This is a genomic window from Clostridium sp. AM22-11AC, from assembly GCF_003473545.1.
In the GTDB taxonomy this organism is placed as follows: Bacteria; Bacillota; Clostridia; order Lachnospirales; family Lachnospiraceae; genus Enterocloster.
In genome coordinates this window covers 1-57240 of the sequence record NZ_QUCM01000007.1, presented here as the reverse complement: position 1 = coordinate 57240, position 57240 = coordinate 1, and the positions used below count along the sequence as shown (strand labels likewise).

Sequence of the window (57240 nt, the reverse complement as noted above, 5' to 3'; positions counted from 1 at the left end):
ACATTATCCCGAAGAGTGAGGCAAAGCCCGGAGACCTGATCTTCTTCCAGAAAACCTACAACACCAGTGGCGCATCCCATGTGGGCATTTATGTCGGCAACGGGATGATGATTCACTGCGGCAACCCAATTTCCTATGCTTCCATTGAGACGAACTACTGGCGGCAGCATTACTACTGTATGGGAAGAATTCGATAAAAACAGGGCGTTTATTCGTCCGGAAAGGAAACGATATGAGCTTGAAACTGGAAAAGATTGCTGCGGAGCGGGAGAAAGCCCGCAGAAAACGCGATGAGTGGGAGGAGCGCAGAAAGGAATGGGACAGAAAGTACCACGAACAGGAAAACAGCGAAATCTGTGAAATGGTACATGCCCAGAGCCTGACCCCGGAACAGCTGGCAGTCATCATTCAGATGGCGCAGGCTGCGGTTCCCAACCCGGAAAACATGAAACTGGACGAGAAAGAAACGGAGGATATGGAATGAAAAAGATGATGGCAATGCTGCTTGCCAGCGTGATGGTGGCAGGAACCTTTGCGACTACTGCGTTTGCCTATACGGGCGATGATGTGCAGAAGAACACATCTGTCAGTACCGCTGCGCAGGAAGCGGATGCAGCAGGAAGCGCAAATGCAGGGAAAACGGACAATACCGACAGCATCGAAATCGACCCGGATATGCAGGTGCTGCCGGATGGCTATGAGGTTTCTACGGATGCGGATGGGAACCTGATCGTTACGGTGGGCGGCAAGGAATACAACATCGGCAGCGAAAAGTCTCGAAAGCAGATGGGTACAGTGGTGCCGGGTATCACCAGCCTGCATTTTCGTTCCGGTCCCGGCATGGATCAGGAGATTATCGGATATCTGCATTCAGGCGATACGGTGGAGATTGTCGAAAAATACGGTGACTGGTATAAGGTGAATTTCAACGGCAAAACCGGATATGCACATGGAAAGTACCTGAATGTCACGGATTCCGCAAATGACAGCAGCATGTTCAGTGAAGATGCTCTGAAGCTGTTTCTGGATCTGATGCAGGGCGGAATGTCATCCGAGGATGAGACGGAATCCAGTACAGCTTTGACTCCGGAAGGAAATATGACGCTGGTGGATGATATCGGTGAGGAAGAAGATAAATCCAGCCAGCAGTTCATTACGCTGGTGACAAAGGCGGGCAACACCTTCTATCTGATTATCGACCGCGATAAAGACGGCAACCAGAATGTGCATTTCCTGAACATGGTGGATGAGGCCGATCTGCTTGCACTGATGGATGAAGAGGAAGCCGCCAAGTATCAGGAGAAGGAGCCGGAAGTCACGGAACCTGCGGAAACCGAAAAGCCGCAGGAGACGGAGCCTGCACCGGAAGAGCAGAAAACAGAGAGCGAGCAGAAGAAAGCGTCTCCGCTTCCGATGATTATGCTGCTTCTGTTTGTGATTGGTGCAGCCGGTGTCGGCGGTTATCTCTATATCAAGATGAAGGGCGTAAAGCCTGCATCCAAGAAAAATCAACCGGACCCTGATGCGGATTATCACGATGAGGATGAAGACGCGCTCCAGCTGCCGGAGGATGACGGTGACGAGGACGAAGAAGTGGATGTAAACGAGGATTACGAAGCGGAATCGGATGATGAACCTGTCTAATTAAGACTGTGTTGACCTGAGGGGCGGCTGAGAAGCCGTCCCTTTTACATAGCTAAATGGTTTGTGAATGGAGTGTTTTGAGCAATGAAGCTATGGAAACTGTAGGTGATATCTGATAAAATAGAGAGAGAACAGTGATACAAATCGAAATTTAGAGGGAAAGAAAATCTAAAAACATCGAAAAAACAAGCATTTGCGGGCATGATACGAATCGTATCATGCATGTGAAAGAGCGTTTCTTTCATAGTTTTACACTTTTTGATAAGGTGGAGTTGTCGGAAAGACAAGCCAAAACAGAAAGGATGTAGAATTATGAAAAAGAGCGAAAAGAAGAATTTGCTGATTGGAAGCATATTCCTTGCAATGTTTGCAGTATGGACAGCTTTGATTCAGTCTGTGGATGTGCAGCCGCTTGGTCAAAACGGAACAAGTATTGGATTTGCAACATTCAATTGCTGGTTTCACCATTTCACAGGGGTAAACATGGCAATTTATACGATTACCGATTGGATGGGGCTGGTGCCTGTCGTAATATGCCTTATTTTCGCAGGGATTGGACTTGTACAGTTGATCAAAAGAAGAAGCCTTTTCAGGGTGGATGCAGATATCATGATTTTGGGTGTGTATTTTGTCATCGTGTTCTTGGCATATGCGATTTTTGAAATGATCCCAATCAATTACAGACCGATTTTAATCGAAGGAATTATGGAGGCTTCTTATCCGTCCTCAACTACCTTGTTGGTATTAAGTGTAATGCCTGTCTTGATCGAGCAAATCCAGCGTAGACTTTCTGGCATTGGGGTAAAACGAATCATAACGATTGCGGCAATCGCTTTTTCGGTATTCATGGTGACTGGGAGATTGATTTCCGGAGTACATTGGTTTACGGATATCGTAGGCGGTGTACTGCTAAGTGCCGGATTGTTTAAGCTTTATAAAGCGGCAGTTATGCTGGCATTAAAAGAAAAATAGAATTGGTATGGGAGGTGCAGGTTTTGGAATTTCATGAAAAGCTTCAGGAATTAAGAAAGAGTCGAGGTTTGACACAGGAAGAATTAGCCGAGGCATTATTTGTTTCCAGAACCGCTATTTCAAAATGGGAGTCCGGAAGAGGATACCCAAGCATAGATTCATTAAAGGAAATATCCAGCTATTTTTCTGTATCAATTGATGATTTGTTATCTGGAGAGCAATTGATTTTCATAGCAGAAAAAGAAAACAAATCAAATCTCAATGGCGTATGCGATTTGTTATTGGGGTTTGTTGACTTGTTTTCACTGATGCTGATATTTCTTCCGCTGTATCCCAAACCGGTCAATGGATATATCTATTCGGTAAATCTCTTAGGATATGTAGATGGAAATGCTTTCATAATCAGGATCTATTGGGCATTGTTTATCAGCTTGACGATTGCCGGAATCGTGAAAATACTGATGGTCTATTTCAAGTTTGAAAAGGGCAAAAAAGCGGTTACATTCATCTCTGTAGGACTCAGTATCATTGCTGTTTTGTTTTTGGCTATGGCGAGAGAGCCGTATGCGATAACAGTAACGTTCCTGTTATTGCTTATCAAAGGCATTCTGCTTTATAAGCAGGCTAAGGCAGGTCGATAAGATATTGTGCCCTGCAACTTCCAGTTTGTAGACCTAAAATAGAATACAGTTCCTTACATAGCAGTCATGTACTTCGGTGCCTGGCTGCTAATTTTTTTGCGAAAGGAGCAGTATCGAATGAAGCTTGTATTAGCGGAAAAGCCCTCGGTTGCCATGAGTCTCTCGAAGGTGATCGGGGCAAATCAGCGCGGAGACGGTTATATGGAGGGCAATGGCTACCTTGTCAGCTGGTGTGTGGGGCATCTGGTGGAACTTTCCCAGCCGGAAGCCTATGATGAAAAGTATGCCAAGTGGAAGTATGATGATCTTCCGATTTTGCCGGAACATTGGCAGTATCAGGTGTCCGCCAGCACGAAAAAGCAGTTCGGAATCCTGAAAAAGCTCATGCAGCGGAAAGATGTGGAGAGTCTGATCTGTGCAACCGATGCAGGGCGTGAGGGCGAACTGATTTTCCGACTGGTTTACCATCAGTGCGGCTGCAAAAAGCCGGTGGAACGGCTTTGGATTTCATCAATGGAGGACAGTGCTATCCGGGAAGGCTTTCAGAAGCTCAGACCGGGAACAGAATATGATGCCTTATATGAGGCGGCTTTATGCCGGGAGCGAGCCGACTGGATTGTCGGAATCAACGCCACCCGGCTTTTTTCATGTCTGTATGGGCAGACCCTGAATGTGGGGCGCGTGATGACACCAACGCTTGCGATGGTGGTTATGCGAGATGCAGCAATCCGGGCGTTCAAGCCGGAGCCGTTCTACTCGGCAGAATTAAAATTTCGGGATTTTCAAGCGGGCGGTGAGCGAATGAAAGAAAAAGCAGAAGCAGAAAAACTGGTGGCAGAGTGTTGCCAGGCAGGAAGTGCCATCATTACCAAGGTAGAGCAGAAAGAAAAATCAGAGAAGCCCCCGGCCTTGTTTGATCTGACATCGCTTCAGAGAGAAGCAAATCGGCAGCTGGGATTCACTGCCCAGCAGACCCTGGATTACACACAGGCTCTGTACGAGAAGAAACTCGTGACATATCCCCGTACCGACAGCCGGTATCTGACGGATGATATGGCACCGCTGGTGCCGGAACTTGTTTCTGTGATCCAGCAGAGCTTTCAGATTCAGGCGGATGTACCGGCACCGGTGAATGCAGCGCAGGTCATCAATTCTAAGAAAGTCACCGATCACCATGCCATTATCCCTACAAAAACAGCGGCGGGTTATGACATTTCCTCGCTTCCCAGTGGAGAACAAGCGATTCTTACTCTGCTGGCGGTGCGGCTGATTTGTGCGGTCGGAACACCCTGCCACTATGCAGAAACCATAGTGGAAGCGGAGTGCGCCGGTCAGAATTTCCGCACGAAAGGCAAAACAGTCACGGATATGGGCTGGAGGCGATATGCAGGAAAGCCGGTTGAAGATGCTGAGAAGAATGCGGAGGCGGGTGATCTTCCGGAGCTTTCGGAAGGCATGACACTGGAACTTGCCGGTGTCGATCTGAAAGAGGGCAAGACCAGCCCGCCTAAGAGATTTACCGAAGATCTTCTGCTTTCAGCGATGGAGAGTGCCAGCTCGGATGAATTTCCGGCCGGTGTAGAGCGAAAAGGCATCGGCACACCGGCTACACGCGCTGCCATCATCGAAAAACTGGTGCAGAAAGGCTTTATCGAGCGCAGGGGTGATAAGAAAACGAAATATCTTTGTTCTACGGACAAGGGAAATGCGCTGGTGACGGTGGTGCCGGAACAGATTCAGTCCCCATCCATGACGGCAGACTGGGAGGAAAAACTGCTGAAAATAGAACACGGCGAGTACGACAGCGATGCCTTTATGGGCGAAATCAGCAGCATGGTCAGCGGACTTGTTAAAACCTACGAGGCTGTAAAAGGTGCTGATGTGCTGATGCAGCCGGAACGGAAAGTCATTGGTTCCTGCCCGGCCTGCGGCAATGATGTCTGTGAAACGGCAAAGGGATGGTTTTGCAGGGATAAGGGCTGTAAATTTGCGCTCTGGAAGGAAAACAGGTTCTTTCAGACACTGGGAAAGCAGATGACAGAGGAACTGGCAAGCCAACTGGTAAATCAGGGGAAAGCACGACTTACCCATTGCTATTCCAGGAAGTCCAATCGTTACTATGACACAACCGTTTATGTAGAGACTGGCGAGGACGGTGCAGCAGCATTTAAGCTGGAGTTTGGAGGTAAAAAATGAGCATGAAAATGATGAATGCAGCTTATCTGGTGGATAATGTCGCTCTGCTTTCCTTGCAGGAAAAGCAGGACGGCGTGGAATTCCACTGCTTTGATATGAACAGTAAGGTGCAGACCGCCGAAGGACGTATTGGCTGGGATGTGTTGGATAAACAGCCGTTTTCTACGCTGGAAGAAAGCGCGAGGATGGCGGCACTCCAGAAGATTCCCCAGCTTGACGGTCTTGCCGTTGCGCCGGTAGCCCCGGAGATGCTGGAGCAGATGCGAGGCGGCAGAAAGGTTCTTTGGCAGATGAAAAAGGCTGATCCTGAGCTGGAGAATGCTAAAAATATCCGGTTTATCACCAGCAACTACGAGGATCGGTTCAAAATCCCGGATGGCAGTGCGGTGGAGGTCGAGTATCCGAATCGAAAATTCTCAGCCCGCTGCGAATATATGGACGAATATCATCTGCGCCTTGGGTATGATGTTCTGCACATCTGTCAGCTGGCAGAAATGCTGGAACGCGGCGGTGGCACATGCCGCCCGGAGCCATTGATTACAGAAGAACACAGCGCATGGGATTTGGGAAGCAAGGGCTTTCTTGCCATTCAGACCTGTGAGGACGGTTACGACTATACCTTATATCATAAGGACTTCACGGAAATTGACGGCGGACAGATCGACAACCCGGAAATCAGCATGAATGCAGCCAGAGACCAGATTCTTTCGGATTATGGGTTCGGTGGACGCACCATGACGCGGATTGACTATGATGAACTTTGTGATCGAGCAGAGGATGCAGAAATCAGTAGACGGGAATCTGTGCTGGGTAAACTCTCGGATCTGTCTTCCAGAACGGATACACCAGCGAAAGCTGCCAAGGCGAAGGAGGCGGAGAGATGAAATATAAGCTTACGAAGGCAGAGCAGGAAACCGTCATCAATTTTGACAATGAACTGGATACTGCCAGTATTTACACCCATGACAGCCGCCTGATTAAGAAGCTTCGGAAACTGCGAAAACAGTATCCGGAGCAGTTTGTTTTGGAGCATCGGGAGCAAGGGTCAGTCACTTATACGATTCCGAAACGCTGTGTTGGTATCCGACCGCCTTATAGTGAAAAACGACGGGAACAGCAGCGACAGGAAGCAAAGGAAAACGGCCTGCCGTTTATGGAGAAGGGAGAAATGAACGATGGCAAGAATTGAAAAATGGGATGAAGTGCATGGAAATCAGGCACCGGACGAAAGAATGATGGCATTTCTCGACAGCGCTACCGACCAGTATGCGATTTTGCAGCTTCGCCGCAGCGAGAATACGGTATATGAACGCTTTTCGTCTATGCGCGAACTGGAACGGATGGGGCTGGAACCGGATATTGACCATTATGAGGTGGTGTATACGGCTCCGCTTCTTCCATACAAGGATCAGAATACGATGTTGGAGGAACTGTATGCGAAATTCAATGTTTCCCGCCCTGATGATTTTACTGGGCATAGTCTTTCTGTGTCTGACATCGTGGCTTTACGGCAGAATGGTGTTGTAAGCTGTCACTATGTGGATTCCATCGGTTTCCAGGAACTGCCCGGATTTTTGAAACCGGAGAATTACCTGAAAGCCGCAGAAATGGCGATGGAGGACGATTACGGCATGATTGACGGCGTGATCAATAACGGAAAGAAGGAAGAACCGGCAGAGAAAGCATCGGTTCTGGATCAGCTGAAGGAAAAGCAGGAGGCGGTGCCGCCTGCGCCGCCTCGCAGGTGCTGCGAAGAAAAGGAGTTATAAATGCGTTTTACGGATGACGAATGGATGCTCATGATGCTTTACAGCCCTGGCACACGGACAGGGCTGATTGCAGAGCTTCAGACGATGCAAAAAAGTCTGACGGGCAGAGACAGAAACCTGCGCAGGTGGACGGCCTCGCTGCTTGCGAAACTGGCAGAGATGACAGATGCAGAATATGAGGCACTGGATTTGTATCCGGACGAATAAGAGAGAGGAGGAAAATAGACAGATGATGACGAAAACGGCTTATTATATGCAGATGGCACAGGAAGCTGCGGCACAGATCACTGGCAGCAAAGAACAGTGGACAGCGTTTCTGACCACATCCGCAAGGCTTTATAAGTATCCTTTTGCGGAGCAGCTGATGATCTATAAGCAGAGGCCGGAAGCAACGGCCTGTGCGGAGTACGATCTCTGGAATGATCGGATGAACCGCTATGTGAAACGTGGTTCCAAGGGCATTGCTCTTTTGGATATGCGTGGCGAGCAGCCGAAACTGCGGTATGTATTTGATGTGGCAGATACCGGAGAACGGAAGAATTCACGTCCGGTACAGCTCTGGAAAATGAATGCGGAGCATGAGCAGCCGATCATTCGAGCAATGGATGCAGCGTTTGATGTGCCTGCCGGTGCCGGATCTCTGGAAAATCACATTATGGAAGCGGCGGAACGCCTTGCAAGGGATTACTGGGAGGAAAACCACAGGCAGATCAGTGACATCGTTGCAGATTCCTATCTGGAAGGGTATGATGAACTCAACATCGGAGCTTCCTTTAAGAGAGCTGCCGCTGTCAGCATCGCATATTCCGTCTTTACCCGGACGGTGGGCAATGCAGATGACTATTTTGAGCACGAGGATTTTCTGGATATCTTTGATTTTAATACGCAGGCTGCCGCCAATGTGCTGGGAACTGCGGTCAGCGAAATGTCCAGCCAGATCTTCCGGGAAATTGAACGCACGATCCGAACCTATGAAAGAGATAAGCAGGCAGAAAGGAGCCAAAACTATGATGGAGCTGAATTACACGAAGAACGGCGATTACCTGATTCCGGACATCCAGTTGTCGGTGCAGGAACAGAAGCCGCTGGGCAAGTACGGGAGGATGCGCAGAGCGTTCCTGCAGGAGAACAACACGCTGCTGTACAATCACCTGATCCTAACCGAGAAGCTGTATCCGCACCTTTGGGAGATTCAGGAGACCGCGACCGCACGGATGGAGCAGATGATGGCGGAACTTCTGAAAGCGAATCCGGCACCGGACAAGAAATCGAACCAGATGGCCTGGGTGCAGCACATGAACATGCTGAAAGCGCAGGCAGAGGAAGTCATTCTGACGGAACTTATCAACAGCTAAATTTTATGAGCCTGTTTCAGTCCGAAGCAGAGCAGATTCAGAAAATTGATGCGGCGGCAGAAAATGCAGCCAGAGAAGCGGAGAGCGAAAAGCCCTCCGCTTTTGTCATTTCTGAGGATGAAATCGACCGGATGCTGCGGACAGGCTCCAATTTTGAGGGCGGAAAAATCCGTATTTATGCGCTGTATCAGCAGCAAGGGGACGCAAAAGAACGAGCTGCATTTCTGAAAGCGGAATATGGTATCGGTGGTCACAGCTATACCTTTATGGATGGCAGTCGCGGTTTTGCGGATTATGACGGGAAAGGCATTCTGCTTCGCAATTATGGTCATGACCGGGAAGTACGCCTCACATGGTCGGCGGTGGATAAGCGGTTAGACCGGCTTGTGGAAAATGGTCAGTACCTGACTGCTCTGGAAATGGAAGAGTATCGAAAGCTGGAGCAGGAATACGGCGCGCCGCTTCCTATGCCGACTGCTGCCCATGTCTTTCCTCCAACGCCACCGGAACACTACGATACTGGAAATGAGCATGTGGACAACATGCTGAATACGGCTGCGGATGTCTATGCCCGGAGTGAACTGGCGGCACCCCAGCGTTTTACCGTGATGGAGACAGACGATGGCTATGCGGTCTGGGATGATATTCAGGACGGCATTCATGTAGAGCCGGATGGTGTCAGCGAGGAGTTTACCAGCGAATGGGAGGCAGAGACCTACCGTCAGCAACTGATTAAAAAAGTCCAGGAACGGGAGGCCAAAGACTGGCTCTATGTTGAGCAGAGTAAACAGAATTTGCAGCAGGACATTCCATTCCCGGATGTGGAATCCGAAGAAGCACCGGAAGCGGTTCACGCAGAGGCAGATCCTCTGGTGCTGGAAATGCAGGAACACGCCAGAGAACTTGCCAGAGAGTCAGGCTATGCACCGAATGAACGATTTGTGGTCACGATGACCGGCGAGAATTTCCCGGATTCTAAGGATGCGTTTGCCATCTGGGATTATGTTAAAGAAGAGTATTACGGATATTCGGACGGAAAAGTGCAGACATTTGCCGATTATGTGAGTGCGTCAGAGGCGTTGCAGGAGATTCGCGGCAGGAATATGGAGGCTGAAAAAGAGCCTGCGACTGTGCAGCCAGAACCGGCAGCTCCGGTGCAGCCGGATTATCGTGTCGGTGATACGCTGTATCTGGACGGAAAGGCATTTACGATTGAAAAAGTCGGGCTTTTCGACGTGGAGCTTCGGGACCCGGATTCCGTGTATCCGATCTTCCGCTCGGAAAGCAAGGAGAATCTGGCAAGACTTTTGGGGCATGAGGAAAATGTTCACCTGCACAATCTGGTGGTTGATCTGAATCCTGGCAGAGAAAAGCAAAGTGAAGAACAGCACTTGACTATCCAGGAGACAGAACCGGAGAGCACTCATGCAGAAAACTACCGCATCAACAGCTTTCATCTCGGTGAAGGCAGCCCAAAGCAGAAATTCCGTGCCAACATGGATGCCATCTACACGCTGAAAGCCTTAGAAAATCAGCATAGGGATGCGACACCGGAGGAACAGGAAACGCTGGCCAATTATGTCGGCTGGGGTGGGCTGGCAGATGCCTTTGACGCAGAGAAAACTGCCTGGACAGGCGAATATAAGGAGCTGAAAGCAGCTCTTACGGAAGAAGAATATGCCGCAGCCAGGGCTTCGACTCTGAATGCGCATTACACCAGCCCTACCGTGATCCGTGCAATCTATGAGGCATTGGACGGTATGGGATTTGAGAAAGGCAATATTCTGGAACCTTCGATGGGTGTCGGCAACTTCTTCGGTATGCTGCCGGATTCCATGCTGGGAAGCAGACTGTATGGTGTGGAACTGGATTCCATCACCGGGCGCATTGCGCAGAAATTGTATCCGCAGGCAGAAATCAAGGTGGCAGGCTTTGAAACCACCGACCGGCGCGACTTCTATGATCTGGCCGTGGGCAATGTGCCCTTTGGCAACTACCGTGTCAGCGATAAGCCCTATGATAAACTCGGATTTTCTATCCACAACTATTTCTTTGCCAAGGCATTGGATCAGGTTCGTCCCGGTGGCATCGTGGCCTTTGTTACCAGCCGCTACACGATGGATTCCAAGAATCCGGACGCGCGAAAGTATCTGGCGCAACGGGCAGAACTGCTGGGGGCTATTCGACTTCCTAACAACGCATTCCGTGCCAATGCCGGTACAGATGTAGTGTCGGATATCATTTTTCTGCAAAAGAGAGACCATCCTATTGATATCGAACCGGATTGGGTGCATCTGGGGCTGACATCGGAGGGTATTACCCTCAACAGCTATTTTGTTGACCACCCGGAAATGGTGCTGGGTGAGATTACAACGGAAAGTACCCAGTACGGCAAGGAAGAATGTACGGTCATTCCGATTCCGGATGAGGATCTGGGAGACCAGCTGCATGAGGCTGTGCAGCATATCGGCGGTCACTATGAAGCGCAGGAGCTGGCACCGGAGGAAGAACTGTCCTTGCAGGGCGAAACCATTCCGGCAGACCCCAATGTAAAGAACTTCTCCTATGCGGTGGTGGATGGGGATGTCTACTTCCGTGAGAACAGCATCATGCGAAAGGCTGACCTTTCTGCGACAGCCACCGGCAGGATCAAGGGCATGGTGGAGCTTCGTACCATTGTGCAGGAACTGATCGACTATCAGCTGAACGATTATCCGGAGGACGCGATTGCCCAGAAACAGCGGGAACTGAATGTAGCCTATGACCGATTCGCCGATCAGTATGGGCTTATCAACTCCCGTGCAAATGCGCAGGCTTTTTCAGAAGATTCGTCTTATTATCTGCTCTGCTCTCTGGAAAATGTAGATGAAAACGGCAGGCTGGAATCCAAGGCGGATATGTTCACCAAACGGACGATTCGACCGGAACGGGCTGTTACCAGCGTAGATACTCCGGCAGAGGCTCTGGCAATCTCCATCGGAGAGCGCGGCAAAGTGGATTTGCCCTATATGTCGGAGCTTTTAGGTACACCGGGAGAATATGAAAAAATCCGGCAGGAACTGCATGGTGTCATTTTCAAAGACCCGATGACGCAGGGCGGCGAGGAAAACGGATGGGTGACGGCTGATGAATATCTGTCCGGCAATGTCCGTGAAAAGCTCCGTGTGGCAGAACTGGCTGCGGCTTCGGACTCTGCCTTTGCAGTGAACACGGAATATTTGAGAAAGGCGCAGCCGAAAGACCTGGATGCGTCGGAGATTGATGTGCGCCTTGGTGCCACATGGGTCAATCGGGATTATATCCAGCAGTTTATGGAAGAAACCTTTGAACCGCCGTTTTACCTGCGCCGAAACATTGAAGTGAAATTCTCTCCCATGACGGCAGAATGGCAGATCACTGGCAAGAGTACACCGAGCCGGAATGATGTTCATGCCTATATGACCTACGGCACCAGCCGTGCCAATGCCTACCGGATTCTGGAGGATACGCTGAATCTGCGGGATATCCGTATCTACGATACCGTGGAGGATGCAGACGGCAAGCAGAAGCGCGTTCTGAATAAAAAGGAGACCACCCTCGCCCAGCAGAAACAGCAGGCCATTAAGGATGCGTTCCAGAACTGGGTGTGGAAAGACCCTTATCGCCGTGCGGAACTGGTGGAAAAGTATAACGAGCTGTTCAACAGTACCCGTCCCCGTGAATACGATGGTTCTCATATCCGCTTTGGCGGCATGAATCCGGAAATCCGGCTGCGGGAACACCAGCAGAATGCCATTGCTCATGTGCTGTACGGCGGCAATACGCTGCTGGCTCACGAGGTAGGTGCCGGTAAGACCTTTGAGATGGCCGCTTCTGCTATGGAGGCAAAGAGGTTGGGACTGTGCCAGAAATCCATGTTCGTTGTTCCGAATCATTTGACCCTTCAGTGGGCAAACGAGTTCCTGCGCCTGTATCCGAGTGCAAAATTGCTGGTGGCAAGCAAAAAGGACTTTGAGACTGCCCGAAGAAAAAAGTTCTGCGCACGAATTGCCACTGGCGATTATGATGCGGTCATCATCGGGCATTCTCAGTTTGAGAAAATCCCGGTGTCCGCAGAACGGCAGGAGCGGATTTTGACTGCCCAGATTGATGAAATCGAAAATGCCATTGCTGAGATGAAATCCCAGAATGGCGAACGTTTCTCCATCAAACAGATGGAAAAAACCCGGAAAGGATTGGAGGCGAGATTGGAGAAACTCCGGGCAACCGACCGAAAGGACGATGTGATTACCTTTGAGCAGCTGGGCGTAGACCGGTTGTTTGTAGACGAGGCACACGCGTTTAAGAACCTGTTTCTCTACACAAAAATGCGCAATGTCGCAGGCTTGTCCACTTCGGAAGCGCAGAAATCTTCGGATATGTTTATGAAGTGCCAGTATATGGACGAGCTGACAGGTGGGCGCGGCATCATCTTTGCGACCGGAACCCCGGTCAGCAACAGCATGACGGAGCTTTATACCATGATGCGGTATCTCCAGTATGGCACGTTACAGCAAAAAGGGCTGACCCATTTCGACAGCTGGGCTTCTACCTTTGGTGAGACCACCACGGCCATTGAGCTGGCACCGGAAGGAACCGGATACCGGGCAAGAACAAGATTTGCAAAGTTCTTCAACCTGCCGGAGCTGATGAATATGTTCAAGGAAGTGGCAGATATCAAGACTTCCGATCAGCTGCATCTGCCGGTGCCGGAGGCAAAGTTTGAAACCGTGGTAGTGCAGCCCTCGGAGCATCAGCAGGCGATGGTGGCGGAGCTTTCGGAACGGGCGGCGGCTGTGCATTCCGGTGTGGTAGACCCATCGGTCGATAATATGCTGAAAGTCACATCGGATGGCAGAAAGCTGGGGCTGGATCAGCGGCTGATGAATCCGCTTCTTCCGGATGACCCCAACAGCAAGCTCAACGCCTGTGTGCGGAATGTGCTTCGGATTTATGAGGAAGGACAGTCGGATAAGCTGACCCAGTTACTGTTCTGCGACCTCAGCACGCCGAAGAACGATGGAACCTTCAATGTCTATGAGGATATCCGCGCCAAACTCATCCAGTCCGGCGTACCGGAGGAAGAAATCGCATTTATCCATGATGCGGATACCGAGGCAAAAAAGAAAGATTTGTTTGCCAAAGTCCGTACCGGACAGGTGCGGGTGTTGTTAGGTTCGACACAGAAGATGGGCGCAGGCACGAACGTGCAGGACAGACTGGTGGCCGTGCATCATTTGGATGTGGGTTGGCGGCCTGCGGACATGACCCAGCGAAATGGTCGTATCATCCGTCAGGGCAACCGCAACAAAGAAGTGCAGGTTTATCAGTATGTGACGGAAGGAACCTTTGATGCCTACCTCTATCAGACACTGGAGAATAAGCAGAAGTTTATCAGCCAGATCATGACCAGCAAATCTCCGGTTCGTTCCTGTGATGATGTGGATGAGCAGGCACTTTCCTATGCGGAGATCAAGGCACTTTGTGCAGGAGACCCGCAAATCAAGGAAAAAATGGACTTGGATGTAGATGTTGCAAGACTGAAGGTGCTGAAAGCAGATCATCAGAGCCAGCAGTACCGATTGGAGGATAAGCTGATGAAATATTTCCCTGCGGAGATTGAGAAAACACAGGGGTTCATCAAGGGCTTTCAGTCGGATATCCGGACGGTGGCGGCACATCCGCTGCCGGAAGAGGGTTTCTGCGGCATGGAGGTGAAGAGCACACGCTTTATTGAAAAAGCCGAGGCCGGTGAAGCAATCCTTGCGGTCTGTAAAGCCAATCAGAGTCTGGAGCCGGTACCGCTTGGCAGTTATCGAGGTTTCAAGATGGAACTGGCATTTGACAGCTTCCAGAAAGAGTATCAGGTACTGCTGAAAGGCGAGATGACCCACCGGGTACCCATCGGAACCAGTGCTGCGGGTAATATCCAGCGTCTGGACAATGCTCTTGCTGGGATTCCTGCAAGATTGGAAAAGGCAGAACAGCAGTTGGACAGTCTTAGGAGCCAGCAGGAAGCTGCGCAGGCCGAGCTTGGAAAACCGTTTCCCCAGGAGGCAGAACTGGCAGAGAAGAGTGCAAGACTGGCAGAATTGGACGCACTGCTGAATATGGATGACCGTGGAAATGATGATCCTGACCGTGAGAATACAACAGAAAAGCCGTCTGTCCTGGCAGAGCTGCGTGATCGTGCTGGTCGCATTCCGCCGATGACACATCGGGATGAGGAGGTGGCACTATGAGTGTTCGGGAACACTGGATCAATGTCCGGGTGAACCCGGAAGAGCTGGCGAGGATTCGTGAAAAGCAGAAGGAATTGGGTATTCGGAATACCGGTGCCTATATGAGAAAGATGGCGATGGACGGGTACTGCGTAAATCTTGATTTGTCGGATGTGGCGCAGGTATCCATCCTTCTTCGCCGATGCAGCAACAACCTGAATCAGTACGCAAAACGCGCCAATGAATCTGGAAGCATCTATGCGGAGGATATCCGGGATTTGCAGAGACGGCTGGATGAACTCTGGGAGATGCAGAAGCTGATCCTGAAGAGGCTTTCTGGTATTCGCTGACGGCGCAAATGTGCGGGATTTCTACAGCACATGGCACAGATGAAACTGTCTGTGCCGTTACATATTTCTTGGTCTACCTGTTGACATCGTGGTGTTTGGCAAGCAGGTACGATAAAATGAAGATGAAAAGAAAAACGAAGGGGTGAAATCCATGAAGATCGTATGTTTTTTGTTGAAGCTGGTGCTGAAAATCCTGTTGCTGCCGGTTGCGTTTCTGCTGCGATTTCTATGCTTTATCTGGAATCTGCTGATGCAGCTATCCCTGTGGGTGCTTTCACCGGTTATGCTGTTCGTTCTTGGCTGCGGCATCTATTCGGTGGTTCGGGCGAGCTGGACGGATGTGTTCCTGCTGACCCTGATTGAGATGGGACTGTTCGCAGCTGCGGTTGGTGCGGGCGGCATCATGGAACTGATGGAGCGGCTATGTGAGCGTGTAGAGGATGTTTTGACAATTTGAGTTCAGGAGGGATTTGATGGATATTCAGTTTATGAAAGATTATTATGATTTACGATACGAGGAAACAGATGGAGAGAATCATTTTGTGAATGAGACTGCTTATCAGGAAAAACAGTCTGAGCAATCGAAGATGGAAGACCAGCTGATGGAAATGGTGGGCGGCAGCGAATCTAATGTGTGGAAGCTGTACGAAAGCATTATGTGCGTCTATTTCGATATGGAAGAGATCATCAAGCAGGCCGTTTATTTGCAGGGAGCTTATGATCGGGAACGGATGTTAAAATGAGAATAGTGAATTGGTAAGAGCTGCCTTCGGGTAGCTCTTTTTAGATGGAGGAATATGAAAAATGGCGGCTACAAGACTAATTGCGCTGCATATCAATAAAGGAAAGACGGTAGCGCAGTGTCTGGCTGACCGTACTGATTATTCTGAGAATGCAGCAAAGACGGAAGATGGAAAATATATCAGCGCGTATGCCTGTGACGCAAAGACCTGTGATGAAGAATTTCTGCTTTCTAAACGGCAGTATGAGCATATCACCGGTAGAACCCAGGCGCATGATGTGATTGCATATCAGATTCGGCAATCCTTTAAGCCCGGAGAAATCACGCCGGAGGAGGCGAACAAGGTTGGGTATGAGACAGCCATGCGATTCACCAAGGGAAAACACGCATTTATCGTGGCTACCCATGTTGATCGTGCGCACATTCATAACCACATTATTTTTAATTCGACTACATTAGACTGCACCAGAAAATTCCGAGATTTTCGCTTGTCAGGACTTGCACTGGCAAGGCTCAGTGATATCGTCTGCCTGGAACATCGGCTGTCGGTCATTATCCGGAAGCCCTATGGGGAGCGGCAGAAGAGAACGGAATACCCGGAGAGAAAATCGCAGCGTGATGAAATCTGCGAGGCCATTGATACGGTATTGGAAAGAAAACCAAAAGACTTCCGGGAACTGATTGGTATTTTGCAGGAAGTAGGGTACGAGTATAAAGATGGAAAACAGCCTGCACTGCGGGGAAAAGGCCACGCCAGATTTGCTCGTTTCCGCTCTCTTGGTAAAGGATATTCGGTTGAAGAACTATGCGAAGTGATTGCTGGAAATGCGGTTCATAAAAGCAAATTTGTAGAGAAAACTCGCACAAGCGCACGGTCGGCGCAGGTGCATCAGAAGGCGGAGCTGTCGTTCCTTATAGATGTCCGTGCCAAAATGCAGGCAGGCAAAGGCGCGGGATATGCACGCTGGGCAAAAGTCTTTAATCTGAAGCAGATGGCGAAAGCTATGATGTTCATGGAAGAGCATGGAATCAAGAGCTATGCAGAGCTGAAAGAAAAAGCAGATGGGATTTCTGAAGAATGCGATGCGTTGCTGGAATCTGTAAAGGCAGATGAGGCACGGATGTCGGAAGTGTCAGTGCTGCGGAAGCATCTAATCAATTATGCCAAGACAAAAGATGTTTTTGCCGCATATAAAGCATCCGGCTACAATCGGGAGTTCTATGAAGCCCATCGGGATACGCTGGCCTTACGCAGCGCAGCGAAAAAGGCGTTTGATGGTTATAAGAAAGAGAATGGCTCTGACAAAAAGCTCCCGCGCATCAGCGAGCTGAACGCAGAGTATGCGATGCTTCTGGAACGAAAGAAAAGCTCCTATGCAGAGTATCGCAAGACCAAATCGGAAATGCAGGATTGGCTTGTGGCACAGAAGATTGTGCAGGAAATCCTGAAAGAGGACGAACAGAAAAAAGAGCAACTGCATGAGCAGGAAGTGCGGCAGGAAGAAGAAAATAAGGAGAATAGTAGATGATGGAATGTCCGGTGCAGTGTGGGCGTAATGCTCATGCTGCACCGGGCTTTTTTTCTTTGGCAGGAACTGCCGTTAAAGCATCCGGAACGGATGCGCAGCTCGATGCCGCAGGCAGCGTTCTATGGGGATTGGGGAGTTTCCCCAACAAGCAGAAAATCGCTTTCGTGTCACGAAAGCCCTGCTTGCCGATGTGGAGCAGTACGAGGATTTTTTCGCCGCCCTTGAAAAAGCGTCCCCCGTCCCGATTGCATTTGAGCAGATCACAAACGGCGCAAATGGGTATTTCAGTTTGACCGACAAGCGTATTGCAATCAAAGAGGGCGTGAGTGAATTACAGGCGGTAAAGACCGCCATTCACGAAATCGCCCATGCGAAGCTGCACGACGTAGACTTAAACGCCCCGCCGGAGCAGCAAAACCGCGTTGACCGCCATACCTGCGAGGTAGAAGCGGAAAGCGTCGCTTATACGGTTTGCCAGCATTTCGGCCTTGATACTTCCGATTACTCTTTCGGCTATGTGGCTGGTTGGAGCAGCGGCAAGGAAATGACCGAGTTAAAAGCGTCCCTTGAAACAATACAGACCACCGCAAAGGAACTCATTACCGAGATTGAGGGGCATTTTACCGAGTTGCAGCAGCAGCGGCAAGCCGAGCAGGAGCAGGGCGATACCTTTTCCATTTATCAGTTAAAGCGCGGGGACGAAACAAGGGACTTGCGCTTTGAGCCTTATGACCGTCTGCAAGCGGCTGGACTTACCATTGACCGGGTAAATTATGAACTCGTCTATACTGCACCGCTTACAAAGGATATGACGCTGGGCGACATTTGGGAAAGGTTTAATATCGACCACCCCGCCGACTTTAAGGGGCATAGCCTTTCCGTTTCCGACATTGTTGTGCTTCATCAGAACGACGAGGACACCGCCCACTATGTAGACAGTATCGGTTTTCAGCAAGTGCCGGAGTTTTTGCAGGAGCAGCAGACCCCCGTATTTGACAAGCTGCCGCCCGAACAGCAGCAAGCCTTGTCCGACACCGTACAAGACACTTTGCAAATGCTGGTTGACGCAGACAAGCGGATTTATGGCGACGTTACGGGCAAGACCCTTGAAGCAATCGCGGCGCAAGGATATTCCTACAAGGACGGGCAGCTTGAAAAGCAGCAGCCGGAAGCGACCCCCGACAGCCTTTTGACGGGTGAAACCGTTAGAACGCCGAGGGGCAATTTTCATATTACCGATATGAGCCGTGAACAGATCGAAGCGGCGGGATTTGGTTTTCACCATGCGTCGGAGGACGGGAAGTATCTCATTATGGGGAATGGCACACAGGCTTATGCCATAGCCGCCGAGCAGCCGCAGCGGGATAATCCCTTAAAGCACGTCGAGGACACCATAGAGCAGAACGACAACAATTTTGACGGGCTTATCAACAATACGCCGCAAACGCCCACCGTTGCAGATTTTGAGCAGCGGGCAAAGGCGGGGGAAGCGATTTCCGTTACCGACCTTGCAAAAGCGGTAAAAGCCGAGAAACGGGAACAGCCGCAGAAAAAACCGTCCATTTTGAAGAAGCTGGACGAATACAAGAAACAGGCGGCGCAGCAGCCGAAAGATAAACAGAAAGAGCATAAAAAGGATTTGGAGGTTTGATAGCATGAATACCCGCTTTACCATTGAGGAAGAAAACATTGTTGCGATCTACGCCGAGGACAGCCGGGAAACAACGCTTGAAAATATCCTTGCCGCCATGCCCTACATGGACGAGGATATGCGCCAGCTTGCCGCCGCAGCGGTGAACAAGCTGCAAGCCATGACGGACAGCGAGTTTTCCGAAAGGGAGTTTATCTTGACCGACGAGGAATAGCCCATAGAGAACAGGGGCGCGGTTGCCGATTTCCGGCACCGCGCCCCTGTTCTTTTTTTGTCCTTGCGTGGACAATTAGAAAGCCGTTTTTGCGGGTTTGAATATACTTTATCGTCTATGTCGTTTTCATGCGCTGGAAGCCGCAGAAACACAGGCGTTTTCAGCCCTTAACATTCCACTTGCCACCCCATGTTTTGCGCCTTATCGCTCCTGCTCCCGCGCCCTGCTTTGGGACGGGTAAAGAATACTATCGACGTTCTTTTTGACAACGCCGTATTCCTGCATTTGCTTCTTGGCTTGCCGATAATCTTCATACAATTTGGTTTTCCTGTCGTTTAAGCTTCTATACTCCTTGCGCAGCGCGGCGAGATCGGGCAGCTTCTTTATCTGCATTTCCTTTAATGCCCTTGCCGCAGCTTCAAACAGGATAATTTCGCTTTCATGCCCCCGCAGATACTTTTCCTTGTCCGGCGATTTTCGGTATTCATCGTAAATCGGTTTTAACTGTCGGTATGTGGTGGTGTGCTTGATAAGCAGCGACAAATCAGACATACGCTGTTCCACTTCCTTAACCGCCTTTGCCGCCGCGTCATGAGCGGTCATAATATCGGCTATCTTGCTTTCAAGTTCGCTATAATACTCAATCTTGTTTTCGGTTAGGAAGTTCATGCTTTTAGCAGCCTGTTTCAGATTATGGATTTTTGCCCACCGTTCATAGCCCGCCGACTGTTGGGCTTTGATACTGTTTTCAAGATCGACGACAAGCCGGATTTTCTTATCTTCCCGCAGCGTTTTTGTTTTGGCAACATACACGCCCTTGATACGCTCCTTTATCGCTTCTTCCGTATAGGCCGCGCCGAGCGTCTTTGTGCGGGTAAACCGTTCCTGTCCGGCAGCGCGAAAGGAAATGTATTTGCCCTGTTTGATTTCATACCCCATTTCCTGCAAGCGGCGCAGCAGTTCGTCAAAATCTTTCACTTGGGGAATGAGAGTATCTATCGCCGTTTTCAGCTTTGCTTTGTAGCTTGTCCCTTGCTTTTCGGCGGTGTATTCTGCATAGCTTTTTCCCTTGTCCTGTCCCGGTACGACGACGGATAGCCCATGCTCTTTACATATCCTGTCGCTGGTGCGCCGGATAAAGTGATAGCTTTGCTTGTTGGAATGGTACTTTTTGTAGTCAACGAAGCTAACCGCGTTGAAAATCAAGTGATTATGCAGATGGTCTTTATCGACGTGAGTTGTCAAAACAAACTCATACTTGCCGCCTAATACCGCCCCGGCAAGTTCCATGCCGATTTTGTGCGCTTCTTCCGGTGTGGTTTCTCCCACCGCAAAGGATTGTATCAAGTGCCGCCCTAAATGTGTGCCGCGATCTCCGGCAGCTTCCCGCGTCCATGCAAACTCAATATCGGCGGTTTCCAGCCCGCAGCCGAAAGAGGACGCAAGCAGCTTCCCGTCTGTCTTTTCGGGATTTAAGATATAGTCTATCGCAGCCTTTAAGGTTGATTTAATAGGGTGCGTCTTTGTAACCGCCATATCTCGTCCACCGCCTTTTTAATGTCCTCTATATCCTGCCTGTAAACCGTCCCCGTCGCATTGGCGCGTTTTGCAATTTGGTTGATGTTCCGGCTCACCGCTTGCAGTTCCCGGATATATGCTTTTGTGTCGCTTCGGTCAACGACAAGAATATACCCGTCTATCGCCATTTTACGGAAGTATGCCCCATACTGCTTTATGGGAAGCTGCTTCATCTTCTCGTCGATCAGCCGCTTTTCTTCTTCCGTAACGTAAAACTTCATCTGTATATTTCTCTTTCGGTTTTCCATTTCCGCACCGCCTTTCGGTATAAGGGTTTGGGATTATCCCAACAAGCATTTTCCGCAAACGGGTACTCGTTTGCTGTGCTTGCTATCTACTCCATACCCCCACCGAAAGGCGGTATTTGTTGCGCGTTCCTTTGATTTTGGACGCAAAAAAAGATTGCAGCCGCCATGCGCTGCAATCTCCCGATTTCTCATATTGTGAGGTTAATCCTCTGCTTTTTCGACTTCCGTTATCTCCCTTGCTGTTGCGGTTACAATCCGTATGCCTTTATCGCTCATACCGTCCAGCAGCGCGTCAAGCTGCCGCCGCCCGGTGGATTTCTCCGCATTGCTGTTCGGGAAGAAAAATTGATCTACCGAAATATGATACCGGGTTACAAGGTCATAGAATACCTGTAAACTCGGCTGTTGTCCCTTGTTCTCGATATTCGCAAGGTAGCGCGGGGAAATATATAACTCGTCGCTTACCTTTTTGCGGCTCTCGCCGTATTCATTTCTCGCGGCTTTTATAGCTGCCCCGAAAGCCTTAAAGTCGTACAATGGTACGGGTCTTTTTGCCATTTTCATTCACCCTGTTACATTTTACAGTTCACCTTTCTTTTTGATATGTCCACACAATTCATATCATTAGGTTAAATACTTCCTGTTGTGTATTGACAGTAGACTGATTTTCTGATAAAATAAAATTTATGTAAAAGGAGGCGGCGTTTATGTTGCATAGCATGCGTATTAGATAAGCATTGAAAAAAAGGATTTTCCCATTTTCAACATGGGCTTTTTTGTCATGCTTATTTTGCGGATGCTATACAAAAAACTAACGACGTATAGATATAGTATAGACATAGTGCAAGCTATGCCTTAGTTTTGTTGTACTGCTCTGTGCATTATAAATGCAGGTCAATGCTCATGTTGAGGATTGACCTGCATTTTTTTGTGTAAAAAGGACGAGTGAAATATAATGCTTAAAAAATATTGGATAAAATGTCCGATTTGTAACGGAAAGACGAGAGTTCAAGTATTTCATAATACTGTATTAAAAGATTTTCCTCTTTTCTGCCCTAAATGCAAATTGACGCATATCATTGATGTAGAAAAATTAGAGATTGTAATCAAAAATACAGAAAAACAAACTTTTATTATTTAGAAGACCTGCTAACAAAAGTCAAGAAAAAAATTCAAAAATTTAAGCAGCACAAAAATGGCGCACCCAAACAAGCCACTTTGCATCTGAAATTTCAGATGGTGGCTGTCCGTAGATGATGAAACGGCATTATGCCTCGTCTAAGGCGTCCAAATAAGCTTTAACAGTTGCGTAGTAAATGCGGAGGAATTTGTTCGCCGAGGCCATCATGTAAACCTTGTAAGGCTTTCCTTCGGAACGCTTTCTGTCCATGAATTGGTATATGGGTTCATCTGGCGGAGCGTTCTGCAAGTAAATCCCCATTACGAGAAATAACGTTCTGCGCAGCGAGGACGAACCACGCTTAGAGATGCTTCTGCTGTAAACATCCATCTGCCCAGACTGGTACGGAGGGGCGTCAATACCCGCAAATGCCACCAAGGCTTTCTTGGAATGAAAGCGGCGAACGTCTCCGATTTCTGCCATGAGCTGTGGACCGAGTGCCGGGCCAACGCCAAATATCTTCATTACCACCGGATACTCCGGAAGCGAAGCTGCCAGTGACTGCATTTCCTGCTTGAGAGAGGCCAATGCCGTTGAGGTTACCCGGAGCAGAGAGACAGCCTGTTCCACCAAAAGCTTAGTGGTGTCTGTCTTTGGCATGACACCAAAATGGCCGCAGGCGGAAGCGTAGATATCCAGCGCCTTATCCTCGCTGAAATTGTAACCGAGTTTCTTACACCACTTCTGATATTTGGCAACAAAGACTTTCTCAGAGCTGCCGCAAACGCACTCACAGTGCCAGAATGTGGCTACAAAGTCCACCCACTTCTCGCTGCCGTCAGCGCGTGGAGGGCTTGAAAACAGGCGATTTGCGTCAGGGAAAGCAGTATCCAGCAAAGAAATTAGGTTGTTCTTCAGCATGGTTTGTACCTTGGAATACTGCTGGTACTGCCTGTAGCAGTTTTTCAGCATCAATCGGGTATCTTCTTCCGGAACGTACCTCGGTAAGGCAAGCCAGTGATCGAGACCGTAGTTTGCCAACTTGATGGCATCCTTCTTGTCGGTCTTGGCTCGCCGCAAACTGTTGTTCCCGTAGCCATGCACCAACATTGCATTGACTACTGAAACGTAAAAGCCGGAGTCATTTAGTAACCAGGCTACCGGCAGATGGTAATTACCCGTGGCTTCCATAACGACACGGGTCTCACCGGGCAGGCTTCTAAGCAGCTTTGCCAGCTCGCACAGTTCGCTGTCCGTGTGACGAACTTCAAAGGGAGAGACCGCCACTTCTCCAAAGGGGCGCATGACGGCGATCATGCTTTTGCCTTTGGAAACATCAATGCCAACAGAGTTCATGTATCTACCTCCAGTACAAAATCGCGCAACCGGAACCCATCTTTTACTCATTGCCGATTCAATCTATTGGGTGACACGAACTCCCCGGCATTGCGGTAGGCTCAACCTGCTTAAATCGAACGCTACAATAAGAGGACGGCTGACAGTCTTCTGAACGGACACGAAAGCCCAAGAAAGGAGAGGTCAGCCGGTTGCTCCTCTTATTGTAGCTTAGGCATGAGACGGATGAAAGCCGGACTGGCTGCCCGGCTTTCCTGTCCAAATTTATTGTAATAGAAAGGATATAAAAATGAAACGTTTACCTAAATATACGCCTGCGGAAGTACGGAATGATCCATACGGATTTACTTACAAAGAAATGTCGGAAGTTATTGGCGAGAATGAAGCAAAAGCCTTATATGAAGAATTATATAAGCAATTACCACGCAAAAAAAATCTATCAATGTTGGTAAAAAATATTTGCAAAAGCAGTGATACTGAAAAGTATGTTTACGAACTGAAAGACAACAAATACATTGAAACGGTTTTTATCAAGCGGCGAGATGGTGGAACTGTTTGCGTGAGCACACAAGTCGGTTGTCCTGTTGGTTGTATTTTTTGTGAGTCCGGGCGAAATGGCTTTGTTCGTAATCTAACATCGTCAGAAATCGTACAACAGATTATATTGTTGCGTCGAAAAGTAAACCGTATCGTTTTTATGGGTATGGGAGAGCCTTTATTCAATTATGACAACTTGATAAAAGCAATCCATATTCTCCGAGATAGATATGGGCTCAACTTTCCAACCGACGGCATTACCATATCAACAGTTGGTCCGGTCGATCAATTAAAAAAATTGCGCGAGGAACATCTTAAAATTCAGTTGACAATATCTTTACACGCAGCAACACAATCTGCAAGAAATCGTATTATTCCTCACATGCGCATATATGCTATTGAAGATGTTGTTAAGCAAGCCTTATCCTATTCTGAAAGGCATAATCGCAAAATTGTCTTTGCGTATTTGCTTTTACCGGGTATAAATGACCGGCCCTCAGATGTAAGACAACTTGCAAAATGGTTTCGGGGCAAAAAAGTTATGATTAACGTGTTACAATACAACCCAACAAGCAATTCAAGAATTAAAGCACCACAGAAACGGGAAATAGTTGCATTCAAACATCAATTAGAGCAAGCAGGACTTGAAGTTACTATGAGAGTTTCTCATGGCAGAGAGATTAACGCGGCTTGTGGACAGTTAGCTAACACATATAATAAATTCAAAAAAAAATGATTAAAAGTGCCAGACGCATAGACGCAGAGCCGATAACGCATTAGGTCAAAAAACCTATGTGTTATCGGCTTTTTTATTTAATATTGCGCAAAAGCCGCTGTTCCCTATTATAGAATGGATTGCGGGTAGTGTATTAAAGTCGCCCTTTTTTAAGGATACGGCGGTATCGGGGAGGTATCGCCGTGTCCATTTTTATTTACTGTAACCCGCCTAATGCTTTGCGGTCAAAAAAAGCTATGCTCCGCAAGCGGGATATTCCGGCTATGAGTATGAACTGTCAATACATCTAAATACTTCTTACATTTCCTTTGCGCTCGTCCGCGTCTTGCGGACGGGCGCATTTTGCTTTTTTCAACTTTTTTCTGAAAAACGCACTCAAGAGCCATCTCCCGAACGGGTACGGAGCGAAAGGGGCAGAGAGGACAAGCCCTTAACTCCCGTCCTCTACTCCACGCGGGAAGGAGGTGAACTCTATGGAGCTATCTTCTTCCGACAAGGAAAGAATACAACATCAGTACGACGCATTAGCAAAGAAAACTTTGGTTGGCGAAGCGAAAAGCCACCGCCGCACTCTTGCGAAACGCGCAGCACGCGAAGTACCTTTTTCGGATTTGAGCGAAAGCGAACTCGCGCAGCTTTTCACAACGGACGAATACAAAAGCGATTATTTCCGTTTTCAAGTGTCCGGCTTTGATGTACTCGTCAAAAATGAACTGCTTGCCGAAGCCCTTAACGCTTTGCCCGAAAGGAAACGCGACATTATCCTTTTGTCCTACTTCTTGGACATGAGCGACGCGGAAATTGCTGAACTGCTGAATGTTGTACGCACGACGGTTTTCCGGCACAGGAAATCCGCGCTTGCGAAAATCAAACAGTATTTGGAGGGAAAAGCAGATGATGAATACCGTTAGGAAATCTGAAAATCTGTTGCCGTTCCCTGTCATTTCCGCAGCGGCAAACGGCGACACAACCGCCATGTGCGCGATCTTGAAGCATTACGAGGGTTACATAGCGAAACTTTGTACCCGCACGCTGAAAGACGACGCGGGCAATACCTATTCCTATGTGGACGAGGAAATGCGTAACAGGCTGCAAGTGCGCCTTATTACCCGCACCCTTGCTTTTCATGTAGGATAATCTTTTAGCCCATGCGGGGAGCGTGTCCCCTTTCCACGCTTCCCGTTATGGGCTATTTGTCGTTCCGTAACAGCACATCGGAAACGGTGTACTGTTACAGGCCGACAAAGCCTATTGTTCCTTGACAAAGAAAGCGGCCTTTGGTGCGCAGCATAACAGGCAACGGGTACATTCCGTCTGTACCGAGCCGGGCGGCGGGTACGCCATGACCGCTTTTCCCCGTTGGGGAAAAGTCGAGCGAGAACTACCCGCCGTAAAACAAGTTTAGCAGCTTGTGGGCGACGACATACAAGGCGGCACAATGATACTCCCGCGTTGAACACCCTCAAAGTATTGCGCGGCGCACCCATAAGCATGGGCCGGGGTGAAACTCCCGTGAGGTTGCAGCTAACAACCGCCCGTTTTGCCTTTTGACGAATATAGTTTATCCATACAGGAAAAGGAGGTTTTTCTAATGGATAAAAAACAGACAATTACAACCGAACGCAAAATAGGGAAAATCACCTATCTTGTTCAAGCGTTGCCGAGTGAAAAGGCAACCGATACAATCCATAAAAAGATTGAAAAACTCATTGTAAAGGATTTGCAGAAAAAGCCCGGAAATCCGGGCTTTTTAGCGTCCGAGTAGTGCATTAGGCGGCGGGATATGGTATAATGATAGCAACACATTATACCTGTTTATTCGGCTGTCGGAAAGGAGGACTAATGTTACAGTCGAATAAAATCACCGCCCTTTACTGCCGTTTAAGTCAAGAGGATATGCAGGCCGGAGAAAGCGGAAGCATACAGCACCAAAAAATGATACTTCAACGCTATGCGGACGAACACCATTTTTTGAACACAAAGTTTTTTGTGGACGACGGATTTTCCGGCGTGAGTTTTGAGCGCGAGGGGCTGCAAGCGATGTTGCAGGAAGTGGAAGCCGGACGAGTGGCGACGGTTATTACCAAAGACCTCTCCCGTCTTGGCAGAAACTATCTGAAAACGGGCGAACTCATAGAGATTGTATTTCCCGAAAACGGAGTGCGCTATATCGCGATTAACGACGGAGTTGACACAGCGCGGGAGGATAACGAGTTTACCCCCTTGCGGAACTGGTTTAACGAGTTTTACGCCCGCGATACAAGCAAGAAAATCCGTGCAGTTAAACAGGCACAGGCGCAAAAAGGCGAGCGTGTCAACGGGGAATATCCATACGGCTATATCCCAGACCCGAACAACCGCCACCACCTTATACCCGACCCGGAAACCGCGCCGATTGTCAAACAGGTTTTCGCTATGTTTGTTAGCGGCGTGCGTATGTGCGAAATCCAAAAATGGCTTGCGGAAAACAAAGTCTTGACGATTGGAGCGTTGCGCTATCAGCGCACAGGACAGGCGCGGTATCAGCGGGCAATGATCGCCCCCTATACTTGGCCGGACAAAACGCTCTATGACATATTAGCAAGGCAGGAATATTTAGGGCATACCATAACCGCGAAAACTCACAAGGTATCCTACAAGTCGAAAAAGACCCGGAAGAACGAAGAAGAACAACGCTATTTCTTCCCAAACACCCATGAGCCGCTTGTTGACGAGGAAACCTTTGAACTTGCGCAAAAGCGGATTGCTACCCGCCACCGCCCGACAAAAGCAGCGGAGATTGATATTTTTTCCGGCTTGCTGTTTTGCGCTGGTTGCGGACATAAGATGTATTACCAACAGGGCGTAAATATCGAGCCGCGCAGGTTTTCCTATTCTTGCGGCGCATGGCGCAACAGGGCAAGGACAGGCAGCGAGTGTACCTCTCATTATATCCGCAAAAACGTACTTCTTGATTTAGTGCTGGAAGATATGCGGCGGGTTTTGCAGTATGTTAAGGAACACGAACAGGACTTTATCTGTAAAGCTACCGAGTACGGCGACATGGAAGCGAGAAAGGCATTAGCGCAGCAGCAAAAGGAACTTTCCAAAGCACAGGCGCGTATGACCGAACTTGACACGCTTTTCCGCAAGCTGTACGAGGACAACGCATTAGGCAGACTGACAGATGAACGGTTTGTGTTTCTAACTTCCGGCTACGAGGACGAAAAGAAATCCCTTGCCGCAAGGATAGACGAGTTACAACAGCAGATCGCAACCGTTACCGAGCGAAAAAGGGATATATCAAGGTTTATTCAGATTGTCGGGAAATACAGCGACATACAGGAATTGACCTATGAAAACGTCCATGAGTTTATCGACCGTATTTTGATACATGAATTAGACCGGGAAACCAACACCCGGAAAATCGAAATCCATTACAGCTTTGTCGGACAGGTTGATACCGAGCAGGAGCCGACGCAAGTTGTCAACCATGACCGCCGTAACATGGTAGATGTAAAAAGTATCGCTATCTAACCCCAGCAAACAACAAGCCGGATTTCAGAATTCAGGTAAAAGGTTTGTTCGGGACAGAAGAGAAACGGTTTGAAGTGGTTGGCGGTGATAAGAAAAGACCAGCAACCAAGAAGAAATCCGACCTGGGCTGGATTGATCGGCTGGAAGAAATAGATGCTGCATTAGATGATTTTTGATGGCGATGCAGTGTGGAGGAGGTGCGGCTAAGTGACCTGGGCTGAATATTATGAGCGATATGACGGATGGCAGGAAAGTACTCAGTATAGCCGTCTGGCCTCTATCAAGGACTTCGGACCGGATGGAAGTCCATCTGAGGAAATATGTGACTGCATTCAGTATGTGGATACGCGCACAGCGACCAGCATTCTTCGCAGAGCATTAGCAGCGGGAGTCCGGTTTCGAGCCGCGGAAGTTGCGGAGATTGCAGATAGCGGGCAAATCGAAGATGAAGAAGCACTGGAAAAGTTGATTCAGACAGCTGTGGATGCTTATACGGGGGAACAGCTGGATACGCTGCTGAGCTGTCTTCCTGATCCGGAACCGGTGTTTGAGTTGATTGATAAGATTACTTCCAAACCAACGCACTTTACAGAGGAGGATGTTCTGACACTGCTTCCTAATCTGCCAGATGAGGAATCCATCTATCAGTTGGTCAACTCGACAGATGCGATTTTCACAGAAAATGGGCTGAATGAGTTATGTGATTATGGTGTGGACGAGTCTCTGATTAGGAAGATTTCAAAGCGCAGTGGCATTCCGTATGCTGATCCAGATGAGCCTGACGAGGAAATTTCGCTTAAAGAGGCACAACCGAAGAAGCCGGGACTGTTCAGCAGTATACTAATGGGAATGGCTCTGGCTGGCAGTCCTAAGCCTAAAAATACAGGCAAATGCACGGGAGATTGTGCTCATTGTCCTCCCCACTATGGTTATCGCTATGGGCGATGGTATTATGGACATGGGCATACACATGGCTGCGAATTCTGTGGAAATGGAGGATGCAGTGGGAAGTGCAACATAGATTGACTTCGCTTGCAATGTGGAATGACACGCCAAGAATTATTTACATGGATACGCCAGCAGTACGGCACAGAGCCGGAATACCCCTGGCATGACTGGAATGCGGTGCTGCGGCACAACGACAATAACAAATGGTATGGTGTAGTTCTGGAAGTATCTGCTGATAAGTTGGGACTGCCGGAAGCAGGCATCATTGATGTCCTTAATGTGAAAAGTGATCCGCTGCTGATAGGCTCTCTTCGTGGGCAAGACGGCTATTTTCCAGCCTATCACATGAATAAGGAAAAATGGCTTAGTATTCAGCTTGGCAAACCAGAACTGGATGATGCCATCAAAGACCTGCTTTCTTTGAGCTATGAGCTGACGGCACCGAAGAAGCGCAAACCAAAGTCATCAGCAAAAAATCCGGGAGATTTCGCAAATGGCAAAGAAAAAGAAACTGACGAAGGCTGAGCGAAAGGAAGCTCGCCTCCGAAAAGGCAAGCAGTGGCTGCTCACCTATACCGGCTCACCGAAAAAGATGAACAAGCATTACCGGGAACGCTTTCATGTGGATGCTGTGACTGCCGCTAAAGATTTGCAGGAGCTTGGAGTCAATTATACACAAGAGCAGCTTGACCAGATTAAACAGGCTGAAGAACAGCGGCTTCGGCAGCGGAGAATGGAGCGGGAAGCGAAAGAACGGGAACGGCTGGGAGAACTGTATGAGGACTGCGATGGTCGTTTTGCCTTTATCGCCGGATATACAGATGGCGGCGCACCGTATGGTGTGATGTGGGAAGAAGTCGGCATTGATCCGGGACTGCCGTTCGAGGAAAAAGTGAAGCTCTATCACATGCAGATGTTAGGCTGATAATTGTGCAGACGGCATCTGCACAATTTGCAACAAAAAAGAGGAGCCGGTCAAGGCTCCTCGAAGATACGTTATTTCAAAAAGTTGCTTTTATGTTCCAGTGCGTGCAGATTATAGCCAAGTGTGGCCAGGTGTGCTACCTTCAGCGCAACCAGATTGATGTCAGTGGACATCGCGCTGGCGATCTGCTCGGCTGTGTATCCATACTCATAGATGTAACGAAGGACTTCGTTGCTGTCCATCAAGATCTCCGCTGCTACGATGTTCGCTTCATATTCCGGTTTGGATTTCATGTCGTAGAGCATGAACTCATGAATCGGGGTGGTTTTCGCCATATTCCGGTGAAGCTGATCATGCCCTAATTCATGTGCGCACACGATGCGCAGCATGTTTTCATCCAGACTGTTATTCAGGAAAATAAAGCGATTTCGCTTAATCACCCGGTACATTCCCTTCAGGGAACCAAAATTTTCGCAAAGCATAACATTGATACCAAGCTGCCTTGCAATTTCAAAAGGGTCTCTGGAACCGTAGCGTTTTACCAGTTTCTCACCGACCCGTGAAAGCTGTTCCGCATTCATCATACCACCTCCAGTTTACAGTATAGCGAAAAGTGTGTACGATAAATATCACTGATCGGATTTTTTACGCCTCGTTTTCGGGGCGTATTTTTTATTGTTCTCTTTGGCAATCCAGTAGGCATCGGTCAGAGCTTTATAAGCTCCTTCGATGGCATCTTCGCTTAATTCGCCGCCAGCGAACATACCGGTCACTTCGCTGACCAGTTCTTCAATATCTTTGGCTGCTTTTGCGCCACCTTTTTCATGAGCTTCTACGACATAGGTGCCGCTGCTTCCCAGCAGGTACTCGGTAGTAGTATTCAGCGCATCTGCAATCTTCTGGATCGTGACCATATTGGATGGTTTGCGGCTGCCAAGCTCATAATTCTGAATTGTGCGGGCGGTTACACCGGCCTTCTCTGCAAGTTCTACCTGAGTTAAATTGGCTTCTGTTCTTTTTTCTTTCAACCTTTCTTTGAAGACCATAGGAATACCTCTTTCTTTTTTGATGACGAACACGAACACTTTTTCATAAAAACCTATTGACACGAAAAACTGTGCTTGCTATAATGACGATGAAAACACGAAATACAATTCGTGTAATTATAGTATCACAAGAAATGCTGTGTGTCAATGCGTTCGTGAAAAGTTGTTCGTGCTTTCACGAACGGAGAGGAGGAATACGGGATGCAAAGAGTGATTCTTCATTGTGATATGAATAATTTCTATGCCTCTGTCGAGTGTATGCTGAACCCGGAACTGAAGAACAAGCCGGTGGCAGTGTGCGGTTCTGTGGAGGAACGGCATGGTATCGTACTTGCGAAGAACTATGCAGCAAAGGCGTTTGGTGTTTCCACGGGGGAGGCAATCTGGCAGGCAAAGCAGAAGTGCCAGGATCTTGTGATCGTGGAGCCGCACTATGAGCAATATATGAAGTTTTCAAAGCTGGCTCGTGAAATATACAGTCGCTATACCGATCAGATCGAGCCGTATGGGATGGACGAATGCTGGCTGGATGTGACCGGAAGCGGCTGCATGGGAACCGGATTTGAAATTGCAGATGAGATTCGCAGAACGGTTAAGTTTGAATTGGGACTTACGATTTCCGCAGGAGTGAGTTTCAACAAGATTTTTGCCAAGCTTGGGTCGGATATGAAAAAGCCGGATGCGATTACCTGCATCGAAGCAGATTCGTTCCGGGAGAAGATTTGGTGTCTTCCCGCCTCTGACTTGCTTGGAGTCGGCAGAGCGACCGAGAAGGTTCTGTCCGGTTATGGGATTCATACCATTGGAGAGCTTGCTGCAACATCGGATGATTTCTTGAAGTGCCGCCTTGGAAAGAATGGACTGGCGATTAAGAAATATGCCAATGGACTGGATGATTCGCCGGTTATGCGTTCCGATTATGTCTCCCCAGTAAAGAGCATTGGGCATGGGATAACGACCATGCAGGATTTGGAGAATAACGCCGAAGTCTGGTGTGTCATGCTGGAACTGGTGCAGGAGATCGGAACCAAGCTGCGAACACATAAGAAGAAAGCCGGCGGAATAGCGATTTCCATCCGTAACAACGAGCTTTACACGAAAGAGTGGCAGTGCCGGATTAGTATTCCGACACAAAGCCCTACTTATCTGGCGAAAACTGCATTTGCATTATTTGCAAAAAACTATCAGTGGGAACACCCGATTCGTTCAGTGACAGTTCGGGCAATCAACCTGTTTGAAGAGGATTGTCCGATACAATACGACCTATTCACCGATGTGAAATCACTGGATCGCCAGGAACGGTTGGACGCAGCGATTGAGCAGATTCGATTCCGATTCGGGAAAGATGCGATTAAAAATGGGGTACTTTTTCAGAAAAGCAAGATGCCGACAGAGCGAAAGGTGGATTTGGTTATGCCGACAGGAATGATTGGTTAATACAGCACCGGTAGAATCTGGTGAGTTCTTTGCTAAAAGAAGTCAACACATTCGCCGGTTTACAGAGGAGGAGCGTAGAATATGTCGGAACAGAAGTGTAGAAAAGTATATGTACCTGTGAATTTGGATGTGGATGCCGAGGGAAATATCCGCCCGCGCTTGATTCGGTGGATTGACGGACGGGTGTATGAGATCGACCGATTGAAGCATAAGTGTCGGGCTGCTTCCACGAAGGTAGGTGGCTGCGGAATCCGCTATACGGTCATGATCGGTGGGCATGAGAGTTTCCTGTACAACGAAGATGAAAAATGGTTCGTTGAAGCAAAGGAGCCGTGCCTATGATCCTTTCGCAGAAAAACATAGAAGAAATCGCTGTTGCAGTGATAAGAGATTTTCAAAAGTCCTTTTTCGGCAGCGAAGCAGATGATCCGGCAAGATTCGCACTTCCGACACCCATTGATCAGTTTGCATCCGATTATCTGAACCTGAAGGTGTCATTTCAAAAGTTGTCCTCGGACGGAAGCATCTATGGTCTGACCGCGTATGTGGATACAGAATATCAGATTGAAGTCGATGGAAGTCAGAGGAGCATCTTCCTGAAAACCAATGATGTGGTTCTGGACAAGAGCTTCATTGAACCGGAGAATATACGGAAACTCTGCGGAAAACGCAGATTTACGCTGGCACATGAGTGCGCTCACCAGATATTGTTTCAGCTGGATGCCGATGACCGAAAGATAGCCTGCCATAAGAGACCGGAAGTGAGGAAAAAAGGTTCCCGCGTTCTGAGAACGCAGGAAGATTGGAACGAGTGGCAGGCCAATTCGCTGGGAGCTGCCATCCTGATGCCCCAGTCAGAAGTGGATCGGGCGATGTGGTTCATCAACAGCAGAAAGCCTCTGACATGTTATGGATGGCGTTTTTATAACAAAGACCAGGTGAAGATAGATACTTTCTGTGGTGTCTTTGGCGTTTCGAGATCGGCAGCTGCTATCCGCTTGGAACAACTGGGCTATCTGAACCGGAAAAAGGATTATGAATATCGTGATCCATTGGAGGTGTGGCCATGAGCAGGAATATCAGAGTATCGGAACCATCTGCGGAAATGCAGATTAAAATCATCCGGGCAAAGGATGCGATTGCTTCGCAAAAGCCCAGGATTGTCAGGTGCCCTTATTGCCGACACAATTCAATCATCGTCTTTGAGGATACCAGAGGACATGTGCAGACCAAATGTAAGGCCTGCGGACGCGAGACCGTCTTCAATGTTTTGGAGATGAGAAGATTACGGAGATTGCAGCTCTACTATTCGTCTTTGAATGGTTGAGATGACAATAAATAACCCTATTAACACAATTTTATAAGTCATAGCTGTGCTGTGGAGCCGCTGACAGGCGAAGTCTTCCGAATGCCGCATGAGACAGAATTATGGGATACCCATGTTCTGTTTTATCGGCACAGGATTTTTCTTCACCGTCATGCGGCTCTTTTTTTGACCTTCCGTCGATCCGGTTCTGTACCGGCTGTGCGGAAGGAGAAACGTATGTATTTTGACGCAAAAGAGTTTGGTAAGAGACTTCACGATGTTCGCACTTCCCGTGGCATTACGCAGGAGGAACTGGCGGTTCGCCTGGGCCTGGCAAGCAAGCAGCATGTCAGCCGCATGGAGAACGGTGAACGCAGCTGCTCTATTGACTTGCTGATTGAACTGTCCTGCATCCTCCATGTCAGCACGGATTATCTTCTTATGGGCAGCGAGCCAAGCAAAGAGGAAGTCAAAAATGATCTTCTTAGTATTATTTCGGAGCTGTCTACGATTGCGAAGAAAATCTAAAAAGCATTAGGCGCAATATAACTGCTGACGGCGTAGAATCATGGTGGCTATCTTGGTGGATACCTTGATGGGTGTCATCCTCTAAGTTATCATGGGTTGCGTCATAGGACTTATCATTGGCTGTACCCATGATAGAGTGAGCATGAGTGATTTGAGCACCCTCACTGCCGTGGGCAATAAGGTGGATACAAAGATTCAAAACTGTGTGTGGGATGTCCGGCGATTTATCTTGCTCACTAACTTGGTCATTGACTAAGTTTTTCTGACTAAGTTGGTAATTTACATTTTTCAAGATGACTCTGAAATCTGTTGCCGTTGAGAAAATTTTCGGATTATATGCCGCTGTATATCCAGGCGGCTTTTCGGTTTCCCTGACGATTTTGCGTAGGCCGCTTCCATGACGCTCCATGTATTTCATGCGTTGGAACGGGTCAGCAATCACAGGGCTTGCCATATTGAACGGATACTTTTTAGTGTCAAAAACAAATCAGAAAATAAAAACGGAAAATCCGTTGATATTTTCTGATTTGCGGCGTATAATAAGATTATAAGAAAATAAAAACAAAAAAACTGTTTTTAGAGGAGGACTACCTATGAAAATACTCCGCATCACCGCACAAGGACTCCCATTATTCAAAAAAGACTTGGATATTTGCTTTTATACGCAGCAACGTGTTTGCGAAGAGGACAAAGATAGTCTTTACCGTTTGACGGATAATTACTATCTCCACTCTGCCTGTGCTTTCATTGGAATTAACGCATCTGGCAAGACCTCGGTATTAAAGGTCATTAGCTTGGCCTTAAATATTGTGAAAAATGAGCCCATCAATCATGTGGAGGCAAAAAGCATTCTTGGCGGAGCGAAGAATGTTACAATCCGCACATATTTTTATGATAAGCGTAGCTACATCTGCTGCTTGGAAACTGTAATTGCGGCAAAGAAGTCGAAAACAGGGGAATATGTGTATTCGATTCTGTCTGAAAGCCTTTGGGAAAAACCGATTGCAACCGTTAAGTCGAAAAAGTATCTGACAGATTTTACAGGAATGAAGCCTGTAGAGCAGCGCAATAGCGATGAAGCATACCTTTCTGATGATGTCAGCTTTGTCATTGCACATAATAAAAAAGCGAATGATACAGTGGAAATATTCAGCCTGCTTTCCTATACGAATGTGAATGTGCTTCCATTTACCGAAGATATTCCATTGGAGGTAATTGCGCTTCTCGATCCGACCATTGAGAAATTGTGTTTTGAGCAGGCAGAGGGAAAAACATTTATCCACTTGAAGTTTAAGGATGAAGAAGAGATTATCCTGAATAATGCGGCAGACCTTGAGCAGTATCTGTCCTCTGGTACGATTAAGGGTATTATTACATTCTCGATGGTAAAGGAAGTTCTTCATTCAGGTGGTTATCTTCTGGTAGATGAAATAGAGAATCATTTCAACAAGGAAATTGTAACGACCTTAGTGCGCTTCTTTATGGACAGCCGACTGAACAAAAATGGCGGAACGCTTATTTTCACTACGCATTATCCGGAACTGCTGGACGAATATGACCGAAATGACGGAATTTGTATCGTTAGAAACCGTAATGGCATTACAGCAGAAAATCTGAGCTATATATTGAAACGTAATGATATTAAAAAGAGTGATGCTTACCAGAGCGGCTTCCTTGAGGGAACAACGCCAGCATATGAAGCGTATATGCGCTTGAAGAAAAGCCTGGCTGCTTCAATCAAATAAGGAGGCGGCAGAATGGAATTAGCAAAATACAAGGCGTGTATATGTGAAGGCTCTGCCGAAGAAGCTATTATCGACATACAGGTTGATAATGATCTTCTGATTTTCAACAGAGAAGAAATGTTGGAAGAACGTGTCATTCGTTGCAGAAGTGCTAAACGATTCGAGGAGCGATACTTACGGAAAGGATTCGATGAGCAGATTTCTGTGATACGGATTTTGGATTCTCGCAGAGAGGAATTTCGATTGAGTAAAGCATATGAGCAGAAAATTGACGTGGTAAATGTCATTACTGCTCCAGAAATTGAAATGCTGATTATTCATGCGGAAGGAGCATATGATCAGTTTAAGCGTTCTGGAAAAAAACCAAGCGAATTTTGTAAAATAAATCTTCGGATGCATGATGTGAAGTCGTATGATTTTGTGAAGCAGTATTTCAGTAATCCTCAGCTCTTGGTGAAAGCCATAAAAGAGTATCGCAGAACAGCAAATATCCCCAAAGGAGAATACAGCTTGTCTGATTTGCTGAGATGAGCGTTGCTTTTTTGATACATTAGCCGTGACTCAAATGGTCACCAGGAGATAAACGGGTACCAGTTTATAGAAAATAGAATAGAATCGTCTTTGATGCCTCGTTGGGAAACCAACGGGGTATTTTTTTGCCTCAATCCGGCTGTATAGAACACTGAAAAAGTCAAAACGAACCGTATGTAGTCCTGCAAGGACAACCAAAGTGCGCCTACGAGGCCAACGCGAAACCGGAGGATTCTTGTTAAACTTACTTTGTAAGGACGAAAGTCCGAATGTCCCTTGAAAACTGAATACTCATTCTTCAGGTACATTCCTGTTTGGTCGAGTCTTCGACTGCACGCCATGAAGCCCATCGGGGCGATAGCGGTTTCGCAGAAGCAAATGCCGGATTGCAACCGGCGGCGGTGTTAAAGCCAGACAGGGACAATGATACTTCCGTAATTCGCGGTCCGGCCATAAGGAAGGCGGGATGGTTAAATTCCAATGGAGCAGTGAAGCACACTGCCGCCTGTGAGAAATCCTACATCTCTGGGGTGATAAGAAAAAGTACAGAGAAACCATATTTTCAGAAAGCGCTGCCGGGTGCTGTATCAGCATGATACCTGGCAGGCTTTATCCATATCAGTGTATGGAGATTGGAGACAACAGCATATGAAAGAAAACTGGGTTTATCGGCGAGGTGATTTATATCTCGCCAATCTCGGTGTTCCGGTAGGATCAAAGCAGGGCGGTGTTCGTCCTGTTGTGGTTCTTCAGAATGATGTCGGCAATTATTATGCGCCGACGATCACGATTGCTCCGCTGACATCGAAAATTGAGAAGAAGCGAAAACAGCCAACGCATTTCTTTCTCCGTAAAGCAAAGGGACTGGCAAAACCGTCCATGGTATTGGCAGAACAGCTCGACACCTGCGACAAGATATGCGTGATTCGCTATCTTGGGCGGGTAAGTAAGGGGCAGATGCGTGGGATTGATGAAGCTGTAAGGATTCAACTTGGATATTACATTCCGGAACAAGCAGAGAAAAAAAGACAGGGCAAATGCCGAAAGGATGGCGAAGAAGGCGATGGATAAACTGATTACAAGGAAAGAAGCAGCCAGTATACTGGGAATCAGCGTAAAAACACTGGATGCTGCAAGAACAGACGGTTTGATCTCCTATGTTCAGTATGTGGAAAACGGCTGCGTTTATTTCACGGAAGTGGGGATTCAGGAGTACATTGCAAAATGTACGCACCGTGCAAAACCGATGGAACGTGCTGCGACATATCGCAAACCTCGAAGCTTTCGGCGGTGAAAATCGACATCGTTGAGTATGGACGATGAATCCGCAATAATGAAAGCATCAACAGGATTGGAGGTAATGATATGGCGGCAAGAAGAATGATGCTTCCCGATTATGGTACGGTGAGTATGAAGGGAACGCAATATTATCGAACCCGTGTAACAGATCAGCAGGGACGGCGGGTTTCCTTATATGCAAGAACGAGAGAGGAACTGTACCAGAAGGAACAGGAAGCGATCCAGCAGATTGAGAACAAGACGTATCGCCGCAGTACACCTACAGTGGAGGAGTATTGCGAGAAATGGCTGCTGATGCAGTCGGCACAGATCAGGATGACAACGCTGATTGACTATACATCGAAAGTGAAGAACTACATCATCAAGCCATTGGGCGATATGCATATGGGAGATGTAACAGCAGATGACATTCGCCTGGCACTGTTGGAGGCATCGAAAAAGTCGGCATCCGTGTACAAATCAGTGAACGTTCTATATAAGTGTATTTTCACGGCAGCAATGGAGAGTAAGATCATTGATGAGAATCCGACCATCTATCTGAAGAAGAATGTGGGCGGGATTCCCCAGAAGGATCGCCTCCCGCTTACGGATGAGCAGGTGGATAAGCTGCTGGATGCCATTTACGGCTTACCGCCGTATGTGTTCGTGATGCTGGGGCTGTACGCAGGATTGCGGAGAGAAGAAATCCTCGGACTTCAATGGGATTCGGTGTATCTTGATTGCGAGGCTCCGTACCTTACCGTTCGGAGAGCCTGGCATACGGAGCATAATCGTCCGGTGATTCTGACAGAGCTGAAAACAAAGGCAGCGCATCGGAATGTCCCTCTGCCGGACAATCTTCTGGAATGTCTGAAAGAGGCGAAGAAGACATCGACATCGGATTTTGTGGTTGCAAACCGGGATGGAGACCCGTTGTCCTATACGCAGTTCAAGAGATTATGGCAGTATATCGTAACCCGTACCACCAAGGAACGCTGCTATTACCGCTATGAAGATGGCAAGAGGGTGAAGCATACGGTGAAGCCGGTTCTGGGGCAAAAGGCAGCACACAATGGAAATGTGGTTTACAGTCTGGACTTTGAGGTGACTCCGCATCAGCTGCGGCACACCTACATTACGAATCTGATTCATGCTTCGGTTGATCCGAAGACGGTTCAGTATCTTGCCGGTCATGAAAGCAGCAAGATCACCATGGATATTTACGCCAAGGTGAAATATAATCGCCCAGAGCAGCTCGCAGGAGTGCTGGAAGATGCTTTTGCATCGTGGGATTAAGAGTAAATCAGAAAGAAATTAGGGCAGGGATGGTCAAAAATCCCTGCCTTTTTACATACATTCGACATCCTTGAAGGAAGTGCTGTACGCCATGATAATAAAAGTGACAACACGCAATGTATGAAGATAGATAGGAGGAGAACACATGGCTAAAGGGAAAAAGCGTCCTGCTGAACTTCCGGAATACGGAACAGTGATGATGAAAGGGGTACAGTATTACCGCACCCGGATTACAGATGCAGACGGAAAGAGAGTGGCGATTTACGGGCTGACACGCGAAGAATTGTATGACCGGGTGGAAGATGCCCAGAAGAAAATCGCGGAAGTGGTTTTCCATAGAGAGAATCCGACCGTGGAAGAGTACTGTGAAAAATGGTTGCTGATGCGGTCTGGAACGGTAAGAACTAATACGTTGGAAGGATACGCACGGATGGTGAATCGGTACATCGTGGGTCCGATTGGACAGATGTATATGGACGAGGTGACCACAGATGACCTGCGGCTGCTGATGGTTCCGTTATCAAAAGGTTCTTCCGGAATGTATGGTCAGCTCAATATGCTGATTAAGAACATTTTTAATTCAGCAGAAGAGAGCAAGGTGATTAAAGAGAATCCATCCAAAACGATTTGCGCAAGAGGCGGAAAGCCAGCGAAACGGCGCGAGGCTTTGACGGATGAACAGACTGCTATTTTGCTGGATAGCATTCGTGAGCTTCCACCGTATGTCTTCGTGATGATCGGTTTGTACGCGGGATTGCGTAGAGAAGAGATCCTTGGATTAAAATGGGACTGCGTATTCCTGGATGAAAAAACGCCGTACATTTCGGTAAGGCGTGCATGGCATGTGGAAGGCGGTGAGCCGGTAGTCAACACGCTATTGAAGACACCGGCAGCAAAACGAGATGTTCCGATTCCAAAATGCCTGGTAGCCTGTCTCAAGGAAGAAAGGGAAAAATCAGAATCGGAATATGTGATCTCGAATTCGAAGGGAACTGTTTTGACGGAAACACAGTTTGTGAGAGTCTGGAAGTACATAACAGTCCGTTCTACTGCAGAACGCTGTTATTACACTTATGTAAATGGACAGTCCATCAAGCATAGAATAAAGCCAAGGCTTGGTGAGCATCAGCCGAATAATCCCAAACTGGTGTATACGATGGACTTCAAGGTGACTCCGCACATGCTGCGGCACACCTACATCACCAATCTGATTTACAAAGGTGTTGATCCTAAGACGGTGCAGTATCTGGCAGGCCATGAGAACAGCAAAACGACTATGGACATCTATGCGAAAGTCAAGTACAATAAACCTGAGGAATTAAGCAGCGTTGTGAATGCTGCATTCGGGCTGCGTTAAACTGCACCAAAAATTTCGCGATTTCGTGGGTTTACCTATGGGTTTACTGAGAGAGGAAAGCCCGAAAAACCGCATGAATACTGGTCTTTTTGGATCAAGGTCAGGTGAGTACGGTCTGAAGGCTGCACGTCGTGCACCTCAGTTCAGCAAGCGATAATCGACTGCTCAGACTATATCAAAATGGTTCAAAAACCCCGGAAAATCAAGGTTTTCCGGGGTTTTCTTGTACCCAGACTTATCTGTATAGTTTGACCTCATTTGACCTAACGAGAGCCGTTTTCACTGGAGTTTTAGTGGTCCGTAAGTGGTTAACCTATCGTACAGCTTGGAAAGGAATATGAGATCTTGGGCTGATGAAAGAGCGCCTGAGTAACCGCAAAATTGCGGAAAGACTGTTCCTGTCCGAAGGCAGTATTAAGCAATATATCAATCAGATTTATTCTAAACTTAACATAGATGGGATACCCGGGCGAAGCGGCAGCAGATTTTATCCATGCTGAATGCCAACCCCTAACCTTTGGTTAATGGTTATCTTTTTTAATCCACTGTACAATATTTGTACGGTGGATTTTTTATTATAGGCTTTAGCCGGTTGAGGACATTGGAGTTTTTCGTGTTCCGAAAAATGGAAATGTCCGAAACAAAAAACCACCCGCTATGCGGGTGGAGCCAACAATGTTATACAAAAAATCACCTTTCCGTTAGAATAGAGTTGTTCAGGCTACTATGCTAAATGAAAGGAAAGGTGATCTTTTGGCAAATAAAACAAATGATATGGCACATACAAAATGGCTATGTAAATACCATATAGTATTTACTCCCAAATATCGAAGAAAGGTAATATACAATCAATACAGAAAAGATTTACGGGACATAATAAAAACTTTATGTGGATACAAGGGGGTAGAAATAATAGAAGGAAAATTAATGCCAGATCATGTTCATATACTGGTAAGTATTCCACCTAAATACAGTATATCACAGTTTATGGGGTATTTAAAAGGAAAAAGTGCATTAATGATGTTTGATAGACATGCAAATCTGAAATATAAATACGGAAATAGACATTTCTGGGCAGAAGGATATTACGTGAGTACAGTAGGCTTAAATGAGGCGGCAATAAAAAAGTATATACAAGAACAAGAGAAACATGATATAGCGCTGGATAAATTAAGCGTGAAAGAATATGAAGACCCCTTTAGGGGGTAGCCAGTAGTACAAACACCCTTTTAAGGGTAGCAACGAGTCAAGGGCATAATAGCTTGAACGAAAAGTGAAAGCCAGCGTCTTTAGGCGCTGGCCGGTAACAAAGGCTTATAGCCGCTGAGTAAACCACCCGTTAGACGGGTGGTATTGATTGACTTAGGAGGAGTGAGAAAATGAAGGATTGGAAAAAATGTACGGCTTTTCTGCTGGCGCTGGTCATATGCCTTGGCCTTGCTGCCTGCGGAGTGGGAAGTAGTGAAGGTGAAAGAGAAGATTACTATACCCCCGGTGTGATTGAGGACACCGACTATGACTTCACAGATGATAATCCGGCAGAGCAACTGGGTTATGACTCTATTGAGGATATGCGCACACAGGAACATGAAATCATCTCTTCCGATGATAACGACAATACAGTCGCCGAGGGATATTGGTATCCTGACGGGGATAGGAGCAGCTCCCTCTATTTTATGGTCCAGAGAGATACCATTTACTGGTATGAATTTGACCCGGAGCAGGGGGATATTCAAGCGGGAGAACCGGATGGCATTGTACTCAAGTTAGGAAATAAGCGCCGTCTTCAGAGCGGGCAGACATTTCAGTACACAACTTCCAGAGGATTGGATATGAGCTACAGCAAAATTTGTTTCGAGGGAGACACAACAGAATATTTTTGGAGGGAGCGCTGAAAAGCATTCCTGTGGTTAAAGGAAAAAGCTATATGGAACGAAGATATATTTCAAAAGTAAAGCCACTAAGCCAGTATATTTTACAAGTTGACTTTGTCTCCGACAGTCGTTTGCTCCTGGATATGAAGCTCCTGTGTCTTTGTCCCTGAAGGCACTGTTCCCGGCTGGGCAGTTGATACGGAAATCGGTAATGGTGAGTTTTCAGACATCGCTGGTATCTGGATGGAGATGCGGATGCAATTACAAAGGTGTTGATCCAAAGACGGTGCAGTATCCGGCAGGCCACGAGAACATCAAAACCCTTGGATATCCAGTATTTTCAAGGGTTTTCTTATGTTTATGGTTCATAAAGAATTGATGTGAAATTTGGTCAAATTCTTCTTAATGTTATCAAAAATTGATTGAATGCCTGGGGATAAACGGGAATACAGGATTGAAAATATATTTTTTTCATTAGTTCTTGACAAGTAACCATTCGGTAACGGTAATGGAGTTACCGAATGGTTACTTTGATAAAGGAGATAGTTATGGCAGAGAGTACAAAGGAACGGATTTTGAGGATAGCACTGGAGCTGTTTGCGCAGAACGGCTATCTTGGGACGTCTATGAATGATATTGCAGGACAGTTAGGATTTACGAAAGCCGCCTTATATAAGCACTATGCCAGCAAACAAGAAATCTTAGATAAGATCGTGGAGCGGATGAACAAGATGGACTATGAGCGCGCGGAAGTCTATGAAATGCCGGAAACGGAACCAGACGGCTTTGCGGAAGCATATCTGCATACACCAATTCAGAAAATCCGCACATACAGTCTTGCCCAGTTTGACCATTGGACAAAGGAACCGTTTTCTTCCAATTTCCGTAAAATGCTGACGCTGGAGCAATACCGTGATCCCAAGCTTGCACAGCTCCATCATGACTATCTGGCGGGTGGTCCACTGGAGTACATGGCGGCCATCTTCCGCAAGCTGGCAGATTCTGATGAGGATGCTATGCAGTTGGCGTTGGAATTCTATGGTCCAATGTATCTTTTATACAGTGTCTACGACGGTGCTGAAAAAAAAGAATCTGCTTCTTCTTTGCTGGCGACACATATTGATCACTTTATTGCCAAGGTTGAGTCTGATTACAGAAAGAAGGGGAGAACAACATGAAAGATGTGGGAGAAGAAAAACGCTGGGTCTTATGCCCGTGGTGCGGTGCCAAGACGCGCTTGCAGATACTGCGGGAGACGGAATTAGTAACTTTTCCTCTGTTTTGTCCAAAATGCAGGCATGAGAGTATTATCAATGCAAAAAATTTTATCATCGAAACCAAACAGCCAGACGCTAAGACGCAGTGCTGATCGCAAAAACGATCATGCGCTGCGTCCTATTTTTTTGAAAGGAGCAACTATTATGGATGCAATTATTTACACCACCAACACCGGAAGTACCGGGCAGTATGCAAAGCTGCTGGCCCAGGAAACCGGACTTCCGGCATATTCCCTTGCAGAAGCGAAAAAACGGGTCTTTGCTGGTGCGGAGGTTGTCTATCTTGGCTGGATCATGGCCGGTTCGGTCAAGGGGTGTGCCGGGGCTGCGAAGCGCTATCAGGTGTGCGCTGTCTGCGGCGTCGGCATGGGACAAACCGGAACGCAGACAGACAGCGTGCGGAAAAAGTCAGAAATTCCAGCCAACATTCCGCTGTTCACCCTGCAAGGAAACTTCAATGTTAAAAAGCTACACGGTATTTATCGATTCATGATGGAGATCATGGTTAAAACAGTGGGCAAAGGTCTGGCCGCAAAGAAAGACCGCACGCCGGAGGAGGACGATATGCTGGATATGATGCTCCACGGCGGTGAGCGGGTCAAGGCGGAAAATCTAAGCGCCATTCTCGATTGGTACAGAGCGCAGCAATAAATGTTCTCTCGGGGTCTTTCTTACACCTGCTTTTGTGGATGATTTTCCGCTGTCTTAGAAAGGGGAATGAGATAAAATGAAAAATTTAATTATATATGTTCACGGAAAGGGCGGTTCGGCTGGGGAAGCTGAGTATTACAAAATGTTCTTTCCTAATAGTGAAGTAATCGGGTTTGATTACTGTTCGCAAACGCTTTGGGAAGCCAAGAAAGAGTTTTTTGCATTTTTTACCACACAGAGAAGTAGGTTTGAGCACATTACCTTGGTTGCAAACAGCATCGGGGCTTTCTTTGGGATATCCTCGCTGGATGAAACGCTGGTTGACCGGGCTTATTTGATCTCGCCAATCGTGGATATGGAAAAACTGATCTGCAATATGATGCAATGGTCGGGGGTGACCGAACAGGAACTTGCCTTAACATCCATTGAAACGGTATCTGCATTTGCCAAGCAGCACCATGCTGGCCTGATCGTCATGCCCGGCGGCGAGCACTGGTTCCATACTGAGGAACAGATGCAGTTCCTTGATCATTGGATCAGAGAATGTAATGCGAAAAATGTCTGCTGCTAATTATACAAAATCATTGATAAAAGAGAAGGAGAATAATTATGTCAGAAAAGAATATTATCATTCGTCTGGAAACAAAAGACGATTACAGAACCGTCGAAAACCTGACCCGCGAGTCATTCTGGAATGTTTATCAGCCTGGCTGTATGGAGCACTATGTGCTGCATTGTTATAGGGATGACCCGGCATTTGTGCCGGATCTGGATTTTGTGATGGAACTGGGCGGTGAGATGATCGGGCAGATCATCTATGTACGGTCGGAGATCGACTGTGACGATGGACGAAAGGTGCCGATCATGACCTTCGGCCCCATTGGCGTTGCACCCGCATACAAGCGGCAGGGCTACGGAAAGCAGCTTCTCGACTATTCCATGGAAAAAGCTAAGGAAATGGGTGCAGGGGCACTTGCCATTACCGGCAATATTGACTTTTACGGCAAGTCTGGCTTTGTTCCGGCCAAAACCAAGGGCGTGTGCTATGCCGACGACCCGGATGCGGACTATTTTCTCATCAGAGAACTGACCCCCGGATTTCTGGACGGCGTCTCCGGCACTTACAAAGACCCTGAGGGGTATTTTGTCTGTGAGAAAGACCCGGACGGATTTGAACGGTTTGAAGCCACCTTCCCGGTAAAAGAAAAGCAGAAGCTGCCGGGACAGCTGTTTTGAAAATCCCGGTGGCGGTCTTACAGGAAAGCTGTTTCCAACTGGCAATAAACAGGATATTTTAGATGTGCCTGGATATGGAAAACTGCCTGTAACTCTTATTGACTGTGCCAATCCGGTAGTCATTTTTAAAGCAGAGGATGCAGGATTAAATGGAACAGAAACCTGTATAGGCGCCTGTTCCGTTTTTATTATGTTGCAGAAATACCTCTTGCTGTGCTGGGAGGGGGTGAGAGAATGTTTTAGATCCACCCCCCATCAAGCCCAATGATCTGTCCTGTAAGATAGGATTCTTTATAACCAAGATGATAAGCCAGATCAGCTACTTCTTCTGCTTTACCAAGGCGTCCTGCCGGTATCTCATCTACCAGTGCGATCAGTTCGTCTTCTTCCATCCACTGGTTCATTTCTGTGTCAATGGCACCGCAGGCAATAGCATTGACCTGGATGTTGCTTGGGCCCAGTTCTTTGGCAAGAGCACGGGTCAGAGCGTTGATGCCGCCTTTGGTTGCAGAGTAAGCTGCTTCACAGGAAGCTCCTGCAACACCCCATACAGAGGAAATATTGATGATCTTTCCCTGTTTTTGGTGTACCATATAAGGGATTGCCAATTTGCAGCAGTTAAAAACAGAAGTTAAATTCATATGGAGAATTTTATCCCAGTCTTCACTGCTCATATCCTGAAGCAGTCCGATGTAGGAAACACCGGCATTATTTACCAGTACATCTATACCTCCAAACTGTTTCTTTATCTTTGCGAACAGTTCTTTGCAGCAATCCATATCTCCCATATCTCCCATATAGGCAAGACAAGGTACCTGATAATTCTCAATTTCTTTTTTTGTCTGCATCAGGCGGTCTTCATTGCGGATGCAGCTGATGACTACATTATAGCCTTTCCGGGCAAATTTAATGGCAATGGCTTTTCCGATACCACGGGAAGCGCCGGTCACAAGTACAGTTTTTCTTGACATAAGCTCACGTTCCTTTCTGCATGTGTACAGTACTGTTTCTGTTCGCGTGTTCCACGATCAGTGACGCAGTATTTGCTCTTTCTATTTTAGCACAGAATGGAGAGGTTGGCATATATTTGGTTGATCTGTAAAGATAATTGTAAGAATTTGAAGTGCAACAATAGTAAAATCTATGCTATAATAATTACGAATTGGTTACAATATATTAAGAGATAATGAAAAAATAGACAGGAAACAATAAAAATGACATCACATATCTATGATCTGATCATAATCGGTTCAGGACCGGCGGGGCTTGCAGCAGCTGTGTATGCCCAGAGAGCCTGCCTGGACACTCTGATAATCGAACGATCTACGGTAAGCGGCGGACAGATATTAAATACCTATGAAGTGGATAATTATCCCGGATATCCTGGGATCAGCGGTTACGAACTGGGAATGAAGCTGCGGGAACATGCAGATCATCTGGGTGCGCAATTTAAAGAAGATACAGTTTTAAAAATAGAAGATAAAGGCCTGGAAAACTTAAAACAGGTCATTGGAATGAATGAAAACTATGAGGCAAGGACACTGATCCTTGCAACAGGAGCCGTTCATAAAAAGTTAGGCATTCCTGGTGAAAAAGAACTGACAGGAGCCGGTGTTTCTTACTGTGCTACCTGTGATGGTGCATTTTTCAGGAACAGGACCGTTGCAGTGATCGGCGGCGGTGATGTAGCAGTGGAAGATGCCATTTTCCTTTCACGTATGTGCAGTAAAGTCTATCTGATCCACAGACGGGGAAAACTCCGTGCAGCAAAAAGCCTTCAAAATCAGCTTTTCTCAAAAGGGAATGTGGAAATACTCTGGAATACAGAGGCAGAGGCTATAAAAGGCGATGGAGCAGTAGAAAGTTTATTGCTCCAGGATCATGTTACAGGTGAAAAGAAAGAAATTTCTCTTCAGGGCGTATTTATTGCTGTAGGAATACAGCCGGAAACAGCTGCTTTTGAAGGCGTTGTGGATATGGAACAGGGTTATATCAAAGCAGGAGAAGAGGGAATTACTTCTGTACCTGGTATTTATGCAGCAGGCGATGTGAGAACAAAAAAATTGCGGCAGATCGTTACAGCAGCGGCAGACGGTGCCAATGCAGTGACCAGCGCAGAGCAGTATCTGTCAGACTTAAAGAGAGGATAAGAGTACCGATGAACACATGGAAAAAATTACTGATCATCAGCGGAATGTGCAGCCTTGCAGGTGTGACACCGGCTTTTGCGTCCACAAATCTGGAAACCGGTTCCTCTCTTGCGGGAATTTCCGTAGCGTTAAATAATTATTATGCCGGAAATGCACAGCCGGAAAAGAAGCTGGCGTCATCTTACAATCAGTTGGAGGCAACAGAAACGAAAAAAAGCAGTGAAACAAAGACTGCAACAGAGACAAAGGCCGCAGCAACTGCAAAGGCAGAAACAAAAGCCCAGACCTCATCCGGAGCAAAAACAGAGACAAAAGCAGCGGCTTCTACAGAAGTAAAGGCAGCAGCTGTTTCACAGACAAAGGCAGCTTCTTCTGCCTATGATAATATTGCAGTATCTAAAGTAAGCGGATCTGTAAATATCCGTACAGAGGCAAATACCTCCAGTTCCATAACAGGAAAGATCTACAATGACTGTGCAGCAACGATCTTAGATACAGTAGACGGCGAAGGCGGAAAATGGTACAAGATTCAGTCCGGCTCTGTAACCGGCTATATTAAATCCGAATATTTTGTTACAGGCCAGAAAGCAGAAACAAAGGCAAAAGAAGTAGGAAAGACCTATGGAACAGTGGTAGATACCACCAGCCTTCGTTTAAGAGAAAGCCCGGATCTGACCAGCAAGACACTGACACTTTTATCAGAAGGCGCCCAGTATTCTGTTGTGGGACAGGAAGGTGATTTCTTAAAAGTAGCTGTGGATACAGACCTGGAAGGTTATGTATTTAAAGACTACATGAAAACCAGTGTAGAATTTAACAAAGCTGTTTCTGTAGAGGAAGAAAAAGCCAAAGAAGAAGACGAAGCCAAGCGTAAAGAAGAAGCTGACAAGGCAATGAAAGAGTTAGAAGCTGCAAAGAAAGCGGAGAGCAAGGCAGCAGAAACCAAAGCAGAGACGAAAGCGGAAACCAAGGCTGAGACAACGGCTGCAAAGAAAGAAACAACAGCTGCTCCAAAGGAAGAGACCAAGAAGGAAAAGACAAAAGAAACAGAGGCAGCCATAAAAGTGATTGCAGCCAATCCGGAAAAGGCAGAGGATGTGACAGTAGCTGCTCCAACTGTTAAACAGGAGACAAAAGCAGAAACAAAGGCAGAAACGAAAGCTGAGACAAAGGCGGAAACAGTAGCAGAAACAAAGACAGAAACCAAGTCAGAGGGACCTGGAGCAAAGAAAGAGACAAGCTCTTCCAAGAAGACAGAAAGTTCTGCTGTAGAGACAGCTTCCAGAACTGCACTGATCGCCTATGCACAGCAGTTCTTAGGAAATCCTTATGTATACGGCGGCACCAGTCTGACAAAGGGCGCTGACTGTTCCGGCTTTGTTATGAGTGTATTCTCTCATTTCGGTATCAGTACAGGACGCAGTTCCAGAGACCAGGCAGCAAGAGGAAAGGCAATCCCGGTCAGTGAAGTAAAACCAGGAGACCTTTTATTCTATGCCAGCGGCAGCTATATCAATCATGTAGGTATTTATGTAGGAAATGGAAAGATCATCCACTCCAGTACACCTGCTACCGGTATCTGCTATGCACCGTCTAATTACAGAACACCTTGCAAGGCAGTTACATTTTTTGACTGATCCTGTTGAAACGTAAAAGTACATAATCAAAATTAAATATGCATCATAATGCACATAAAAATGGGGGAGCCGGTTTTGGCTCCCCTGTTTGTTTTTATGAAGTTTTAAAAGTTTTTAGAATTCAGGTTCGATCAGTCCATAAGTACCATTTTTACGCTTGTACACTACATTTACCTGCTCAGTTTCGGAGTTCAGGAATACGAAGAAATTATGTCCTAACATTTCCATCTGAAGGCAAGCTTCCTCAGGATTTACTGGCTTCATAGCGAATTTCTTGGTTTTTACGATCTGAATATCATCTTCGTAAGCGGTATCTTCTTCATCCTCAATAAATGCCTGGGAGAATGCGATAGCTGCCTGCTTCTTGTCGATGAGTTTCTTTTTATATCTGCGGATCTGGCGTTCAATGATCTCTTCTACCAGATCAATGGATACATACATATCGGTGCTGCTTTCTTCAGCACGGATGGTGTTGCCTTTAACTGGAATGGTCACCTCGATTTTCTGTTGGTCTTTCTGAGCGCTGAGCGCTACGATCACTTCGGTGTCAGGAGTGAAAAAATGTTCCAGCTTTCCGATCTTCTTTTCAACGGCTGCTTTCAAACCTGGAGTTACCTCAATATTTCGTCCTGTTATGGTATAACGCATAATCATCAACTCCTTTTTCTGAGATATGCACATTATATCATGTTTATTATAAAATTACAACATAAAATCTCAAATTGACTAATAATTTATCTTAATTTTTTATAAAAAAAGTATATGTAGGGTGCAAATGGCTATTGAATTATTAATAGTGTACATGAAAAAATGTCAATAGTAACTGTGCATATTTTGATGAAAAACAGCAGATTTATGAGATATATACAAAAAAGAAAGGACAGGAAAATGTAAAAGGGGTGTAAAAAAGAACAGGGTAAAATATGTGGATAATGTGGATAAGTCGGTGTATAACTAGAAAATGCAGAAAAACCGATAAAAATCGATGTGGATAACTTTGGGGGAAAACTTTGTGGATAAGTGTGGACAATGTGGATGTGCACAAAATCGAACATACTTTTTGTGCAAGATGTCTGGTTTACCATAATATGGGGGGAAATGTAAACTTTTTATGAAGTCGTTGAATAAATCCCGCTCAAGTGTTACAATGTATTAGATTGTATCATAAGCGTACTGGCTGCATTTGCGGCACAGATGCAGGTTGAAAAGAATTTTCATTTATATAAGGAAGAAGTTAGGAGAACTTACCATGAACGTAATTGAGAAACTGTTCGGGACTCACAGTGAAAGGGAATTGAAGATGATCCGCCCGATTTTGGCGAAGATCGAAAACCTGCGCCCCGAAATGATTGCCAAGTCAGATGAAGAGCTGCGCGATCAGACCCGTATCCTGAAAGCAAAGCTGGCTGACGGAGCAACTCTGGATGATATTCTGCCAGAGGCATTTGCTACTGTCCGTGAGGCGGCAAGAAGAACACTGAATATGGAGCATTTCCCGGTACAGCTGATCGGTGGTATCGTACTCCATCAGGGCCGTATCGCAGAGATGCGTACAGGTGAAGGTAAAACCCTGGTATCTACCTGTCCGGCTTACCTGAATGCATTAAAGGGAAAAGGCGTACAGATCGTTACTGTCAACGATTACCTGGCAAAACGAGATGCTGAGTGGATGGGACAGGTACATCGTTTCCTGGGTCTGACTGTAGGTGTTGTATTAAACGACATGAACAGTGCTCAGAGAAAAGAAGCATATGCCTGCGACATTACCTATGTAACAAACAATGAACTTGGTTTCGACTACCTGCGTGATAATATGTCCATTTACAAAGAACAGCTGGTTCTGCGTGATCTGGATTACTGTATCATCGATGAGGTTGACTCTGTTCTCATCGATGAGGCAAGAACACCTCTGATCATTTCCGGACAGAGCGGCAAGTCTACCAAGCTGTATGAAGTATGCGACGTTTTAGCGCGTCAGTTAGAGCGCGGTACTGTTTCAAAGGAATTCTCCAAGATCGATGCCATCATGGGTGAAGAGATCGAAGAGACAGGCGATTTCGTAGTAGATGAGAAGGATAAAGTAGTTAACCTGACTGAACAGGGCGTCAAGAAGGTAGAGGAATACTTCCACATTGATAACCTGGCTGATCCGGAAAATCTGGAGATCCAGCACAATATCATCCTTGCACTTCGTGCCAACAACCTGATGTTCCGCGATAAGGACTATGTAGTAAAAGATGACGAAGTCCTGATCGTTGATGAATTTACAGGACGTATTATGCCAGGCCGCCGTTATTCTGATGGTCTGCATCAGGCGATCGAAGCAAAAGAGCATGTAAATGTACGTCGTGAAAGCCGTACACTGGCTACCATTACTTTCCAGAACTTCTTCAATAAGTTCGCAAAGAAGGCAGGTATGACCGGTACCGCTCTTACAGAAGAGAAGGAATTCCGTAACATCTATGGAATGGACGTTATCGTGATTCCAACCAACCGTCCTGTTATCCGTAAGGACTTAGATGACGCTGTTTATAAGACCAAGAAAGAAAAATATAATGCAGTTGTTGAAGAAGTTGTAAAGGCACATGAGAAGGGACAGCCGGTTCTGGTTGGTACCATCACCATTGAGACTTCCGAACTTCTCAGCAAGATGCTGACCAAGAAGGGCATTCCTCATAAAGTCCTGAATGCAAAGTTCCATGAATTAGAGGCTGAGATCGTTGCAGATGCCGGTATCCATGGTTCCGTTACCATCGCTACCAACATGGCAGGCCGTGGTACCGATATTAAGCTGGATCAGGAGTCAAAGGATTTAGGCGGCTTAAAGATCATTGGTACAGAGCGTCATGAGTCCCGTCGTATTGACAACCAGCTGCGTGGACGTTCCGGACGTCAGGGAGACCCAGGTGAGTCCAGATTTTACCTGTCCCTGGAAGATGACCTGTTAAGACTGTTCGGTTCTGAGCGTCTGATGCATATGTTTGAGGCAATGGGCGTACCGGAAGGTGAGCAGATCGAGCATAAGATGCTTTCCAATGCTATTGAGAAGGCTCAGATGAAGATCGAGGGCAATAACTACGGTATCCGTGAGCAGCTGCTTAAATTTGACGAAGTAAACAATGAGCAGCGTGAAGTTATCTACAAAGAGCGCCGCAAGGTTCTGGATGGGGATAACATGCGTGATCTGGTTCTGAAGATGATCACTGACATTGTAGAGAATGCAGTAGATATGTCTGTTTCTGATGAAGATACAGCAGAGAAATGGGATCTCACTGAGTTAAACAATCTCCTTCTGCCGATCATTCCATTAAAGTCTGTTGTACTGACAGATGAGCAGAAGAAGTCCATGAAGAAGAACGAATTAAAGCACACCTTAAAGGAAGCTGCCATCAAGCTGTATGAGACAAAGGAAGCTGAATTCCCTGAGCCAGAGCAAATCCGTGAGATCGAGCGTGTGGTTCTTCTGAAGGTTATTGACAACAAGTGGATGTCACATCTGGATGATATGGATGCTCTCCGTGAAGGAATTGGCTTACAGGCATATGGCCAGAGAGATCCGGTTGTTGAGTACAAGATGCAGGGCTATGAGCTGTACGAGGCTATGATGGCTGCGATCCAGGAAGAAACTGTACGTATCCTGTTCCACATCCGTGTAGAGCAGAAGATCGAGAGAGAGTCTGCTGCCAAGGTTACAGGTACCAACAAGGATGCAACTCCGATCGCTCCAAAGAAACGTGATGAGCAGAAGATCTATCCAAACGATCCATGCCCATGTGGTTCCGGAAAGAAATATAAACAGTGCTGCGGACGTATTAAATAAGTCCTATATGAACGAATTGAAAAATCTTCCTGCGTGGCAGTAAACCATGCAGGGGGATTTTTGCAAAATAATTAAAAATTTATAATAAGAAAGCGGGTGAAGCTGTGGTTGAGTTAGACAATTTTAAATATACGTTATCAACGTATGACAAACCATTAGTGGAAGTGAGGGATTCACTTTGACCTGGATAATAAGGTCAGACGAATCGACGAATTAGATAAATCCATGGAAGAGCCGGGATTTTGGGATAATCCGGAGCGCTCTACCAAACTGGTGCGGGAAGCAAAACACTTAAAAGACGAAGTTGATACTTTCCGTGAACTGGAGCAGGAATATGAAGACATCCAGACCATGATCCAGATGGGTTATGAGGAAAATGATGCTTCTCTGATCCCTGAGATCCAGGAAATGTTAGATCATTTTTCAGAGACCCTGGAAAAGATGCGTATGAAGCTTCTGCTTTCCGGCGAATACGATGGCTATGATGCCATTTTACGTCTGAATGCAGGTGCAGGCGGAACAGAGTCCTGTGACTGGTGCAGCATGCTGTACCGTATGTACTGCCGTTGGGCTGAGAAAAAGGGCTTTAAGGTAGAAGTCCTTGACTATCTGGACGGTGATGAAGCAGGTATCAAATCTGTTACCATTCAGATCAGCGGGGAAAATGCCTATGGCTATCTCCGTTCCGAGCACGGTGTACACCGTCTGGTACGCATTTCCCCGTTTAATGCAGCAGGCAAGAGACAGACTTCTTTCGTGTCCTGTGATGTGATGCCGGATATTAAAGAAGACATTGATATTGAGATCAATCCGGACGATATCCGTATTGATACCTACCGTTCCAGTGGTGCCGGTGGACAGCATATCAATAAGACCTCTTCTGCGATCCGTATTACCCATTATCCTACAGGTATCGTTGTTACCTGCCAGAATGAGCGTTCCCAGTTCCAGAATAAGGACAAGGCAATGCAGATGTTAAAGGCAAAGCTGTATATGCTCCGCCAGGAGGAACAGGCAGCAAAGGCAGCCGGTATCCGTGGTGACGTAAAGGACAATGGCTGGGGAAGCCAGATCCGCTCTTATGTCCTTCAGCCTTATACTATGGTAAAAGACCATCGTACAGGGGAAGAAAGCGGAAATGTAGATGCTGTTTTAGATGGCTCTATTGACAACTTTATCAGTGCTTATCTGCGCTGGATGAGTCTTGGCTGTCCGAATAAAAATGCCATGTCAGACGATCAATAAGCATACGCATAATAAATTTACAAAGACTGCTGTAAGACGAAAAGCTATTTTACAGCAGTCTTTTTTATGTGTTATAGATGGATCTGAAATATTGTATACTTTGTTCTTAATTTAACATAAGAAAGTGGTTGCAATTCCCATAAAAGTATGTTAATATCTTCCTCATGAATACAGATGTGTTCGCGATACGGACATGGACAGGAAGGAAGAAAAGGGTTCATGGAGGACAAAAGTAAGTATTTTGTTGTAAAACAAAAGGCAGTGCCGGAAGTACTTTTAAAAGTCGTAGAGGCAAAGAAACTTCTGGAAACAGTAAGAGCCATTACTGTGCAGGAAGCTGCAGACCGGGTAGGGATCAGCCGCAGTTCTTTTTATAAATATAAGGACGATATTTTTCCTTTCTATGATAACACAAAGGGAAAAACGATTACACTGGTAGTTCAGATGGATGACAGACAGGGACTTTTAAGTGACCTGCTCCATGTGGTTGCAGTGTACCGGGCAAATATCCTTACCATCCATCAGAGTATTCCGGTCAACGGAGTTGCTACTTTGACACTGAGTGTGGAAGTAAGGGAAGATACGGGAAATGTTTCCAGTATGATCGATGAACTGGAAGTATTAGACGGTATCCATTATGTAAAGATACTGGCCAGAGAATAAAAACAAAGATCGGGCCGGTAAAAAATATCAGGTAGCATACAGGGAGCGAGAGATTATGATCAAGACAGCAGTTATGGGATACGGTACCATTGGATCTGGTGTTGCAGAGATCCTGGACCAGAATAAGGCAGAAGTTGCAAAAAGTGCAGGACAGGAAGTTGAATTAAAATATGTTCTGGATCTGAGAGATTTTCCGGACAGCCCGGTAGCAGATAAGATCATTCATGATTTTAAGATCATTGAAGAAGATCCGGAAGTACAGGTAGTAGTGGAGACTATGGGCGGATTAAATCCGGCATACCCATTTGTAAAGGCCTGCCTGTTGGCTGGAAAACATGTAGTTACTTCCAATAAGGCTTTAGTAGCTGCTTATGGAACAGAGCTGCTTGCGATTGCAAAAGAAAAACAGGTAAACTTCTTCTTCGAGGCAAGTGTAGGCGGCGGAATTCCCATCATCCGTCCATTATACCGCTGCCTGATGGGCGAGCGCATTGAAGAAATCACAGGTATCTTAAACGGAACCACCAACTATATCCTGACTAAGATGGATAAAGAGGGCGAAACTTTTGAAAATGCCTTAAAAGAGGCTCAGAACCTGGGATATGCAGAGCGCAATCCGGAAGCAGACGTAGAAGGCCATGATACCTGCCGTAAGATCGCGATCTTAACTTCCATGGCAACGGGAAAGACTGTTAATTACGAAGATATTTATACAGAAGGTATTACCAAAATTACAGATATCGATTTTAAGTATGCAGAGAAAATGGGAACCTCCATTAAGCTGTTTGGAACCAGCCGCATCAAGGATGGCAAGGTAAGCGCTTATGTAGCTCCTGTTATGATCAGTAAGAACAATCCGTTATACTCTGTAAATGATGTATTTAACGGCATCGTTGTAAAGGGAAATATGCTGGGAACTTCTATGTTTTACGGAAGTGGCGCAGGAAAACTGCCAACAGCCAGCGCGGTAGTTGCAGATATTATCGAAGCAGTACAGAATATAGACAAAAATGTTCCACTTGGCTGGACTGATGAAAAACAGGAGATCCTTCCTATGGATCAGACCAAGTTCCGCTACTTTATCCGTGTTGCAGGCTCTTACAGAAACAAAGAGCAGGAGTTAAATGAGTATTTCGGCAAGGCCGAGGTGATCGAACTCTACGGAATGGATGAATTTGCGATCCTTACAAAAGAAATGACAGAGGGAGAATTAAAGGCAGCTGCAAGCGCCTTTGATACAAAAGCCCAGTCACGTTCTGAATATGGTATCAAGCAGATGATCCGTGCGGTGCTGTAATTCATACTTCAATAAATAAACAGGTAAAATAATAAAAGCCATTCTCTTAATATAAAAACGAGAGAATGGCTTTTTGCGTGTTCAATATTAATTTTATGAAACAAACTAGTTTGCCGGTGCCTGCATCTGCATCTGAAGCTGTTGCTGCATCTGGTAGATCAACTGGTTGATCTGCGGTCCCTTTACCGGGTCACGGAGCAGATCATAATAATTGATCAGGCTGTAAAAGAAGAACATGGTAAGAGCGATCGCGATCACACTGAAGATAAAACCAGCCAGTGCCTTACCTGGATATTTCTTTCCCGGACGGATGTCCGCGTTTTTTGCCATAATGGCAAGCACGATACCGATTACTCCGCAGATCAGTCCCATAGGAGTGTTCTTTCCGCTTACAAGGGAAAATGGCAGATAAAAAAGGCTGCAGATAATACCTGCAATACCGCTGATCAGGGAGCAGGCTGCCAGCTGTTCCGCTGAGCTGGATGTTTTTCTTGGTTTTTTGGAAGTATTATTCATAAGTTAAAGTAGGATCCTTTCTATTTCGCTTATTATAGCATGAAAAACAATCACTGTCCAGACAAGGGCAAGTCTTGCATAAGG

The 57240-nt window shown here is 46.8% G+C and carries 60 protein-coding genes and 2 pseudogenes (1 of these 62 only partly in view); 52 read left to right on the top strand and 10 right to left on the bottom strand.

Features of this window, described 5'->3' with window-relative positions; translation table 11 throughout:
* The 18 genes and pseudogenes from DW251_RS09025 to DW251_RS08940 all read left to right on the top strand — a co-directional run.
* Positions 1–197, top strand: the end of a protein-coding gene (locus DW251_RS09025; RefSeq protein ID WP_117963958.1) for a CD1108 family mobile element protein. Its footprint begins 1573 nt before the window's first position; 197 of the gene's 1770 nt are visible here — the last part of the coding sequence; its start codon lies beyond the left edge, outside the window; it ends in the stop codon at positions 195–197.
* Between the two features lie 35 nt (positions 198–232).
* A complete protein-coding gene (locus DW251_RS09020; protein ID WP_117963957.1) occupies positions 233–484 on the top strand; it encodes a DUF4315 family protein in 252 nt (83 codons plus the stop codon).
* Positions 481–1644, top strand: coding sequence for a CD1107 family mobile element protein (locus DW251_RS09015; protein WP_117963956.1), 1164 nt, complete (start codon positions 481–483; stop codon positions 1642–1644). The genes DW251_RS09020 and DW251_RS09015 overlap by 4 nt, the downstream gene beginning before the upstream one ends.
* A 312-nt stretch (positions 1645–1956) precedes the next feature.
* On the top strand, positions 1957–2616 hold the full coding sequence (locus tag DW251_RS09010; RefSeq protein ID WP_173745128.1) for a phosphatase PAP2 family protein: 660 nt from the start codon (positions 1957–1959) through the stop codon (positions 2614–2616).
* A 23-nt stretch (positions 2617–2639) separates the two neighbouring features.
* Positions 2640–3257, top strand: a complete 618-nt coding sequence (locus DW251_RS09005; protein ID WP_117963955.1) for a helix-turn-helix transcriptional regulator — start codon at positions 2640–2642, stop codon at positions 3255–3257.
* Between the two features lie 117 nt (positions 3258–3374).
* Positions 3375–5453 (top strand): DNA topoisomerase 3, encoded by a 2079-nt coding sequence (locus tag DW251_RS09000; protein ID WP_117963954.1) that lies wholly within the window; start codon positions 3375–3377, stop codon positions 5451–5453.
* Positions 5450–6337 carry an LPD16 domain-containing protein gene (locus tag DW251_RS08995; RefSeq protein ID WP_117963953.1) on the top strand — a complete coding sequence of 296 codons (888 nt, stop codon included), beginning with the start codon at positions 5450–5452 and terminating at the stop codon, positions 6335–6337. The genes DW251_RS09000 and DW251_RS08995 overlap by 4 nt, the downstream gene beginning before the upstream one ends.
* Positions 6334–6642 carry an immunoglobulin gene (locus DW251_RS08990; protein ID WP_117963952.1) on the top strand — a complete coding sequence of 103 codons (309 nt, stop codon included), beginning with the start codon at positions 6334–6336 and terminating at the stop codon, positions 6640–6642. Before DW251_RS08995 ends, DW251_RS08990 begins: the two co-directional genes overlap by 4 nt.
* Complete coding sequence (locus DW251_RS08985; protein WP_117963951.1) at positions 6629–7222, top strand: YodL domain-containing protein; 594 nt, start codon at positions 6629–6631, stop codon at positions 7220–7222. The genes DW251_RS08990 and DW251_RS08985 overlap by 14 nt, the downstream gene beginning before the upstream one ends.
* Positions 7223–7429: a transposon-transfer assisting family protein gene (locus DW251_RS08980; protein WP_097783070.1), complete on the top strand. Its 207-nt coding sequence runs from the start codon at positions 7223–7225 to the stop codon at positions 7427–7429.
* 803 nt (positions 7430–8232) lie between these two features.
* A complete protein-coding gene (locus tag DW251_RS18280; protein WP_227970575.1) occupies positions 8233–8577 on the top strand; it encodes a TnpV protein in 345 nt (114 codons plus the stop codon).
* A gap of 5 nt (positions 8578–8582) precedes the next feature.
* Positions 8583–14837, top strand: a complete 6255-nt coding sequence (locus tag DW251_RS08975; RefSeq protein ID WP_242995341.1) for an SNF2-related protein — start codon at positions 8583–8585, stop codon at positions 14835–14837.
* A complete protein-coding gene (mobC, locus tag DW251_RS08970) occupies positions 14834–15166 on the top strand; it encodes a plasmid mobilization relaxosome protein MobC (RefSeq protein ID WP_117963949.1) in 333 nt (110 codons plus the stop codon). Before DW251_RS08975 ends, mobC (DW251_RS08970) begins: the two co-directional genes overlap by 4 nt.
* Before the next feature lie 151 nt (positions 15167–15317).
* Complete coding sequence (locus DW251_RS08965) at positions 15318–15623, top strand: hypothetical protein (protein ID WP_117963948.1); 306 nt, start codon at positions 15318–15320, stop codon at positions 15621–15623.
* A 16-nt stretch (positions 15624–15639) separates the two neighbouring features.
* Positions 15640–15909 carry a protein BART-1 gene (locus DW251_RS08960; RefSeq protein ID WP_117963947.1) on the top strand — a complete coding sequence of 90 codons (270 nt, stop codon included), beginning with the start codon at positions 15640–15642 and terminating at the stop codon, positions 15907–15909.
* 61 nt (positions 15910–15970) lie between these two features.
* Positions 15971–17437, top strand: coding sequence for a relaxase/mobilization nuclease domain-containing protein (locus DW251_RS08955; protein WP_117963946.1), 1467 nt, complete (start codon positions 15971–15973; stop codon positions 17435–17437).
* A gap of 178 nt (positions 17438–17615) precedes the next feature.
* Positions 17616–19088 (top strand): annotated as a pseudogene (locus tag DW251_RS08945) (YodL domain-containing protein); the annotation flags it as partial.
* 4 nt (positions 19089–19092) lie between these two features.
* A complete protein-coding gene (locus tag DW251_RS08940; RefSeq protein WP_002584960.1) occupies positions 19093–19302 on the top strand; it encodes a transposon-transfer assisting family protein in 210 nt (69 codons plus the stop codon).
* 201 nt (positions 19303–19503) lie between these two features.
* On the opposite strand, the gene DW251_RS08935 is transcribed toward DW251_RS08940, so the two are convergent.
* The 3 genes from DW251_RS08935 to DW251_RS08925 all read right to left on the bottom strand — a co-directional run bounded on the left by DW251_RS08935 (position 19504) and on the right by DW251_RS08925 (position 21686).
* Positions 19504–20838 (bottom strand): relaxase/mobilization nuclease domain-containing protein, encoded by a 1335-nt coding sequence (locus DW251_RS08935; protein ID WP_002584959.1) that lies wholly within the window; start codon positions 20836–20838, stop codon positions 19504–19506.
* Positions 20799–21128, bottom strand: a complete 330-nt coding sequence (gene mobC / locus DW251_RS08930; RefSeq protein WP_002584958.1) for a plasmid mobilization relaxosome protein MobC — start codon at positions 21126–21128, stop codon at positions 20799–20801. The genes DW251_RS08935 and mobC (DW251_RS08930) overlap by 40 nt, the downstream gene beginning before the upstream one ends.
* A 201-nt stretch (positions 21129–21329) precedes the next feature.
* Positions 21330–21686, bottom strand: a complete 357-nt coding sequence (locus tag DW251_RS08925) for a helix-turn-helix transcriptional regulator (RefSeq protein WP_002584957.1) — start codon at positions 21684–21686, stop codon at positions 21330–21332.
* Between the two features lie 397 nt (positions 21687–22083).
* Here DW251_RS08925 and DW251_RS08920 point away from each other — a divergent pair, with 397 nt between their 5' ends.
* On the top strand, positions 22084–22269 hold the full coding sequence (locus DW251_RS08920) for a cysteine-rich KTR domain-containing protein (protein ID WP_003431289.1): 186 nt from the start codon (positions 22084–22086) through the stop codon (positions 22267–22269).
* Positions 22270–22395: 126 nt separating this feature from the next.
* Here DW251_RS08920 and DW251_RS08915 read toward each other — a convergent pair whose 3' ends face one another.
* On the bottom strand, positions 22396–23604 hold the full coding sequence (locus DW251_RS08915) for an IS110 family transposase (RefSeq protein WP_117964060.1): 1209 nt from the start codon (positions 23602–23604) through the stop codon (positions 22396–22398).
* Between the two features lie 289 nt (positions 23605–23893).
* On the opposite strand from DW251_RS08915, the gene rlmN reads away from it, so the two are divergent.
* From rlmN to DW251_RS08865, 9 genes are all read left to right on the top strand, one after another.
* Entirely contained in the window at positions 23894–24877 is a 984-nt protein-coding gene (gene rlmN / locus DW251_RS08910; protein ID WP_002584956.1) for a 23S rRNA (adenine(2503)-C(2))-methyltransferase RlmN, read from the top strand.
* A gap of 473 nt (positions 24878–25350) precedes the next feature.
* Entirely contained in the window at positions 25351–25788 is a 438-nt protein-coding gene (locus DW251_RS08905; protein ID WP_003502131.1) for a sigma-70 family RNA polymerase sigma factor, read from the top strand.
* Complete coding sequence (locus tag DW251_RS08900; RefSeq protein WP_002604473.1) at positions 25772–26014, top strand: helix-turn-helix domain-containing protein; 243 nt, start codon at positions 25772–25774, stop codon at positions 26012–26014. The genes DW251_RS08905 and DW251_RS08900 overlap by 17 nt, the downstream gene beginning before the upstream one ends.
* A gap of 454 nt (positions 26015–26468) precedes the next feature.
* A complete protein-coding gene (locus DW251_RS08890) occupies positions 26469–26642 on the top strand; it encodes a transposon-encoded TnpW family protein (RefSeq protein WP_002604472.1) in 174 nt (57 codons plus the stop codon).
* Between the two features lie 77 nt (positions 26643–26719).
* Positions 26720–28393, top strand: a complete 1674-nt coding sequence (locus tag DW251_RS08885; RefSeq protein WP_069989194.1) for a recombinase family protein — start codon at positions 26720–26722, stop codon at positions 28391–28393.
* Positions 28394–28437: 44 nt separating this feature from the next.
* A complete protein-coding gene (locus DW251_RS18490; protein WP_271938547.1) occupies positions 28438–28569 on the top strand; it encodes a hypothetical protein in 132 nt (43 codons plus the stop codon).
* A gap of 31 nt (positions 28570–28600) precedes the next feature.
* Positions 28601–29419, top strand: coding sequence for a hypothetical protein (locus tag DW251_RS08875; protein WP_117964041.1), 819 nt, complete (start codon positions 28601–28603; stop codon positions 29417–29419).
* 18 nt (positions 29420–29437) lie between these two features.
* Positions 29438–29866, top strand: coding sequence for an MmcQ/YjbR family DNA-binding protein (locus DW251_RS08870; protein WP_117964040.1), 429 nt, complete (start codon positions 29438–29440; stop codon positions 29864–29866).
* On the top strand, positions 29835–30266 hold the full coding sequence (locus DW251_RS08865) for a hypothetical protein (RefSeq protein ID WP_117964039.1): 432 nt from the start codon (positions 29835–29837) through the stop codon (positions 30264–30266). The genes DW251_RS08870 and DW251_RS08865 overlap by 32 nt, the downstream gene beginning before the upstream one ends.
* Positions 30267–30337: 71 nt before the next feature.
* Here the strand turns inward: DW251_RS08865 and DW251_RS08860 are convergent, their stop codons facing one another.
* The gene (locus DW251_RS08860; protein ID WP_117964038.1) at positions 30338–30847 is read right to left on the bottom strand and encodes an ImmA/IrrE family metallo-endopeptidase; all 510 of its coding nucleotides are present in this window, start codon (positions 30845–30847) and stop codon (positions 30338–30340) included.
* Between the two features lie 48 nt (positions 30848–30895).
* On the bottom strand, positions 30896–31312 hold the full coding sequence (locus DW251_RS08855) for a helix-turn-helix transcriptional regulator (RefSeq protein WP_002576372.1): 417 nt from the start codon (positions 31310–31312) through the stop codon (positions 30896–30898).
* A 201-nt stretch (positions 31313–31513) separates the two neighbouring features.
* Here DW251_RS08855 and DW251_RS08850 point away from each other — a divergent pair, with 201 nt between their 5' ends.
* From DW251_RS08850 to DW251_RS08830, 4 genes are all read left to right on the top strand, one after another.
* Entirely contained in the window at positions 31514–32749 is a 1236-nt protein-coding gene (locus DW251_RS08850) for a DNA polymerase IV (RefSeq protein WP_117964037.1), read from the top strand.
* Positions 32750–32830: 81 nt separating this feature from the next.
* On the top strand, positions 32831–33091 hold the full coding sequence (locus DW251_RS08845; RefSeq protein WP_013274265.1) for a hypothetical protein: 261 nt from the start codon (positions 32831–32833) through the stop codon (positions 33089–33091).
* Entirely contained in the window at positions 33088–33819 is a 732-nt protein-coding gene (locus DW251_RS08840) for an ImmA/IrrE family metallo-endopeptidase (protein ID WP_117964036.1), read from the top strand. The genes DW251_RS08845 and DW251_RS08840 overlap by 4 nt, the downstream gene beginning before the upstream one ends.
* A gap of 422 nt (positions 33820–34241) precedes the next feature.
* A complete protein-coding gene (locus tag DW251_RS08830; RefSeq protein ID WP_243034910.1) occupies positions 34242–34583 on the top strand; it encodes a helix-turn-helix transcriptional regulator in 342 nt (113 codons plus the stop codon).
* Positions 34584–34857: 274 nt separating this feature from the next.
* Here DW251_RS08830 and DW251_RS18600 read toward each other — a convergent pair.
* Positions 34858–35031 (bottom strand): annotated as a pseudogene (locus DW251_RS18600) (ATP-binding protein); the annotation flags it as partial.
* A 145-nt stretch (positions 35032–35176) separates the two neighbouring features.
* Here DW251_RS18600 and DW251_RS08820 point away from each other — a divergent pair.
* From DW251_RS08820 to DW251_RS08745, 14 genes are all read left to right on the top strand, one after another.
* Positions 35177–36328 carry an AAA family ATPase gene (locus DW251_RS08820; protein WP_117964034.1) on the top strand — a complete coding sequence of 384 codons (1152 nt, stop codon included), beginning with the start codon at positions 35177–35179 and terminating at the stop codon, positions 36326–36328.
* A 12-nt stretch (positions 36329–36340) separates the two neighbouring features.
* On the top strand, positions 36341–36859 hold the full coding sequence (locus DW251_RS08815) for a hypothetical protein (RefSeq protein ID WP_117964033.1): 519 nt from the start codon (positions 36341–36343) through the stop codon (positions 36857–36859).
* 648 nt (positions 36860–37507) lie between these two features.
* A complete protein-coding gene (locus DW251_RS08805) occupies positions 37508–37930 on the top strand; it encodes a type II toxin-antitoxin system PemK/MazF family toxin (RefSeq protein ID WP_002576364.1) in 423 nt (140 codons plus the stop codon).
* The gene (locus DW251_RS08800; RefSeq protein ID WP_002576363.1) at positions 37923–38153 is read left to right on the top strand and encodes a hypothetical protein; all 231 of its coding nucleotides are present in this window, start codon (positions 37923–37925) and stop codon (positions 38151–38153) included. Before DW251_RS08805 ends, DW251_RS08800 begins: the two co-directional genes overlap by 8 nt.
* 71 nt (positions 38154–38224) lie before the next feature.
* A complete protein-coding gene (locus tag DW251_RS08795; RefSeq protein ID WP_117964031.1) occupies positions 38225–39433 on the top strand; it encodes a site-specific integrase in 1209 nt (402 codons plus the stop codon).
* 145 nt (positions 39434–39578) lie between these two features.
* The gene (locus DW251_RS08785; protein ID WP_055222189.1) at positions 39579–40790 is read left to right on the top strand and encodes a site-specific integrase; all 1212 of its coding nucleotides are present in this window, start codon (positions 39579–39581) and stop codon (positions 40788–40790) included.
* 353 nt (positions 40791–41143) lie between these two features.
* Positions 41144–41290, top strand: a complete 147-nt coding sequence (locus DW251_RS18485) for a LuxR C-terminal-related transcriptional regulator (RefSeq protein ID WP_118300826.1) — start codon at positions 41144–41146, stop codon at positions 41288–41290.
* Between the two features lie 226 nt (positions 41291–41516).
* Positions 41517–41999 carry an IS200/IS605 family transposase gene (tnpA, locus tag DW251_RS08775; RefSeq protein WP_182433601.1) on the top strand — a complete coding sequence of 161 codons (483 nt, stop codon included), beginning with the start codon at positions 41517–41519 and terminating at the stop codon, positions 41997–41999.
* Positions 42000–42169: 170 nt separating this feature from the next.
* Positions 42170–42685 carry a hypothetical protein gene (locus DW251_RS08770; RefSeq protein WP_118300822.1) on the top strand — a complete coding sequence of 172 codons (516 nt, stop codon included), beginning with the start codon at positions 42170–42172 and terminating at the stop codon, positions 42683–42685.
* A 527-nt stretch (positions 42686–43212) separates the two neighbouring features.
* Positions 43213–43842, top strand: coding sequence for a TetR/AcrR family transcriptional regulator (locus DW251_RS08765; RefSeq protein ID WP_021868635.1), 630 nt, complete (start codon positions 43213–43215; stop codon positions 43840–43842).
* Entirely contained in the window at positions 43839–44033 is a 195-nt protein-coding gene (locus tag DW251_RS08760) for a cysteine-rich KTR domain-containing protein (RefSeq protein ID WP_021868634.1), read from the top strand. Before DW251_RS08765 ends, DW251_RS08760 begins: the two co-directional genes overlap by 4 nt.
* Positions 43978–44592 carry a hypothetical protein gene (locus tag DW251_RS08755; RefSeq protein ID WP_243034909.1) on the top strand — a complete coding sequence of 205 codons (615 nt, stop codon included), beginning with the start codon at positions 43978–43980 and terminating at the stop codon, positions 44590–44592. Before DW251_RS08760 ends, DW251_RS08755 begins: the two co-directional genes overlap by 56 nt.
* 76 nt (positions 44593–44668) lie before the next feature.
* Positions 44669–45163: an alpha/beta hydrolase gene (locus DW251_RS08750; RefSeq protein ID WP_118300818.1), complete on the top strand. Its 495-nt coding sequence runs from the start codon at positions 44669–44671 to the stop codon at positions 45161–45163.
* A gap of 38 nt (positions 45164–45201) precedes the next feature.
* A complete protein-coding gene (locus tag DW251_RS08745; protein ID WP_118300816.1) occupies positions 45202–45828 on the top strand; it encodes an N-acetyltransferase in 627 nt (208 codons plus the stop codon).
* Positions 45829–46067: 239 nt separating this feature from the next.
* On the opposite strand, the gene fabG is transcribed toward DW251_RS08745, so the two are convergent.
* A complete protein-coding gene (fabG, locus tag DW251_RS08735; protein WP_021868630.1) occupies positions 46068–46799 on the bottom strand; it encodes a 3-oxoacyl-ACP reductase FabG in 732 nt (243 codons plus the stop codon).
* Positions 46800–47042: 243 nt separating this feature from the next.
* On the opposite strand from fabG, the gene trxB reads away from it, so the two are divergent.
* Both trxB and DW251_RS08725 read left to right on the top strand, forming a co-directional pair.
* Positions 47043–47978, top strand: a complete 936-nt coding sequence (gene trxB, locus DW251_RS08730; protein ID WP_118300812.1) for a thioredoxin-disulfide reductase — start codon at positions 47043–47045, stop codon at positions 47976–47978.
* Positions 47979–47986: 8 nt separating this feature from the next.
* Positions 47987–49615, top strand: a complete 1629-nt coding sequence (locus tag DW251_RS08725) for a C40 family peptidase (RefSeq protein WP_118300810.1) — start codon at positions 47987–47989, stop codon at positions 49613–49615.
* 114 nt (positions 49616–49729) lie between these two features.
* Here DW251_RS08725 and raiA read toward each other — a convergent pair whose 3' ends face one another.
* Positions 49730–50263 (bottom strand): ribosome-associated translation inhibitor RaiA, encoded by a 534-nt coding sequence (gene raiA, locus DW251_RS08720; RefSeq protein ID WP_021869280.1) that lies wholly within the window; start codon positions 50261–50263, stop codon positions 49730–49732.
* A gap of 601 nt (positions 50264–50864) precedes the next feature.
* On the opposite strand from raiA, the gene secA reads away from it, so the two are divergent.
* The 4 genes from secA to DW251_RS08700 all read left to right on the top strand — a co-directional run bounded on the left by secA (position 50865) and on the right by DW251_RS08700 (position 56640).
* Positions 50865–53435, top strand: coding sequence for a preprotein translocase subunit SecA (gene secA / locus DW251_RS08715; protein WP_118300808.1), 2571 nt, complete (start codon positions 50865–50867; stop codon positions 53433–53435).
* Positions 53436–53539: 104 nt separating this feature from the next.
* A protein-coding gene (gene prfB / locus DW251_RS08710; protein WP_118300806.1) for a peptide chain release factor 2 occupies positions 53540–54680 on the top strand; the annotation gives its coding sequence in 2 pieces (ribosomal slippage) (positions 53540–53614 and positions 53616–54680; 1140 coding nt in all).
* 219 nt (positions 54681–54899) lie between these two features.
* Positions 54900–55343, top strand: a complete 444-nt coding sequence (locus tag DW251_RS08705; RefSeq protein ID WP_021870027.1) for an ACT domain-containing protein — start codon at positions 54900–54902, stop codon at positions 55341–55343.
* 55 nt (positions 55344–55398) lie between these two features.
* Positions 55399–56640: a homoserine dehydrogenase gene (locus DW251_RS08700; RefSeq protein ID WP_118300804.1), complete on the top strand. Its 1242-nt coding sequence runs from the start codon at positions 55399–55401 to the stop codon at positions 56638–56640.
* A 105-nt stretch (positions 56641–56745) separates the two neighbouring features.
* Here DW251_RS08700 and DW251_RS08695 read toward each other — a convergent pair whose 3' ends face one another.
* Complete coding sequence (locus DW251_RS08695; RefSeq protein ID WP_021868619.1) at positions 56746–57156, bottom strand: DUF4190 domain-containing protein; 411 nt, start codon at positions 57154–57156, stop codon at positions 56746–56748.
* Positions 57157–57240 lie beyond the last annotated feature (84 nt).

What these genes read in the sequence shown, in the direction of transcription:
- DW251_RS09020 (WP_117963957.1), top strand. Translation starts at nt 233, where the DNA reads ATGAGCTTGAAACTGGAAAAGATTGCTGCGGAGCGGGAGAAAGCCCGC.
- DW251_RS09015 (WP_117963956.1), top strand. Translation starts at nt 481, where the DNA reads ATGAAAAAGATGATGGCAATGCTGCTTGCCAGCGTGATGGTGGCAGGA.
- DW251_RS09010 (WP_173745128.1), top strand. Translation starts at nt 1,957, where the DNA reads ATGAAAAAGAGCGAAAAGAAGAATTTGCTGATTGGAAGCATATTCCTT.
- DW251_RS09000 (WP_117963954.1), top strand. Translation starts at nt 3,375, where the DNA reads ATGAAGCTTGTATTAGCGGAAAAGCCCTCGGTTGCCATGAGTCTCTCG.
- DW251_RS08995 (WP_117963953.1), top strand. Translation starts at nt 5,450, where the DNA reads ATGAGCATGAAAATGATGAATGCAGCTTATCTGGTGGATAATGTCGCT.
- DW251_RS08990 (WP_117963952.1), top strand. Translation starts at nt 6,334, where the DNA reads ATGAAATATAAGCTTACGAAGGCAGAGCAGGAAACCGTCATCAATTTT.
- DW251_RS08985 (WP_117963951.1), top strand. Translation starts at nt 6,629, where the DNA reads ATGGCAAGAATTGAAAAATGGGATGAAGTGCATGGAAATCAGGCACCG.
- DW251_RS08980 (WP_097783070.1), top strand. Translation starts at nt 7,223, where the DNA reads ATGCGTTTTACGGATGACGAATGGATGCTCATGATGCTTTACAGCCCT.
- DW251_RS18280 (WP_227970575.1), top strand. Translation starts at nt 8,233, where the DNA reads ATGGAGCTGAATTACACGAAGAACGGCGATTACCTGATTCCGGACATC.
- DW251_RS08975 (WP_242995341.1), top strand. Translation starts at nt 8,583, where the DNA reads ATGAGCCTGTTTCAGTCCGAAGCAGAGCAGATTCAGAAAATTGATGCG.
- mobC (WP_117963949.1), top strand. Translation starts at nt 14,834, where the DNA reads ATGAGTGTTCGGGAACACTGGATCAATGTCCGGGTGAACCCGGAAGAG.
- DW251_RS08965 (WP_117963948.1), top strand. Translation starts at nt 15,318, where the DNA reads ATGAAGATCGTATGTTTTTTGTTGAAGCTGGTGCTGAAAATCCTGTTG.
- DW251_RS08960 (WP_117963947.1), top strand. Translation starts at nt 15,640, where the DNA reads ATGGATATTCAGTTTATGAAAGATTATTATGATTTACGATACGAGGAA.
- DW251_RS08955 (WP_117963946.1), top strand. Translation starts at nt 15,971, where the DNA reads ATGGCGGCTACAAGACTAATTGCGCTGCATATCAATAAAGGAAAGACG.
- DW251_RS08940 (WP_002584960.1), top strand. Translation starts at nt 19,093, where the DNA reads ATGAATACCCGCTTTACCATTGAGGAAGAAAACATTGTTGCGATCTAC.
- DW251_RS08935 (WP_002584959.1), bottom strand. Translation starts at nt 20,838, where the DNA reads ATGGCGGTTACAAAGACGCACCCTATTAAATCAACCTTAAAGGCTGCG.
- mobC (WP_002584958.1), bottom strand. Translation starts at nt 21,128, where the DNA reads ATGGAAAACCGAAAGAGAAATATACAGATGAAGTTTTACGTTACGGAA.
- DW251_RS08925 (WP_002584957.1), bottom strand. Translation starts at nt 21,686, where the DNA reads ATGGCAAAAAGACCCGTACCATTGTACGACTTTAAGGCTTTCGGGGCA.
- DW251_RS08920 (WP_003431289.1), top strand. Translation starts at nt 22,084, where the DNA reads ATGCTTAAAAAATATTGGATAAAATGTCCGATTTGTAACGGAAAGACG.
- DW251_RS08915 (WP_117964060.1), bottom strand. Translation starts at nt 23,604, where the DNA reads ATGAACTCTGTTGGCATTGATGTTTCCAAAGGCAAAAGCATGATCGCC.
- rlmN (WP_002584956.1), top strand. Translation starts at nt 23,894, where the DNA reads ATGAAACGTTTACCTAAATATACGCCTGCGGAAGTACGGAATGATCCA.
- DW251_RS08905 (WP_003502131.1), top strand. Translation starts at nt 25,351, where the DNA reads ATGGAGCTATCTTCTTCCGACAAGGAAAGAATACAACATCAGTACGAC.
- DW251_RS08900 (WP_002604473.1), top strand. Translation starts at nt 25,772, where the DNA reads ATGATGAATACCGTTAGGAAATCTGAAAATCTGTTGCCGTTCCCTGTC.
- DW251_RS08890 (WP_002604472.1), top strand. Translation starts at nt 26,469, where the DNA reads ATGGATAAAAAACAGACAATTACAACCGAACGCAAAATAGGGAAAATC.
- DW251_RS08885 (WP_069989194.1), top strand. Translation starts at nt 26,720, where the DNA reads ATGTTACAGTCGAATAAAATCACCGCCCTTTACTGCCGTTTAAGTCAA.
- DW251_RS08870 (WP_117964040.1), top strand. Translation starts at nt 29,438, where the DNA reads ATGACACGCCAAGAATTATTTACATGGATACGCCAGCAGTACGGCACA.
- DW251_RS08865 (WP_117964039.1), top strand. Translation starts at nt 29,835, where the DNA reads ATGGCAAAGAAAAAGAAACTGACGAAGGCTGAGCGAAAGGAAGCTCGC.
- DW251_RS08860 (WP_117964038.1), bottom strand. Translation starts at nt 30,847, where the DNA reads ATGAATGCGGAACAGCTTTCACGGGTCGGTGAGAAACTGGTAAAACGC.
- DW251_RS08855 (WP_002576372.1), bottom strand. Translation starts at nt 31,312, where the DNA reads ATGGTCTTCAAAGAAAGGTTGAAAGAAAAAAGAACAGAAGCCAATTTA.
- DW251_RS08850 (WP_117964037.1), top strand. Translation starts at nt 31,514, where the DNA reads ATGCAAAGAGTGATTCTTCATTGTGATATGAATAATTTCTATGCCTCT.
- DW251_RS08845 (WP_013274265.1), top strand. Translation starts at nt 32,831, where the DNA reads ATGTCGGAACAGAAGTGTAGAAAAGTATATGTACCTGTGAATTTGGAT.
- DW251_RS08840 (WP_117964036.1), top strand. Translation starts at nt 33,088, where the DNA reads ATGATCCTTTCGCAGAAAAACATAGAAGAAATCGCTGTTGCAGTGATA.
- DW251_RS08820 (WP_117964034.1), top strand. Translation starts at nt 35,177, where the DNA reads ATGAAAATACTCCGCATCACCGCACAAGGACTCCCATTATTCAAAAAA.
- DW251_RS08815 (WP_117964033.1), top strand. Translation starts at nt 36,341, where the DNA reads ATGGAATTAGCAAAATACAAGGCGTGTATATGTGAAGGCTCTGCCGAA.
- DW251_RS08805 (WP_002576364.1), top strand. Translation starts at nt 37,508, where the DNA reads ATGAAAGAAAACTGGGTTTATCGGCGAGGTGATTTATATCTCGCCAAT.
- DW251_RS08800 (WP_002576363.1), top strand. Translation starts at nt 37,923, where the DNA reads ATGGATAAACTGATTACAAGGAAAGAAGCAGCCAGTATACTGGGAATC.
- DW251_RS08795 (WP_117964031.1), top strand. Translation starts at nt 38,225, where the DNA reads ATGGCGGCAAGAAGAATGATGCTTCCCGATTATGGTACGGTGAGTATG.
- DW251_RS08785 (WP_055222189.1), top strand. Translation starts at nt 39,579, where the DNA reads ATGGCTAAAGGGAAAAAGCGTCCTGCTGAACTTCCGGAATACGGAACA.
- DW251_RS18485 (WP_118300826.1), top strand. Translation starts at nt 41,144, where the DNA reads ATGAAAGAGCGCCTGAGTAACCGCAAAATTGCGGAAAGACTGTTCCTG.
- tnpA (WP_182433601.1), top strand. Translation starts at nt 41,517, where the DNA reads ATGCTAAATGAAAGGAAAGGTGATCTTTTGGCAAATAAAACAAATGAT.
- DW251_RS08770 (WP_118300822.1), top strand. Translation starts at nt 42,170, where the DNA reads ATGAAGGATTGGAAAAAATGTACGGCTTTTCTGCTGGCGCTGGTCATA.
- DW251_RS08765 (WP_021868635.1), top strand. Translation starts at nt 43,213, where the DNA reads ATGGCAGAGAGTACAAAGGAACGGATTTTGAGGATAGCACTGGAGCTG.
- DW251_RS08760 (WP_021868634.1), top strand. Translation starts at nt 43,839, where the DNA reads ATGAAAGATGTGGGAGAAGAAAAACGCTGGGTCTTATGCCCGTGGTGC.
- DW251_RS08755 (WP_243034909.1), top strand. Translation starts at nt 43,978, where the DNA reads ATGCAAAAAATTTTATCATCGAAACCAAACAGCCAGACGCTAAGACGC.
- DW251_RS08750 (WP_118300818.1), top strand. Translation starts at nt 44,669, where the DNA reads ATGAAAAATTTAATTATATATGTTCACGGAAAGGGCGGTTCGGCTGGG.
- DW251_RS08745 (WP_118300816.1), top strand. Translation starts at nt 45,202, where the DNA reads ATGTCAGAAAAGAATATTATCATTCGTCTGGAAACAAAAGACGATTAC.
- fabG (WP_021868630.1), bottom strand. Translation starts at nt 46,799, where the DNA reads ATGTCAAGAAAAACTGTACTTGTGACCGGCGCTTCCCGTGGTATCGGA.
- trxB (WP_118300812.1), top strand. Translation starts at nt 47,043, where the DNA reads ATGACATCACATATCTATGATCTGATCATAATCGGTTCAGGACCGGCG.
- DW251_RS08725 (WP_118300810.1), top strand. Translation starts at nt 47,987, where the DNA reads ATGAACACATGGAAAAAATTACTGATCATCAGCGGAATGTGCAGCCTT.
- raiA (WP_021869280.1), bottom strand. Translation starts at nt 50,263, where the DNA reads ATGCGTTATACCATAACAGGACGAAATATTGAGGTAACTCCAGGTTTG.
- secA (WP_118300808.1), top strand. Translation starts at nt 50,865, where the DNA reads ATGAACGTAATTGAGAAACTGTTCGGGACTCACAGTGAAAGGGAATTG.
- DW251_RS08705 (WP_021870027.1), top strand. Translation starts at nt 54,900, where the DNA reads ATGGAGGACAAAAGTAAGTATTTTGTTGTAAAACAAAAGGCAGTGCCG.
- DW251_RS08700 (WP_118300804.1), top strand. Translation starts at nt 55,399, where the DNA reads ATGATCAAGACAGCAGTTATGGGATACGGTACCATTGGATCTGGTGTT.
- DW251_RS08695 (WP_021868619.1), bottom strand. Translation starts at nt 57,156, where the DNA reads ATGAATAATACTTCCAAAAAACCAAGAAAAACATCCAGCTCAGCGGAA.